Raw genomic sequence first — 57,671 nt, 5'->3', positions numbered from 1 at the left:
TTCATGGTGATGTGGTTTATATTTTAGACACCAAAAAGGAAAATAATGTCATCATTCATTTTACTAAAAATCTACCAAAGCATATTAATGAAAGTTTTAAAGCAGTTGTAGATAAAAATCAACGTTTAAGAACGGAATCCAATCACTCGGCTACCCATTTACTGCACCAAGCATTAAGAGATATTTTAGGAACCCATGTGGAACAAAAAGGAAGTGCTGTACATTCAAAAAATTTAAGATTTGACTTTTCGCATTTTGCAAAGTTAACGCCAGAGGAATTGACCGATGTGGAAAACTTTGTGAATGCCAGAATAGCTGACAAATTACCTTTAATTGAAAAGCGAAACGTTCCTAAAGAAGAGGCTATTGCCGATGGTGCTATGAGTTTGTTTGGAGAGAAATATGGAGATACGGTTCGTGCGATTCGTTTTGGTCAATCTATCGAGCTTTGTGGAGGTACGCATGTTAAAAACACCTCGGATATTTGGCATTTTAAAATTATTTCTGAAGGCGCTGTAGCGGCTGGCATTCGTCGTATTGAAGCCATTACAAACGATGCGGCCAAAGAATATTATTTTGAAAATAGTCGTGTTTATTCAGAAATGAAAGAACTGCTTCATAATGCGCAAGAACCTATAAAGGCGTTACAAAATCTTCAAGAAGAAAATTATAATTTAAAAAAGCAAATTGAAGTTTTATTAAAAGATAAAGCTAAGACTATTAAAGGGGAACTTAAAAGTGAATTGGAAGAGATTAATGGTGTTCTGTTTTTGGCTAAAAAATTGGATTTAGATGCATCAGGAATTAAAGATGTGTCTTTTGAATTAGGTCAACAATACACCAATTTATTTTTATTATTTGCTACAGAAAGCGAAGGTAAGGCATTGTTATCTTGCTATATTTCAAAAGAATTGGTGGCAAGTAATGGTTTAAATGCAGGACAAGTGGTTAAAGAATTGGGGAAATATATTGAAGGCGGCGGCGGCGGTCAACCATTTTTTGCAACGGCAGGTGGAAAAAATCCGGCAGGAATAGAACAAGCTTTAAAAGCAGCTAAAGATTATATTAAATAAATTAGGATTCCCGCTTTGGCGGGAATTTTGTTATATGAAACTTCAAACCCAAATACCATTAACAAAACAGTCTGATAATCTAATAGGCTATGAATCTAAGATCCTATTGTTAGGTTCCTGTTTTGTTGAAAATATAGGGGAGAAATTATCGTATTTCAAATTTCAAAATCTTCAAAATCCTTTCGGAATCTTATTTCACCCAAAGGCCATTGAAACTTTAATTGAAAATGCGGTTAATAAAAAATCGTATTCAGAAAAAGACATTTTTTTTCATAATGAGCAATGGCATTGTTTTGATTCGCATTCCAAGTTAAGTGCTTCCTCTAAAGAGGATCTATTGAATGCTCTGAATAATCAAGTTCAATCAACCAATAAACAAATCCACGAATCAACCCATATCATCATTACATTGGGAACTGCTTGGGTATACCGAAGTATGGAAACTAATAATATGGTTGCCAATTGCCATAAAGTACCCCAAAGACAGTTTAAAAAAGAATTACTTCCCGTTGATGACATTATAAAATCATTGGATGCAATTATGGGTTTGATAAGACGTGTAAATTCTAAAGCATCCATTATTTTCACCGTCTCTCCTGTTCGTCATATTAAAGATGGTTTTATTGAAAATAGCCAAAGCAAGGCACATTTAATGGCTGCGATACATCAAATTATCAATCAACAATTATCAATTGATAACCATGGATTGGCCTATTTTCCTTCTTATGAAATTATGATGGACGAACTTCGCGATTATCGTTTTTATGCTGAAGATATGATTCATCCAAGCCAAACGGCAATCAATTATATTTGGGAAAGGTTTCAGCAGGTTTGGATTTCCGAAAAATCATTAAAAATAATGGCTGATGTGGAGGGTATCCAAAAAGCACTTCAGCATAAACCATTCCATTTGAATTCCAATGCCCATCAAAAGTTTATTCTAAATTTAGAAAAAAAGAAATTAGAGCTTCAAAAAGTATATTCGCACATCATATTTTAAGAGGCTATTGTTATTTTAGACTTTAAATAGTCTTGGGGTGAATGGGTTGTTATTTTTTTAAAAGCAATAAAAAAAGGATTGTAAGAAGCAAACCCCGTTTTATAGGCTAAAGATTCTAAAGTGTTTGTTTTTAAATAACCTGATTCTATCAAGGTGATAGCATCTTGAATTCTACAATACATTCGGTATTCGGTAAAGGAAATATTGGAGTGGTATTTAAATAAATACACAATGTGGCTTGTAGGGACGCCTAATTTGGTAGCAATCTCATAGGGAGAGGCCTTAGGGTTTCTAAAAATAAATTCTTCAAGGCACAATTTATCAACCTTATCAATATAACTAAAAATATTAGACCTGATTTTTTCCTGTAATTTTAAATCTGGATTATTTTTTTGGGAATCTGGTTCTAATATCCAGTTTTTATTTGTTGAGATTATAACTGGATCACTTTTTATTGTTGGTGAAGAAAACTTGAGCAGTTTTTTATTAAGAATAGGCAATCCATATAATATTTCGGGGGATGTTAAAATTTTAAAAAAGATGAATAACCAAAAAACTAATAAAAAAGGAGCCATGGACTTTCCTGTTATTGAAGATTCTGAATTGACTTCCTTGTAAAATGAAGCGATTAATGCTATAGATCCCAATACATTCATGGTAAATAAATATATGGACCAGTTTTTAATTAAACTAAAATGAACATTATTGATAGGAATGTTTTTTTTAAACCAGATGCTTTTACTCAATAAATTGAAAATTAATATTAAATAGAAAAATATAAATCCTATAATTAAAATAAAATTCGTTAAGCGTCCAAAATGGAATAAAAAACTTTCCTTTATAGAGGCGTTGGCATTAATGACATATAAGAATACAATAAAAATTAAATGTTTTAAATCTTTAGGATTGTACCTCTTTTTTTGATGTACTAGATTTTTATAGTATAAATAAAAACAAGGAATAAGGGCTAAATACCATATAGAGGTAATTCCTTGTATTGGTGTTAAAAATGCTTGCATACCTAGTTGATAGGTTCCTTGAATTAAAAAACGAAAGGAAACTACTATAATAATTAGTAGTAAAAAAGCATTATAAAATGGATTGGATTTATGAGAAGTCACCATTAAAGCAATGGTGGTTATACCAACGATGCCAGTAAATAAAAATAAAAACGATTCTATCAATTTTTAATAAGAGGGATTTTGATTGAGAAAAAATAGCAATCTAATATAGATTTTTTTTTTAAATGATGATATGTGGAAAAGATTTATTTCGTTTTTTTTATTAAATACATATTTAAATGGCATTTTTTGCATCTCTTTTAATTGTTATTATTGATTAACCAATCAATATTCTACTTCTATTTAGCCCTTCTTTTTTTACTGATTAGCTGAAATGTTTACTGATTTGTTTAAAAAACACGATAAAGTGTATTATTTTATCGTTTAAGTGTGTTTTTATCAATATGTTTACACTCGCAGATCGAAACCTGCATTAGTAAAATAAATATCCCCAATTAACCAACCTTATTATGAAACAATTGCTACTAGTATGTTTTTGTTGTGCTTTTCAACAACACGTTTTATCACAATCAAATTTAGTACGATCAACAACGGGAGCTTCTGGATCTTCAGAAGAAATAATGCATGGAGGCGATACGTATATAATTCAACAAAGTATTGGACAATCAAGTGTTATTGGTACTACCGACAATGGTACTTACATTTTTCGTCAAGGATTTATACAACCTGATGTATTGTCTAAAATTATAGATAAGAATGTACCCTTAAATCTGCAAATAACAATCTATCCCAATCCTTTTCAAGAACGGATCTCTTTGGTTTTTAATGAGAATGTTACCGACGATATTCATGTAACGGTATTTAATATCCTTGGGGCCCTAGTGTTTTCAAAAAGCTATCAGCCTAATCAACAGATTGATTTAGGATTAAATTGGTTGTCGTCTGGAGAGTATATAATTAAAACCATTGCTAATAAGAAGCAATTCATCTCTAAAATTTTAAAAAAGTAAAGCATTTACGAATAATTTAAACCAACCCCAATAATATTATGAATACAAAACAAACCTTAAAACTATTACTGTTCTTAATTATAACAAGTGCAGCAACGGCTCAACAGCTGTATTTGGAAACAGGAAAAACATCGTCGTCATTTGATTATAAGAATTCACAAGGTGGAAAACTTGATAATTTACAAGCAACCAACCACAATTTCATGATCTTAGGTTACAGAGATAACCTTGATTCTGCGGAAAAGTTGAATGTCTCTTTTGGAATCGGGTATACAGGATATGGTTCTATAGGGAGTGACGATGATTTAGAAGGCATTATGGAATGGAATGTTAATTGTTTAGAGCTTAATGCAGCTCTAGATTATTGTTTGTTTGCCATTAATAAAACAGATTTTTATTTAAAAGGAGCCATTTCAACAGGTTTTTTAACTCAAGGAACACAAATTTTAAATAATGAAATAATTAATCTTAAGAATGCTGATGACTTCGATAAAACGATGGTCAGTTTTAAAGCAGGAGCTGGGTTCTTGCATCCTGTTTCTAGGGAATTATCTTTTTATGTACAATATCTTTTTGGGAAAAGCTTAAATCAATCTGGAAATGATGATTATGAATCCTTGAGAATTAAAAGCCATAATATAAGTTTTGGAGTGCTTATAGATCTATTTAAAAGCTAGTCTATAATAAACTAATAATAAAAAAACATGAATGTTAATTACAAAAAATAAAATATAATCATAACCTAACCCCAAATCTCATGAAAAAAATAATACTATTACTTTTATTGATTGTTAGTAGTTTCCAAGGTTTTTCACAAACTCCAGGAATTAGTTACCAAGCAGTAATTTTAAATCCCAACGTAAAAGAACTTCCGGGAATCAATGCCCAAAGTAGTATTTTGGCAAATAGCAACGTTGCTATTAGATTTACTATTTTTAATAATGCCAATAATCAAGAATATCAAGAGTATCATCAAACAAAAACAGATGCTTATGGAATGATAAATTTGCTTATAGGGCATGGAACAAAAATAAGCTCTTCAAATTTTAATGATATCATCTGGGATGGTTTATCAAAAAAATTAAAAGTGGAGATTGATTTTAAAGGAGCGGGCAACAACTATACATTTTTAAGTGAACAAGAATTAACCTTTATGCCACAACCTGCTTTAAGTGAAAATACTGAGGCTATTTTAAACAATACGAACGATATTGTTGCCGAACGGAACAGAGCTATGGGGGTGGAAAGTTCAATGTCGGAAAGTTTTGGCGCAGAGATAGATGCACTTACGGAAGCAGATGCTATAATACAAGCAGATATAGATATTATAAAAGCTAATATGGGTACCGATGGGGCTACAATTAGTACGGCCATTGCAGCCATTCAGGCAGATGTAGATGCTAATGAAGTAGCAACAAATACGGCTTTAGATTTAAAAGCAAATATAGCGTCTCCTAGTTTTACCGGAATTCCATTAGCTCCAACAGCAGCTGCGGGAACAAGTAACAATCAAATAGCAACGACTCAATTTGTAACATCATTTGGTGCTAATTATTTACCGCTAACAGGAGGAACTCTGACTGGAGGTCTATCAGGAGTGACAGGAAAATTTTCATCAGGATTGGAAGCTATTTCACTGGGATTAAAAAATGGGACAAGTAATTGGGAGTTCTCTTTGAATAGTTCTAGTTTGGTTTTACACCAAGGGGGGTGTTGTAACAGATTGACAATTGATGATGATGGCAATTTTGGTATTGGAGCAAATTATATACCAAGTTATAAATTGGATGTTGAAGGAGATGGACGATTTACAGATTCTGTTATAGGAAACTCTTTTGTAAAAGCAGGAGGAACTGCGTCTCAGTTTTTAAAGGCTGATGGTTCTGTCGATGCCACTGCGTATGCATCATTAAATTCCCCAACCTTCACAGGTACGGTTTCAGGGATCACGAAATCTATGGTAGGCTTGGGTAATGCAGATGACACGAGTGATGCGGATAAACCAGTATCAACAGCTGCCCAAACAGCCTTGGATTTAAAGGCTAATTTAGCTTCTCCAACTTTCACAGGAGTGCCATTAGCTCCCACAGCTGCAGCAGGAACCAATACAACACAAATAGCGACCACAGCTTTTGTTAATTCTGTAGTTTCAACAGCGACAGCTAATAATAGTAATTATGTAACTTTAAATACCGCTCAAACCATAACAGGTGCTAAAACATTTACTCGTAATATAAAGTTATTTGCTCAAAGTTATGCCAACACAGCTTTAATGAATATTGGATTTGCACCAATTGGAGAAAACCTGTCGGGTATATCTATGGGAATTGATGCTTTAAAATCATATCAATATGGAACTCATGATATTGCTATTGGTAATGAGGCACTTTATAATGATTTAAGAGGCACCAATAATATTGCGATGGGGTACAGAGCTTTATATAATGTGAGTAGCCCTTCAGGTGTTAATGATTGGGGGAATAATAATGTGGCTATAGGTGCTCAATCTGGTTTCAACCTTGTTGATGGTGATTACAATACTTTAATAGGCACAAATTCCAATACATCTACTGGAGATATAACTAATGGTATTGCAATAGGATATGGAGCTGTGGTAAATGCTAATAATACCATTCAATTAGGAAATGGAAATATTACAGATGTAAAAACAAGTGGAGCCATTACATCGGGAGGTGTCGTAACAGGAACTTCCTTAGTTAAAAGTGGAGGGACCTCTTCTCAATTCTTAAAAGCAGATGGCTCTGTAGACGTAACGGAATATGCCGCTTTAAATTCTCCAACATTTACAGGAATCCCATTGGCACCAACAGCAACTGTTGGTACTAATACCACCCAGATTGCAACTACGGCATTTGTTGCCAATGCAGTATCTACGGCAACATCAGGGAACTTTGTCGATTTGACCACAAACCAAACGATTGCAGGTGTGAAAAGATTTAGTAGTGATGCTGAAATAAATGGAGTGACCGTGGGTCGAGGTAATTTCAATGAAAATTCAAATACAGCTATAGGGCTTGGAGCTTTAGGTAGTAATGCTGGCTATGCTAATACAGGGATTGGTAGAGGGGCTTTAGCGGTCAATGTTGATGGTGGTGGAAATACGGCATTGGGGTATATAGCATTATCAAATAACATTTCAGGTACAGATAATGTTGCCATTGGAACACAAGCATTAGCAACCAACTCTACAGGTTCTCAAAATACAGCTATTGGTAAACATGCAGATGTTGCATCTGATGGGATTTCAAATTCGGTAGCAATCGGTGCTAATGCCATAGTAACTGCTTCTAACACTATTCAACTAGGTTCAGATGGAAGTGGTTCCCATGCAGCTATTACTAGTGTGAAAACCAGTGGTAATATAACTGCGGCTTCCTATATAAAAGCAGGGGGTACTTCATCTCAATTTTTAATGGCAGATGGTTCGGTGTCTACTGGTGCATCAGCCGTTAGAGAAGTAGCCGATGAATTTTCAGCAACTGCTTCACAAACAAGTTTTACTTTAACTCAAACACCTTCCGCAAGCAGTAAGGTTAAAATGTATATTAACGGCATAAGGATAAGTAATACCGCTTACAGTACAAGTGGTACAACGTTCACTTATGTGCCAGCAAGTAATGGAGGATACACTTTAACTGCTGGGGATAGAATACAAATGGACTATTATTATTAGTCTTAAGTATTGGAGCTATTATTAAATGTGAAATTAAAGTGACTGATATACCAAATTATGAAAACATTATATATACCTTTTAATAACTACATAACATTTTCCTGTATTTGTTTCTTGTTTTTTTTAGGACATAGCGTGTTTGCCCAGTTAAGTGATTTGCATTACTTGCCACCGTTAAAACAAACGACAAATAATGTGGCAATCACCAATCAAAGCTTGTATATCTCTACCCCAGAGACGGTCGCTTTCAATGTCCATATTTATAGAGGAAATAGTACAACACCTTTTGCAACTGTGAATGTTTCAAATGCAATCCCTTACGTATATACCTTACCGGATGGTGATAATGATATATCATTAGTGTCAAATACTAATACGGGTGTGGTGCTTAGCAATTCTGGGTTAAGATTACAGTCGGCAGGAGGACAAAAATTTTATGTAAACTATAGAGGTAGAAATGGGGCACAGGGGACTTCTTTGACCTCTAAAGGAAGGCAAGCTTTAGGAACATCATTTAAATGGGGAGGTTTGCCAGCTGGAGCATCTACAAATAATTCAGGAGGGGTAAACGCCACCTTAGGAATCATGGCTACAGAAGACGGTACCGTGGTAGATGTGTTTGGTTATGATCCAGCTATTAATTTTAGACTTGGTGCAAATGCTTCGGGAATGACTGATGATACCAAACAAATCATGCTTAATGCAGGGCAATCTTTTGTTTTTGAGGTTGTTGAAAATCGCACCGCTGCACATAAAGATGGTTGGTTAGGGGCAAGCATTGTATCAAATAAAAAAATAGCTATTAGTAATGGGTCATTATTATTAAGAGGCATTGATGATGCAGCAGGCGGCGGATGGGACGCGGGCATCGACCAGCCTTCCCCAGAGAACATCATTGGCAAAGAATATGTTTTAGTGAGAGGAAATGGTATTGATGCACAGGAATATGGTGTGGTCATAGCTACTCAGAACGAAACAGATGTTTATGTGAATGGTTCCTCCACACCCATAAGGACATTAAATGCTGGTGATTATACTATAATTCCGTCTACTAACAACTATTCGGTAAATACAGCTGGTGGTAATATGTTTGTAACAGCCAATAAAGATATCTATGTATACCAAGTATTGTCGGGAGACTCACAAATTGCTACAGGTGGGCTTAATTTTATTTCCCCAGTGAATTGTTTAATGTTTAGTACGATAGACAATATCCCTTCTATAAACGAAGTAGCAGGACTTACGGTTACTGGAGGTGTAACGATTATTGCTTCAACCGCCATATCAAATAATGATATTGTGATTACTTATGGAACGACTACCAAAACAGCGGCCGATTATACGGTTCGAACCGTGGCAGGAACTACTGAATGGAAGACCATCTATGCCTCCGGTCTTACTGGAAATGTGAAAGTAGCAGCTACGGGACCCATAGCTGTTGGTTATACGGGAGTTTCAGGTTTAATAGGTGTGGCAGGGTATTACTCGGGTTTAGACAATGTACCAAACTTGGTGGTTCAACTGGTAGGAGATGGATGCTTGCCAGGTACTATTCTACAGGCTACAGAAGGTTTTTCAAGTTATAGTTGGTTCAATGAAGGTGTTTTAATGCCTGGTGAAACTGGCACAACTTTAACCCCCAGTGTTCCAGGTAAATATTCTGTAGAAGTGGTGAAAGGTTCTTGTATATATGAATCGGCTCCTCAAATTGTAGTGAATTGTAATCCTGAAATTGTATTGAGTAACGTAGCTGATGTGTCTTCGGGACAACCTGGAGATATGATTACATTCACCATTAAAGCTAAATACATTGGAGAGGGAACACTAAGTAATTTAGTAATTAATAATGTTATTCCAAATGGTTTAACTTTAAGTAGTGTAACACCCTCTTTTGGTACGTGGTCTGGTAGTGGACAAAACTATAATTGGAACATAGGCACCATGTATAATGGTGAAGAACATATTCTAACCGTAAAAACCACTGTAGATAATATTGCTTCCAGTTTTCAGGCAACCTACACTGTTAGCAATACACAAACGCAACTTGATGGAAACACATTGGCAGATGATCCTTCGGAAACCGTTTTGCTTCATAAAATCCCATTGCCAACACTTAGTAGTTTTGGTGATATTAATAAGATGTTTTTTGATGGTACGTTTGCTTTGAAAGCACCAGTTTCTAATAGTTTAGGCAATTTTACTTATAGTAGTAGTAATTCGGCAGTAGCTACAGTAATCGGGAATGTAGTAACTATAAAAGGACCAGGAACTGCAACTATTACAGCAACGCAGGCTGCAGTCGGTGGCTTTGACCAAGCTTTTATTACAGCTAACTTAAGAGTTAATTTAACGGAAGCCATACTGACTAACTTTGGAGAAAGTATAGCTACAAAAATTAATTATGTAAATGCAAATGGAAAAATAAGTGATGAAAAAGGGATGGTATCAGGAGGAAAATTAATAAATGTAAAATCCCCTTTAAATACAGACCCTAATTTGATGGTGTGGTTAGACTCAGAAGCTAAAAGTAGTTATAATAGATTAGATAATACTTGGTATGACCTGAGCGGCCATTTTAATAACGGATTGCTTAAAAATAATTTTAATTATAATTTAAGTAATGTCAATAGTTTTGTGTTTAATGGCGTCAATAACTTTGTTAATTTAAACGACACATATCCTAATACGAATGAATTGACCTTTGAAACATGGGTTTATCCAAAAGCACTTTCCAATGGCAGTTATTATACTTTAATTGGCCATGATGGAACAACATCAGGAACGTTATCTTTTTATTTTTTAGGAAATACCCTTAAGTTCGGTATAAATGGCATAGGAACTAATAATTTCTCATATACATTTAATCCAAATAACTGGTATCACCTTTCGGTGGTTTATTCTAAAACGGGCGATTTTATTAAATTTTTTGTGAACGGTATATTAAGCGACCAAATATCCTTAGCAGGAAATTCAACAACTACAGTTAGCCAACCTTTTAAAATTGGTTCTTGGGAAGGAACGAGTCGTTTTTTTAATGGAGATATGGCTATGTTTAAAATATACACAAGGGCTTTGTCTTCTTCAGAGTTAACTACTCATTTTAATAACAATAAAGGCAGATTTGGGATTAACTAATCTTTTTTAAATTTTATATGATGAAGATCTACACAAAATATGTTTTATTAATGGTATTATGCATGGCGAGCAAGGTTTTTTCTCAAGCTACTACAGTTAACGTGGCTGGTACAACCAGTACATTGACAATAGCTAATGCTGTGCAAACGGTAGTAGATCCATCATTAACTGTTACCGCCAATGGAAACATTAAAAGTTTTACAGTTACTATTACGGGTAGTTATACAGCAGGAGATGTGTTATCTTATACAGGTACTTTGCCAAGTGGTATTAGTGCAACAGCATTTAATGCAACGACCAGAAGTCTGGTGTTTTCTGGAACCACAACGGCGGCGAACTGGCAAGCATTGTTAAGAACGGTAACCATAAAAACGGTTTCCGCTGTATGTTATCAAGAACAACGGCAAGTAAGTTTCGTAGTAGGAAATGTGTATTATAATAATTTAAATGGTCATTTTTATGAGAATGTTCCTGGTAATATAAAATGGGCGGATGCTTTGGCGGGAGCCGAAACCAAATCATATTTTGGTCGTGCAGGGTATCTGGCAACCATGACCTCTTTAGCGGAAACTAATTTTATTTGGAAAATATTACCATCAGATTCATGGATGGGAGCTTCAGATAATAATGTTTATATTAATGCAGCTACAGGGACAACTACGTATCCAACTAATACAGGAGCAGGTTCATCAGATGGAAAATGGTATTGGGTGTCTGGTCCAGAAAAAGGAACCATGTTTTCTTCAGGCAATGGTTCTCCAGTAACACAGCCAGGACAGTTTGCATATTGGAATCCAGGGGAACCCAATGGAAGTAATGGTGGTGAAGATTGTGGAGAATTTTATTCTTCTAATAGTGGTCATTGGAATGATTTAAGTTTTAATGCCACACTTTCTTCATATATTGTAGAATATGGTGGCATGTCTACTGATAATGTTAGTTCCAATGTTGTTTTTACTCGTAATTTGTACCTGACAGGCGCCCCATCTGGAACTATTTTGGGAGGAAATACAACTGTTTGTTCTGGTACAAACACGACTAATTTAAATCTTACGGGGTTAGTAAGTGGTGGTACCGTGACAAACTGGCAATATTCCTATGACGATTTTTTGACTCCAGGGATTAACATAGCAAATACATCGACTACTCTTACCGTATCTAATATCACCCAAAATACTTATTATAGAGCAGTAGTTAATACTCCCGATTGTACGGGATTGTTTTCCTCTTCTACACGTATTTATGTAAGTCAAGCCATTGCAGGAAATATTGTAGCCGATAATAATTCCTTATGTGTCAATGATAATGTGAATTTTATTTTGAACGGATACAGTGGTACAGTAACCAAGTGGCAAGTTTCAACTAGTAGTACTTTTGCAAGTGGGATTACCGATATTGCAAATACTACTACAAGCATGTCATATCAGTTAACTTCAATAGGAACCCATTATTTCAGAGCAGTAATAGCAAACTGCTCTGCTACTGTTTACACAGCAGCTTATGCAATTTCCTGTAAAGCAATTCCTCAGCCCTTAACAATTACAAATTCATTGTGTGCTGCGACTGGTTTAGATTGGGTAACATGGAACAATGTAACCCCTACAACAGCAACAGGAACAATGAATGGTATTGGTGTAACGGTCACGCAATCTAATCCAGGTTTGGGTACTACTCCTTCAATGTTTAATTATTCTACATTCCCGGCTCAATATAATGTGCCTAATGGTACCACAATATTGAATCAAAAAGCAGGAACCTTTACTATTACCTTTGCCCAACCCATAAACAATCCACAGGTTGCTTTTTCAAGCATTGGTAATCCAAGCAATACGGTTGGCATAACAACATCGGTTCCATATAGCGTTATTTGGTCAGGACAAGGTATGACTTATCCAACGTCTACTACAATGACCGGAGCAGAAGGATTCACTATTATAAGTTTCCCAGGATTGCATAGCTCTATTACAATGACCTATGATAAAGATGAATACTATGCAAATATTGCATTTGGAGCAGAGAACACCAATTGTTCTGACCCAATTATTTGTCAAGGAACTCCAATAACATTAACTGCAAGTGGAGGATTTGCATACCAATGGTCACCAAGTACAGGATTAAGCGCTACCAATACAGCTTCAGTTACTGCAACACCATCTGTTACAACTACTTATTCGGTAATTGATACTTCAAATGCATGTGCTGTTCCAAGTACTGTAACAGTTACAGTTGCTAATCAAGCCCCTGTTTTGAGTAATTCGGTTTCGGGGACACAATATTATGCATTGAATTCGGCGATTACAGATATAGTGATAACAAATTCAGGAGGTGCGGTAGTGGCAGGAGGCTATTCAATAGCTCCGGCCTTACCAACAGGCCTAATTTTTGGAAGTAATGGAACAATAAGTGGGACACCAACAGTAACCAGTCCAATTACAACTTATACCATTACGGGAACTAATGGTTGTGGTAGTAGCACAACAGGAGTAAGCCTAGCTACGGGAATAGCCGCAACAATTTCTAATTTCAACAATATTAATAAAAGGTATTTTGATGGCCCTTTCACTATTGAACCACCTACTTCAAATAGTACAGGTTCTTTTAGTTATACCAGTAGTAATACTGCTGTGGCCACTATTAGCGGAACGACAGTAACGATTCTAAGTGCGGGTAAAACTACTATTACAGCAACTCAAGCACCGGATGCTAACTATATCAGTTCTAGTATAACAGCACTGTTAACAGTTAGTAGCATTCCTGTAGTTACAATCAATGGAAAGATAACTTCAACAGATCTTAATTATGTCAATAAAAATGGAGAAAAAGCGAGTGGTAGTTCAGTAACTACTCATGGACAAATAGTATTAACAAAATCTAAAGATGGGTCGAGTGCTACGGCTGCAGGCACAAGTGCCATGCAAATAAAAACGGATTATCCCTCATCTCCTGATGGTGTTTATTGGATAGATGTGCCTGGTTATGGGCCTAAACAAACCTATTGCATAATGAATAGTGCTTATGATGGAGGCGGATGGATGCTAGCATTAAAGACTACTACGGGAACCACATTTAATTATAATGCAAATTACTGGACGACAGCTAATACTTTAAATCCAACCGATGTTTCTCGAAACAATGGTGATGCTAAGTATGATGTTATGAACGGATTTTTAGCAAAAGATATGATGGCGTTATGGCCAGATATTTCGAATATTTCAGGAGAAAGTGGTAGTATAGATGGGTTAATGCAGTGGAGCTGGTTACAAAACAATTTTCATTCGGGAGGTTTAAGAACGACATTAATTTCAAAATTTAGTGGAAGTCAAATTACTTATTATACGGCAACAAATGGAAGCATGACATTTTCTGGTTATAACACCAATATCTTTTCTAAACAAGAAGGCTTTACTTTCTACGGCATCAATTATTCTGGGGCTGCAGCTGCTAAAGTTCGCTGGGGGTTTGCTTGGAATAACGAAGCCGATCAAGGTAGTAATGATGCTTCTGGGGGTATTGGCATGTCTACCGCTTATGGAAATTATTCATCCGGAGATTATGGAGTTTGGAGTGGTACCCAAGTAAAAGGAATCAATCGATCTGCTAGAGTGGAAATTTATATAAGATAAAAAACTTGTTATTTTTTTTATAAATATCTGTTTTATAGAGTAATCACTTTATTTTATTATTAAAAAGGTTGTCCATTTTGGGCAACCTTTTTCTTTTCAATAGATTTCTATTATTCTAATATACGTAATTCATCGTATTGATTCACCTTCTTTTAAATTTCAAATTTGTGATGCTATTAATCATGAAATAATTTAAAATGAAAAAACTAAAACAACTTATTTTACTTTTTACAGCTTCTTGCCTATTATTGGTCACCTTCTACTCTTGCTCTAGCAATGATGATGGCGGTAGCAATGGGGCTGCAGGAGAGGGAACTATTGTTGCCAAAATTGAGGGAGATACTTTTACTTCCATGAAAATAACCTCATTTGCGAGTGTTGTAACAGGGGGGGCTCAAACTACTTTGACTATGCAAGGCAACACATCATCGCAGGCCATTAATATGATTATCAATGGTTATGAAGGCGTAGGGACGTATCAGCTATCAGATTCTAACGTATTTGTAATCGCCTCCTACATGGAGCCCAACATTAATGACCCCTTGAACTCCCAAACATGGTCTGCGCCATATCAAGATTCTGGTGTTGTTGGGGAGATTAAAATTTCTGAAGAAACAGATACAAATGTCATTGGCACATTCCAATTTACCTGTAAAAACTCTAACGATGATTCAACAAAGAGCGTAACCGAAGGTTCATTTAATTTGGTAAAACAATCTTTTTAATTAAATAACAATCTAAATAAAACAAAATCAACAATGAGAAAATTAAACAAATTTATTTTACTGTTAACAGGAATTCTAATAGTAAATCTAACAACTGCTCAAAAGGCTGAAACACCACAAAATGCCTATGATTTAGGAGCAAATATTAACGAAATGACTTTAACCGTAGGAGGTATATTAGTCGCCGCAACCAATGATGGATTGGTAGGTATTAATCCCAATGAAAGCAAACCTGTATTTACGTTTAACAATTTTGGGAAACTGAGTCCAGAAGAAACAGATTTTATACCAGACTCCCCATATATAGTGGTGTCTCAAGGGGTAGGGTCTAAATTTGCTGGTATTGCAAAAACCAAACGTGCCGTTATAAATTATATTTCTGGAAAAGTGATTTTTAATTCTGAAAATGATAATTGGAATCAAATTTACACTTGTAATATCGTTTTGCCACAAAACAAATTGATTGTCAGTGGGATTCAAAAAGAAGGAGACAAATTTGAAAAAATGACTCCTAAAGTAGCTGTTTATGATTTAAGTACCCAGAAACTTGATTTTAGTTTCTTTCTAGATAAACCAGGAAGAGTTGGTATCTCTAAAGATTTTAGTGTGACTGGCGTGCCATTATTATTAAAAGACTTTTTAATTGTGCCAACCGCACAAGGGTTAATTGCAAAAAAACATAACGGTGATGATTTGTGGGAATGCAAAATAAAAGGTGTAAACTGGATGGTTGCCGATGAAACAGAAAAAGAAATTTATGGTTTTGAAACTACGGTGAATGGTAAAAATACACGAATTCATAAAATAGGAAGTAATGGTGCTGAACTCTGGAAAGACGACAGAAAAGTACAAGGAAACGTGTCTAATTTCCAGATTTTGCCTCAAGGTTTGGCGGTTGTTAGTGATAAAATGGCTGGAGAAGAATCTGAAATAGCTTTTTTAAGTGCATCATCAGGTGAGGACTTATGGGAAAAAGCGCCAAAAACAAAAGGTTTTGTTCAGCATTTTTATGTGCAAGAAGATGGTATCTTATTTGGAATTCAACAAGGCGGCATCAATAAGATTTCTTTTGATGGCAAAACACTATTCAAAAAACCTTTAAAAACAGGAGCAAACATTATGGTGATGGCCGAATCACCTCAAGGTTTAATTTATATTACAGGTGAAGATGCTAATATTGTAGACTTAAAAACGGGTGACCAAGTATGGAGCAAACCATTAAAATATAAGAATTCGGCAGCTGTAGCGTCTACTTTTGACAGTGCCAAAAAAAGGTATTTGATTGCAGCAGATGGGGTTGTTTATTCAATTGACGCCAACTCTGGTGATGTGTCTGAATTAGCAAAAACTAAATTTGAAGAAAAAGAAGTCGCCAGTACTATGGAAATGAGAAATGGCAATATATTTTTAAGTTCTTCTCAAAACGTGATGATGCTAGGTGGAGATGGAACAGAAATATACCATGAGTATTATAAATCGCCTTCACAAAGTGGTTTTGTAAAAGTATTATCAGGAGCAATGGCAATAGCTTCAACTGGGCTGGCTATGGCTCATGCAGCCAAAGCAGGAATGAACAGAACAAATTCTTATGGAAGTTCTAACGATTTAAGCAATTATAACGATTACGGAAAAGAAAATAAACGTGCTGCCGATATGTTTGCTTCTATAGGAGATGCTTCTTTTGCGATGATGTCAAAACGTTTTAAAGCTACGGCAGCAACCGAAAATGCTCAATTCATACTAACTAAACTTAATGATGGTGTTGGATTGGTTAAAGTAAATAAAGATACAGGTAAAGTGGATAAAGAAATTTTATTAAAAGATAAAAAACCAGAATACCAAGTGGACGAACTTGCAGGGGTTTTATATTATAAAGCAAACGATAAAACCATCTATGCTTATAACCTTCAAAAATAAATCTTGTTGTTGAGATTTGTTCGATTAGGCGTAGTAATTTATTATTACGCTTAATCTTTTTTAATAACGTTTAATCGAAAAATTAGTTGATGTTCAATATATTAAGTTAGATTTACTTTGCTATTAATCAATTCAAATAAAAGGCATCGGTTTCTTAAATCCTTTAAAGATGATTTAAAACCGGTGTTTTTTTATGATATAAATCTAAAGTTGTTCTTAAAATATTCAGGTTTTTTTAATTGTAATAAAATAAAGTTTCAATCATGATTTTTAATATTTTTATCTTAACTCTTATAGTATGTTCGTTTTTCTCAATAATATATATATTATTAAAGAATAATAAATTGATAGACCTAGGTAAGGAAAAACAAACCATTTTGAAAGAATGTTTAATTTTAGAAAAGTTGAAAAATCAAAGAATTTTAAATCAAATCTCATTATTAGATACTCTAAATAACTCTCTTGTTCAGCGCATTTTAAAAATTGACCAAGACCTCATTCTACTTTTTAAAATCCATTTAAATTCCAATTAAATTTAAAGATGAGACAATTCTTTAGTATCACCATTTTTGTAATATTTAATTCTGTTGGTTTCTCTCAAGATAATTCAAAGATTATAGATAGTTTAAAAACTATCTATAAAGAAAGTAAAATAGAGGAAGAAAAAGGTAAAGCTTTAAATTTATTAGTTGACCAGTTTTTTGATAAAAATAAAGATTCTGCAGAAGTTTATATTTTAAAGGCATTAAAATATACTAAAGACAGAAAAGATTTAGATGAAGTTTACATACACAGTTTATTAAAATATGCCCAACTATATATAATAAAAGGTGATTATGAAACATCTACTAAATATTACAGCCAATCTTGGGAAAAACTAAAATCTAATTACAATTATTTTCTATACAATAAATATTATGGTGATTTTGGTTTGCTAAATTTTTATAAAGGAGATTTTAAGATGGCTTTAGAGAGTTTTAATAAAGCACTCCAATTAGCTGAAAATGAAAAAAATGAAGAAGATCAATTAAGATTTCTTAACAATAAAGCTCTAGCAATGTCTTATTTGGGAGAAGCAGAATCTTCTTTGGATGTTCATCAAAAAGCAATAAAACTGGCCGAAAAATTAAATGATTCTACAGCATTAGGTAAATCATTTAATAATATAGGTCTTATTTATGAGGACATGAAAGAGTATAAAAAAGCACTGGATTTTTATTTGAAATCATTAAAAATAAAGGAAAACAGTACCAGTAAAGTAGATATTGCAAATAGTCTATATAATGTTGCTGGGATGTATAAAGAAATAGGAGAGAAGAATAATGATACTATGTATTATGGAAAAGCCGAAGAATATTACGAATTGGCTTTAGGTAAAGCAAAAGAAGTTAACTATGGAAAGGTTATACTTTTCTCAAAAACAGGAATGGCTCAATTGGCAACTGTTAGAAATAAACCTTTGCAAGCTATTGAAATATATAAATCAGTTTTAGATGAAGCTCAAAAAGTACAGGATATTCAAACACTTAGAATTACGTGGCTTAATCTAGGGGTCAATTATCTTAAAATCAATAAAATTTCAGAAGCTGAAACTTATTTTTTAAAAGCATTACCTCTAATTATTGAATCTGAAAATCCATCTGATATTGCTAATATTTACAAAAATTTAGCTATTTTATATGGTAATAAGAAAGATTACTCTAAAGCGTATGATTATTTAAATAAGCAATATGAAGTAGAACAAGAACTTTCAAAAAATTCTCTTAAAGAGAAAATATCTGAGTTTGAAATTAAATATGAAACCGAAAAAAAAGAAAAAGAAATACTATCGCAACGTGCCAATATTGCAGAAAAGGAACTTAATATAAATCAAAAAAACACTCAGATTTACGGGCTTTCCATTTTAGCATTAATAATTTCATTATTAGGTTATTTATTGTACAAACAGCAAAAATTAAAAAACCAACAATTACAAAAAGAAAGCGAATTAAAAGAAGCGCTTATAAAAATTGAAACCCAAAATAGTTTACAAGAACAGAGACTTACCATTTCAAGGGATTTACACGATAATATTGGAGCTCAACTTACATTTATTATATCTTCTATAGAAAATATTCAATATGGCTTTAAAATAACAAACGATAAGTTAACAGATAAACTTTCAACTATTAGTGCCTTTACTAAAGAAACTATTTATGAGTTACGAGATACTATTTGGGCCATGAATAAAAGCGAAATTTCACTGGAAGATTTGCAAGCTAGAATTTCAAATTATATAGATAAAGCCTTCATGGTATCTAACAATATTACTTTTGAATTTCATGTAGATCCAGAATTATCAAAAGACACCATATTCACTTCGGTTCAAGGCATGAATATTTACAGAATTATTCAAGAGGCTATTAATAATGCCTTAAAATATGCTGATCCTAAGAATATTACAGTAACATTTAAACTGGTCGATAATCGTTTAGAAATTTCAGTTGTAGATGATGGTAATGGATTTGATGAAAACAACATAGAGTTTGGTAATGGCATAAACAATATGAAAAAACGAGCTGCCGATATTGGAGCAAACATGACCATAAAAAGTCAAATAAATAAAGGGAGCAACATTGTATTAATCATGTAATTTTAAAGTTATGATTGTGAAAATAGGCATTGTAGATGATAATTCGTTTTTAATAAATGCAGTCAAAGAAAAGCTTTCTTTCTTTGATGACTTAAGCGTTAAGTTTACTGCAATAAATGGAACCGATTTACTAACCCGTTTACAAGCAAATCATAACGTTGATTTAATACTTATGGATATTGAAATGCCCATATTAAATGGCATTGAAACTACCGAAATCGTTAAACAAAAATATCCGCATATAAAAATTATTATGCTCACGGTTTTTGATAATGACGAAAATATTTTCAATGCCATAAAAGCGGGAGCAGATGGTTATTTGTTAAAAGAAATTAATGCAAAAGATTTGCATGATGGTATTTTGGACACCTTAAATGGCGGTGCGGCTATGAATCCATCCATTGCATTAAAAACGTTAAGACTCCTTCGTAATCCAATCGATTTTAAATGTGACGAGGTTCAAGATGATATTAGACTTACTGATCGAGAAGTTCAAGTTCTAGAACAACTCAGTAAAGGTTTAAGTTATAGTATCATTGCGGAGCATTTATTTTTATCTACAGGAACCATAAGAAAACATATCGAAAATATTTATAAAAAACTACAAGTCCATAATAAATTGGAAGCTGTAGAAAAGGCTAAAAAAAATAACTTAATATAAAGTTAGGTTAACTTTTAGATAATATCCCATAGTATTTAAGAAGCTATATTTGTGAAAAATATTTGAATTGATCATTAACATTAGTTAGGCTTTTTATGTCGAAGAAAACTAATGTTTTTTTATATCAAATATTTTGTAATTATAGCTTTGTTTTTAAACTAACCCAACCACCACCGTTCGTGGCATCTATATTGTTCAACGCTAAAAATTGAGCAGCTTTAGCAGAGCGCATACCGCTTTGACAACATGTAATAATAGGCTTGTTTAGTTTTTTTACTTCGCTAACTCTCTTGTTTAATTCGTCTAAAGGAATATGGATAGCATGTTCAATATGCCCATTGTTCCATTCGTTTTTTGTGCGTACATCTAATATAACGGCACCATTTTTTAAATAGCTTTCAATTTGCCTTTTTTTGTTTCCAAAAATAAAATCTAAAAATCCCATCGTATTGTTTTTTACAAAATACGTTATTTAATTTCAAATTGAAAGTAACAATAGTTACCACAATTTTTTTTCAGTATCTTCGATTTTTAATTCTGAATAATGCAAAAAGAGATAGAATCTTACGTAAAACTTATTATAGAAAACACCATTGGATACATAGAATTCTTTCATCCCAATAGGAACTCGATGCCAAGTGATATTTTGTTACAATTAAAAAAAACTATTGATGAAGCTGGAAAAAACGAAGCCATAAACGTAATTGTTTTAAAAAGTGGGGGAGATAGAACCTTTTGCGCTGGAGCTAGTTTTAATGAGGTGATAGAAGTTGATAGTGCCGAAAAAGGAAAGGCTTTTTTTTCTGGTTTTGCTCATGTTATCAATGCTATGCGTAAATGTCCAAAACTCATAATTGGTCGTGTTCAAGGAAAAACTGTTGGAGGTGGTGTTGGTTTGGCCGCGGCAGCAGATTATTGTCTGGCTAGCAAATTTGCTTCTATTAGATTGAGTGAATTTAGTATTGGTATTGGCCCTTTTGTGATTGAACCAGTCGTTTCAAGAAAAATAGGATTAGCTGCCATGTCTCAAATGACGATAGATGCGGAAACTTTTTTTACTGCTGAATGGGCAAAAGAAAAAGGATTGTATGCCGATGTTTTTGAAACTGTAGAAGCGATGGACGACGCAGTGAAAAGTTTAGCAGAAAAATTAAGTGGGTATAATCCTGAAGCTTTAAAACAAATGAAATCTGTTTTTTGGCAAGATACTGAACACTGGGATACGTTGTTAATTGATAGAGCTAAAATAAGTGGTGCTTTAGTTTTAAGTGAATTTACAAAGTCAACATTAAAACGATTTAGATAATTGGAAATATCTTAAAACAAAAAAGCAACTTAATAAAAGTTGCTTTTTTGTTTTATAGTTATTGGTGTGAGCCTGGAGGATATTTTTCCATAATTTTTGAAACAAATTCTTTAATACGTGCTTCTTTTTGTTCCATATTTCGGTTTAAATACCCAGTTCCCATGCCTTGCCATACCAATTCTTTTTTCTTGGCATCCAGTAAATCTACATATAATACGCCTTCTGTACTGGTAGATACATTGGGTTGGTTCCATCCCCATCCCCATGGACTGTAGAAACCTCCCCAGCCCCAACCACCATAACCCCAGTAGTTGTTGTAAACATCAACACGTTGGTTGGACTTGGTAAAGATACTGACCAATAAATCTGGATTTTCAGATTTGGTAAAACCTTTGGCTAAAAGTTCATTTTCTATAGCGTGAAGAATTCTACGCTTATCCAAATCATTAATTTCTGCTTTATCGATACCATTTTTAAAAAAAGCAAAGGTCTTATAAGTGCCGAAATTGGCATTTTTATCGTAATCTGTGGCGACACGCACAGAGCTGCAGGATGTTACCACAAATAGAATGACTAAAAGCGGCACGGTTTTAAATACATTTTTCATAGGGTTGTTGTTTTTTTTATTTTCTTTTTTTTACAATTTTTCCTGAAATCTTAGAGTTAAAACAGTTATAGCATTCGTTTTTAAATAGTTTCCAGTATATTATATAAGCATCAAGAATCATACCAACTGGCTTAAAACCAACCGTTCAAAATTTAATTTGTATATCTGCTTTTTTTATCAAAGCCATATGGGCAATGTCTGCAAGCATTTTCACAGCAATAGCCACGTTTTAAATGATATTGCTCTGTAAAACATCTGTAACCTTCGGGTGTTAGGTAAAAATCACCTTCTTCAACAGGTATTATTTTCTTCATAATATAACAAAGATAATGTAAATTAGACTATTTTTTGAAGGTGTTAACTTATGATTATAGTTTCTAAATATTTAGTGCCAAAAGGTTATACTGGCTTTACGTTTTTCCCATTTGTATTTATTAAGGATGCATATTTATGTGAAGATGTATTTTTGTTGAATCATGAAAAGATTCATTTAAAACAGCAACTGGAGTTGTTAATTATTCCTTTTTATATAATCTATGTAATTGAATTTCTGGTAAGATTATATCAGTATAAAACATGGCATATGGCTTACCGAAATATTTCTTTTGAACGCGAAGCTTATCGAAATGAATATAATTTACTATACTTGAAGGAAAGGTCTTTTTGGCAATTTTTAAATTATATTAACGACCATCATGTTTAATTTAGACAAAAGTATCAATCAGAAAATCAATCTGCCTTTAGAATATGGTGTTGAACTATTTATAAAACGTGAAGATCAAATCCATCCATTTATTTCTGGAAATAAATATAGAAAACTTAAATATAATATTGCAGAAGCAAAACATTTAGGTTTTACTAAACTTTTAACCTTTGGTGGTGCTTATTCTAACCATATTGCAGCAGTTGCCTTTGCAGGAAAACAGTTTGGATTTGAAACTTTAGGAATTATTAGAGGAAATGAATTAGAAGGTAAAATTAATGATAACCCAACCCTAACGTTTTCTAGAGACTGTGGTATGCAATTTAAATTTGTTACCAGAGAAGCCTATCGAAATGACAAGTTAATAGATAAGTTTCAAGACTTTTATATCATTCCCGAAGGTGGTACCAACGATTTGGCAATAAAAGGTTGTGAAGAGATATTAAAGGAATCTGATATGGAATTTAATTATATATGTACACCGGTGGGTACAGGAGGAACTATTAGTGGACTTATAAATTGTTCACAACCTAGTCAACAAATTTTAGGTTTTCCTGCTTTAAAAGGGGCTTTTTTACAAGAAGATATTAGTAAATTTGTATCGAAAAACACTTGGAAACTCGTTTCGGACTATCATTTTGGGGGCTATGCTAAAATTAATTTAGAACTTATCCGTTTTATAAATGAATTTAAAGAAAAGCATGATATACCCTTAGATCCTGTTTATACAGGGAAAATGATGTTTGGAATTTTTGATTTAATCCAAAAGGGTTATTTTCCCAAAGGATCAAAAATTTTAGCCATTCACACAGGAGGATTACAAGGCATTGAAGGGATGAACAGTAAATTAAAACAAAAAAAATTACCATTAATTGAATAAGGAAATGAAAAAGATTGGGCTCGTATTGTTTTTGGGAATCATGATTTTTAGCTGTGGCTCCAAGAAGGAAGCAGCAAGAAAAAAAGCGGCAAGGAAAACGAATACAGAGCGTGTTGTTATTGACCGAAAAACTGAAGATAAACCTGTTGTTAAAGAGTTTCCTGAATCAACAGGCACTAACCAAACCAAAAACAATATAAGTTCTACCGAAGATTATATAGCGACATTCAGTGCCATAGCACAGGAAGAAATGCGTTTATATGGCATTCCTGCCAGTATTACTATAGCACAGGGTATTTTAGAGTCAAGTTCTGGTAAGGGAAGACTTTCGATGGAAGCTAATAACCATTTCGGAATAAAATGCCATGATTGGACGGGTGATAGAATTTATCATGATGATGATGCCGATCAGGAATGTTTCAGAAAATATATAGATCCCAAATATTCGTATAGAGATCATTCCTTGTTTTTAACAACCAGAAAAAGATATTCTAACTTATTTGATTTAAAAAAGGACGATTATAAAGGTTGGGCAAAAGAATTAAAAGCTGCAGGTTATGCAACCGATAGAAAATATCCCGACAAATTAATTAGTTTGATTGAACGCTACGAGTTGTATAAATTTGATGAAGCGGTTGTGGGATATAAAAATAAAGGAACTGTCGCTTCAAACAACGTTAATATTAATACCTATACAGTAATAAAAGGAGATACTTTGTATTCCATTTCCAAAAAATATAATATGACTGTAAAAGAACTTCAGGATATAAATGGTTTAAAAGACAATGCCTTAAGTATAGGACAAGAATTGCTTATAAAATCATCTTCAAAAAACTTTTAATATATGATTTACAAACGAAGTAGTGCCTTATTTATAGAGGCAGAACGTGTTATTCCTGGAGGTGTTAATTCTCCTGTTAGAGCCTTTAAAGGTGTAGGAGGGACTCCTATTTTTGTAAAAGAAGCAAAAGGTGCTTATTTGTATGATGAAGATGGCAACCGTTTAATTGATTACATCAACTCCTGGGGGCCAATGATTTTAGGTCATGCTTATCAGCCCGTGGTAGATGCTGTTATAGAAAAAGCTAAAAAGGGTACATCGTTTGGGATGCCGACAGAAATTGAAACCCAAATTGCTGAATTAGCAGTTTCTATGGTGCCTAATATTGATAAAATTCGATTTGTTAATTCAGGTACTGAAGCGTGCATGAGTGCGGTAAGATTAGCTCGTGGTTATTCGGGGAAAGATAAAATAATCAAATTTGCTGGTTGCTACCACGGTCATAGCGATTCATTTTTAATACAAGCGGGTAGTGGTGCAAGTACTTTTGGAACGCCCAATAGTCCTGGGGTTACAAAAGGTACCGCACAAGATACCTTGCTTGCTAGATATAATGATATTGAAAATGTAAAAGAATTGATTGCAGCTAATCCAAATGCGATAGCCTGTATTATTATAGAGCCGGTAGCTGGAAATATGGGGTGTATTCCACCAAAAGAAGGTTTTTTAAAAGCATTAAGAGATGTATGTGATGCTAATAATATCTTGCTAATTTTTGATGAGGTGATGACCGGGTTTAGACTGGCTAAAGGTGGTGCACAAGATCTTTATAATATTAAAGCAGATATTGTTTGTTTTGGTAAAGTAATAGGGGGCGGTTTACCAGTAGGAGCCTTTGCGGCAAGAGAAGAGATTATGAATTTTTTAGCTCCAGTGGGTCCTGTGTATCAAGCTGGTACATTAAGCGGAAACCCCTTAGCAATGGCAGCCGGATTAGCCATGCTTACTGGGTTGAATACTGACCCCGAGGTTTTTAATAGACTGGATGAAAAGACTGAATATTTGCATAAAGGGATGGCTTTGGTTTTGAATAAAAATAAGATTGTTCATACCATAAATAGAGTAGGTTCTATGATTTCCGTTCACTTTGCTAAAGATGACGTTATAGATTTTGAGACATCTGCTAAAGGAAATAATGATACTTTTAAAAAATTTTTCCATGGTTTATTAGATGAAGGAGTTTACATTGCACCTAGTGCTTTTGAAACTTGGTTCATAACCGATGCCTTGACTTTTGAGGATTTAGATTTTACCATTAATGCCGTTAATAAGGTTTCAAAAACATTATAAAAAAAGCATTTCCAATTTGGAAATGCTTTCATTACTAAGTAATTCAACTGTAACTATTATTAACTCTATTTAAAATCTTCTTGGGATGAAAGGGGTTCGATTTTGAGCAAATCGTTTGTTGTTTTTCATGCTATTTTTAAAATTATGCTTCATTTCCTCTTGTATTGTCTCCCATTTTGCACGTTGTTCAGTATTTAGAATAAAAGCCATCTTTATTTTTGTGGCGATTTGCATGTCTAGTCTGTCATTCCTCATTTTTAATAGTTCCTGTTTTGATGGTCTTTCCATATTACCATTATCTCTTTTTGCCTTATTAGAGGCCATCATGTCTTTGCGTTTCTTAGCGTTTTGTAAGTTTAATTTATAGACTTCCTTTTGTTGGAAATCATTTAAATCCAATTGTAAAGTCATTCTTTTGGTTTGCAAGCCAGCAGATTCTTCAGGTGTTAAAGAAATCATTTTTCGAGTCATTTCTTTTCTATCAAGATGCCCCATTTTTTGTTGCGCTATACCTTTGATAGAGATGAAAGCTATAGCAATTAATAATATTTTTTTCATGCCTTTATTATGTTTGTTTTGTTTGTCAATAGGACTTAACAAATTTAGAATGGTTTAATGCGTATAGGTTTTTTAACTATACATTAACATCTGTTAAGTTTTTAAAAATGAATATGTTATATGTTTATTTTTTTTAACTTAAATCTTATTTACAAGAGGTGAAGTTTGGAAATAAATGTTGATTTCTTAAAAAAATTAACACTTGAGGGCTTTTGTCTTAAAGAAATTGTAAAGTTATAATTAGGAATGTTAAACATTTCTAAATTGATTTTAATACCTAAAATTTATTGTGTCTATTTGTAGTGTAATTAGAAATAAAAGCATAAAATTAAAATATTAAAATAAAGTTTAGTTTGGTTAACTAAATTAAGTTAGTTGGTTAGTTAGTAAAAAACCCGTAATTAGTAGTTACGGGTTTTTTTATTTATGAAATTTACAATCAATTATTATTAAAATGAAATAATAACATTTTATATAAAAGTTCTTTTTTAAATGGTTTTGGGATGTAATTATTCATACCACTAAGAATAGCTTTATTGATAGCTTCTGTGGTAACATTGGCAGAAAGACCAAAAATAATGACGTCTTTATTACGTTTTCTAATGATTTCAGTCGTTTCAAAACCATCCATTTCAGGCATATGTATGTCCATAAAAATTAATTGATAATTTTTTTGTGCTACTTTTTTTAAGGCGATTTTACCGTTTTCGGCCGTATCAGCTTTAATGTCCATGGTTTCAAGAAGCTTTTTTAACACTATAATATTTATATTGTTGTCATCAACTATTAAAACGCTTAAATCAGATAAATTGATATTTTTTTTAATTTCAATAGAAGTTTCTTTTTCCTGATTTTTCGCAATCTTAAATAAAGTGGATATTTTAAATATAGAGCCTTTTTTAAGCTTACTTTCAATAGTAATTTCTCCACCCATCATAGTTATCAGGTGTTTGCAAATAGCTAAGCCTAAACCGCTGCCTTCATACTGTTTTTTTATACTGCTATCAATTTGTGTAAATCTGTTAAAAATGGTTTCAATTTTTTCTTTGGGGATGCCAATTCCTGTATCCTTAATATTAATATTTACTTGCAATTGATTTTCAATTTCTTTTTCACTATATGTAAATATAACCCCTCCTTTATTGGTGAATTTTAAAGCATTTTTAAGAATGTTATTTACAATTTGAAGCATTTTATTTTGATCGCCTAAAACATTCATTCCTAAAGTATTTTCGAAATTTGTTTTTAAATACAGATTTTTTTTCAAGAAGAGAAACTGATTAACCTCAATTAATTCTTTGATTTTTTCAAGAGGGTTGAATAAAATTTCGTTTAATTCTACACTTCCAGATTCTATTTTATCAATATCTAAAATATCATTGACGAGATTTAAAAGATTATTTGAAGACTTATCCATTAAATCCAAATACTCTTTATTTACTTTACTTAATTTACTGTTTTTTATTAGCTGAATAAAGCCAAGAATAGCGTGTAAAGGTGTTCTTATTTCGTGACTCATGTTTGATAGAAACTCTGTTTTTGCTTGTGAAGCTTTTTCGGCTCTGTCTCGTGAGATATTTAATTTTTCATTGGTAAGCACTAACTCGAGGTTAGTCTGTATGGCTTGTTTTTCACTTTTTTTGGTTTTTAAGTAAAAGTGAACCAAAAGGGAAACAATTATTGATAAAAACAGTCCGGTAAAAAAGGCTAAATTAATTAATTTTTCACCATCTTCTATTTTTAATTTTTCAGTTGGAACTACCTTTAATTGCCATGTTTTTAAACCTGAATCATCTAGATTTATAAAGGTACTATAACTAATTTTATGATGTTTATTAAGTACAATATCTTTATTAACATTATAAAAAAGAGTGCCTTTTTCATCATATAATTCAATGCTAAATTGATTATTTAGATACTCAACTACTGTATCAAAATTGGTCTTGAAATCCATGCCAGCAGTAATGGTTCCCTGAAATTTATTATTATAATAAACAGGAACATCCACAAGAAAAGCATTTCCGGATTGTGTTAGTTTTGCCCAAGGGGTAATGTTTGTTTTATCACTTTTAGAATACTTAATCCATTCATCTTTTCGGTAATCAATTTTTGATATATCTAAGTTTAAAGCGTCTTCATTACCTTTTAGGGGAGTTATTTTTCTGATAACCATAGAACTATCTATCCATTCTATAAATTTAAAAGAGGGGTTTTGATTTAAAATTAAGTGGGCATCATTTTCCCAGTTGCTGTAATAAGCACCATTTGTAAACTCTAATCGATCTTTAAGGTTTTCAAGTCTTGATACATCGCTTTTATAAATATTTTTAAATTCATTAGAGATAAATTTGCCAATATCAAAAACTTGATTTTCTACTAGAGTATGATGTTCACGTACTATAATTTCATAAAGGATTATTAATACTGTAAATAATAAAATAAAAGTAGTAATTGGTATAATTAAATATGAAATACGTGCTCTAATCATACATAAATAATGTGGTTTCAATTATTAGTAAAGAAAATACGTATTATAAATGTAATCTATATTTATCTATTTATAAGGGTATTAGGAAATAATTTTAACAAAAAGGCTGTTGTCGGTTTTTTCAACTTTAGCAACATTGTGTTTGGTTAATTCTTTAATAGAAATATCCCATTTCTTGTTAGATAGACCAGATTGTATTTTTAAATCATTAAGTTCTAATCTTTCGGATTTTTTTAATAACTCCAAAACAGCTTTTGCCTCATCACTAAGCGCTACGGCTTTTTTCTCTGGTCTCATTTGAGGGAAGAACAATACTTCTTGTATCGATTGGTTATTGGTTAAAAACATAATCAATCGATCCATGCCAATACCCATGCCGGATGTTGGTGGCATACCATATTCTAGAGCACGTAAAAAGTCGTAATCAATAATACCGGTAGCTTCATCGTCCCCTTTTTTTGCTAATTCCATTTGGTGTTCAAAACGCTCCCGTTGGTCTATCGGGTCGTTTAATTCAGAATAAGCATTCGCAATTTCTTTACCACAAACCATCAATTCAAAACGCTCGGTCAATTCAGGATTTTCACGATGTTCTTTACATAGCGGACTCATTTCTTTTGGGTAATCGGTTATAAAGGTTGGTTGTATATAGTTGCCTTCACATTTTTCTCCAAAAATTTCGTCAATCAGTTTTCCTTTACCCATGGTGGCATCCACTTCAATACCCATACCTTTAGCAGCTAGTCTAATTTCGTCTTCGGTTTTTCCTGTTATGTCAAAACCAGTGAAATGTTTTATGGAATCTGCCATAGTCACTCGGGCATATGGTGCTTTAAAATCAATATTATGGTTGCCGAAAGTGGCTTTTGTAGTCCCATTTACCGCTATAGCGCAATGTTCTAGCAAGCGTTCGCAAAAATCCATCATCCAGTTGTAATCTTTGTAGGCTACATAAATTTCCATGGCTGTGAATTCAGGGTTATGGGTTCTGTCCATACCTTCATTTCTAAAGTTTTTTGAAAACTCATAGACACCATCAAAACCACCAACAATCAATCGTTTTAAATACAATTCGTTGGCAATTCGCATGTATAATGGAATATCCAAGGCATTATGGTGTGTCATAAAAGGTCGAGCTGCTGCACCACCTGGAATGGGTTGTAATACAGGGGTTTCAACTTCAAAATAACCAGCATCGTTGAAAAAGCCGCGCATCGCATTAAATAACTTGGTGCGTTTTACAAATACGTCTTTCACATGTGGATTTACTACTAAATCAGCATAACGTTGTCTGTAACGTTGTTCAGGATCTGTAAACGCATCATGCACATTGCCATCAGCATCTGTTCTTGGTAGTGGTAATGGTTTTAAAGATTTACTTAGTAATGTGAAATCTTTAACCTTAACGGTTTTTTCCCCTACTTTGGTAGTAAATAATACCCCTTCAATACCTATAAAATCACCTATATCTAAAAGTTTTTTATAAACTTCGTTATATTTGGTTTTATCGTCACCAGTACAAATTTCATCTCTATTAAAATAGACCTGTATTCTACCTTCGGCATCTTGCAATTCCGCAAAACTAGCATTTCCTTGAATACGACGAGACATTAATCTACCGGCAATTATTACAGACTCACCTTCCTTGAACTCTTTCTTAATCTGCTTTGAATTATGCGATATTGGAAATAAATTAGCTGGATACGGATTAATCCCTAATTCACGTAATTTGGATAATTTTTCTCTTCGGACAAGTTCGTGTTCTGATAATTGCGACATATTCTAATTTCTGAATGATTTTTTTAAAGGCACAAAGATACTATTAAAACCTAGCATTTAAAACTAATTTTTGGGTGTTTCCCTCTGGGTTGCACTTTCAGTATTCCACATTGGTTTGATATAAACGCTCATGTATATTGTAACAAAAAGCGTTGTTTATAGTCAAATAAACAGTAATCAATCATAATCAATCACATCATGAGTTTCTGGAGAGTTATCCTATGTATATTTTGTCCACCCTTAGCTGTCATAGGCAAAGGTTGTGGGTCTATCTTTATTGTTTTTTTACTTTGGCTTTGTGGCTGGGTGCCAGGCGTTATTGCAGCATTGGTTATTGTGAATAATCCGAATAGATAAAACCTAAAAAAATCGTAATTTTGTAGTCTATGAATAAGAGAATAGAACTGCAAGATTTAGGCTTAAAAGACTATAAACAAACTTGGGATTACCAAGAGCTGTTGTTTAAATCCATTTTGGATGTAAAAATCAATAATAGACGAGAAGATACCCAAATTGATACCAATAATTATTTTTTATTTGTAGAGCATCCACACGTGTACACACTTGGTAAAAGTGGCGATGTCTCTAACATGCTGTTAAGTGAGCAACAACTTGCTGAAAAAGGTGCCACTTTTTATAAAATAAATAGAGGAGGCGATATTACGTATCACGGACCAGGACAAATTGTTGGCTATCCTATTTTAGACTTAGATAATTTTTTTACCGACATCCATAAATACCTGCGTTTTTTAGAGGAAATGATTATTTTGACGCTTGCGGATTATGGTTTGAAAGGGGAGCGTAGCGATGGAGAAACAGGGGTTTGGTTAGATGTTGGTACGCCATTTGCACGTAAAATTTGTGCTATGGGCGTTCGTGCCAGCCGTTGGGTAACCATGCATGGTTTTGCGCTTAATGTAAATGCCAATTTGGGTTATTTTGATAATATTATTCCTTGTGGCATTCGTGGTAAAGCCGTAACATCTTTACATGTTGAGTTAGGTGTGACACAAGTTAATGAAGCTGAGGTTAAAGAAAAAATGATTAAGTATTTTTCTGAACTTTTTGAGGCAGAATTTTTTGGAGGCCTTTAGAGTCTTGTTAGTATTTCGTGCGTTCAATTCATATAATTGAAGAGGATTGTACAAAAGAGATGTTTTTTTTATTTTTATAACTTTTTTATAACTTCTATCAATCTGTTTTTAGTAATAGGTTTAATGATATAATCGGAAACCTCATTAATCGATTTAGCTCTAGTAATGTCATCGTGAGAAATAGAAGAAGAGCATATGTAAATGGTGATTTTTTTTCCTATTGAAGGATTAAGTTTAGCATATTCCTCCAAAAATTGCCAACCATTCATTATTGGCATACTAAGGTCTAAAAGAATAATTTCGGGTAAACTATCGGTATTGTATTTATTCTTTTTTAAAAAGTTTATAGCATCTAAGCCGTTTCCAAAAACCTTTATTAAATTCACAAGGTTAGTCTGCTCTATAACTTTTTTTGTCAAGAAAACAAAAATGTCGTCATCGTCAATAAGTGTAAGTGTTTTTATCTGGTTCATATGTTTTGGTTTTTAAATTCTATAAAAAAAGTACTGCCTTTTTGGGGTTGGCTCTTTGCCCAAATTTTTCCATTCATGGCTTCCACTTGGGTTTTTGTCATGAACAGTCCAAATCCTTTTGCATCGGGATGTTTGTGAAATGTTTTGCGAATTTTAAAAATCTGATCTTTATGTAATTCTAAATCGATACCTAATCCGTTATCGGCCACCGATAATATTATGCTATTGTTATCTCCTTTTTTAGTTTTTATAGTAATAGTCGGCTTCCTCTTTGGTGATCTATACTTAAGAGCATTACTTATTAAATTTGATAAAATACTTTCTATATATTTTTGAGGAAAATATATTATGGAAGCTTGATTTAAATCTAGGAGAATGTCCGCTTCATATTCTTTAATTTGAGTTTCAAAACCTTTCAATATTTTCTCTATGCAATCTTTTAAAATTATTTTATCTGCTTTTATTTCAGTATCTTGCTTTACTTGAATGGATTCTACCAATTCGTTAAAAACATCCATTAAATGATTCACAACAGGTTTTATTTTTGCCAATACTTCCATACGTTCTTTTTCATCTTCACTTTGTTCAACATAATCGACTAGCATAGATACATTTATCAATGGAGCTCTTAAATTATGGGAAACAATATTACAGAAGTCAATAAGTTGCGTGTTTTTTAATTCCAATATGTGGGCGTGTTCTATAGCTTTTGCATTATTTGCTTTGATCTGTTCTTCGCCTTCTTTTCTTTCTGTAATATCAGATCTAATAGCAACATATTGGTAAGGTTTGCCAGCCTGATTTAAAAAAGGAACAATGGTAGTCGCAACCCAATAGGTACTGCCATCTTTTGCTTTGTTTTTCAGCTCGCCTTTCCATACTTTGCCATTGGCAATAGTTGTCCAAAGCTCCTTTATAAATTTTTTTGGGTGATATCCTGAATTTATAAGACGGTGATCTCGTCCTATTAATTCTTCGGCAGCGTATTTTGATATTTTGCAAAAGTTATCATTTACATGGGTAATGATTCCTTTTTGATCGGTAATAGCAACGATAGCAGATTCATCAAGAGCATATTTGTAATCTGAAATTTCTTTTAATGTCTTTTTAAGTTCTTCTTCTCCTTTTTTTCTATCCGTAATATCAGACCTAATGGCAACATACTGGTAAGGCTTATTGGATGCATTTAAAAAGGGAACAATCGTCGTGTCAACCCAATATATAGTGCCATCTTTTGCCTTGTTTTTAAGTTCGCCTTTCCATACTTTTCCATTAGCAATAGTTGTCCAAAGATCTTTAATGAACTCTTTTGAATGATGCCCTGAATTTATAATCCGATGGTCTTGTCCAATTAATTCATCAGCAGTATATTTAGAGATGTTACAGAAGTTATCATTTACATAGTTGATGATTCCTTTTTGGTCGGTAATAGCAACAATAGATGATTCGTCAAGCGCATATTTATAATCAGTTACTTTCTCCAAGATATTTATATTTAATAATTAATTCATGATTAGTTAAGTGGTTTTGTGGTCTTTATTCGTAGTTGAATAAATTATAATGTTTGCCTATGGAAACGTTTTGACATTATATCAAGCGTCAGACTAAATTAACCAATTTTTATATAGAGGAGCTATTTTTTGTATGAAAAATTGACGTAAGATATCTTTTTGAGTCAAAAGTGCTACAAAACAAGATTAAAAATATATCCTGACACTATGATGCACATGGTAACAACCCCAAAAAAGATACCTATTAGTTTTAAGCTCATTACTTTTTTTAAAAGCATGGCTTCGGGAAGCGATAACCCAACAACACCCATCATAAAAGCAATAGCGGTGCCTAAAGGAATTCCTTTTTCAACCAATACTTGTACAATAGGCAAAATACCTGATGCATTAGAATACATGGGTATGGCTAATAGAGTGGCTATAGGTACAGCAAACAGATTGTCTTTTGCCATATAGGTTTCAAAAAAGCCTTCTGGAATATAGCTATGCATGAATCCGCCAATAGCAATCCCCACAATTATATACGGAAGAATGCCTTTAATGATTGTTAGGGCTTCTTTATAGATAAAAGGAAAGCGTTGTATAAAAGGTTTGGGTGTTTCTTTAAAGGCTTCGTGTTCTCTTTCGGCATTTGCCAATACCTCTTTTACCCAAGGACTTAGTAAGTGTTCTAATTTTAATTTTTGAAGTATATATCCAGAAATAGTACCTAATAAAATACCACTTACAATGTAAATAATGGTGGTTTTTACACCAAACAAACCAATGAATAATCCAATGGCGACTTCATTGACTAAGGGCGATGTAACAAGAAAAGCAAAGGTGACTCCTAACGGAATGCCACCTTTTACAAAACCAATGAACAGAGGCACAGAGGAACACGAACAAAAAGGGGTTACCACCCCAAACAGGCTCGCCATAAGATATTCCAATCCAAATAATTTGTTTCTGGATAAGTAATTTTTAACCTTTTCAACAGGGAAATAGTTATTAATAATTCCCATCAACGTAATAACAACAAAAAGCAGTAAAATGATTTTAGTGCTATCGTAAATAAAGAAATTTAACGCATCGGAGAGATGCTCGTTGACTTTCATTCCAAAAACATCGTACACCAACCAATCGGCTATGTGCTGTATCCAATCAAACATGGGGTATTAGTTAGCAACAGTTACCTCCTGAACAACATTTTTTAGTAGTGTTCATATCTTCAGTTGGATTTTTGGATTTCAATAAATCTAAAATTTCTTTTTTGTCTGGGATTCTCCCTTTTATGACAATCACATCATCTATCACCAGAGCAGGGGTTATCATGACGTTATATATCATGATATCTTCTAAATCTTCAACTTTTTCAATACTGGCATCAATATGATTTTCATTAACAACATCTTCCACCACTTGTTTCAATACTTTACATTTTTGGCAGCCAGTTCCTAAAATTTTAATTCTTTTTGTCATGGTCATTTGGATTCATTACGTTTAGTAAATGTACCATGATGTTTAATAATGAATTATGATAAATGTTATGTTTTGAAGGTTTATTAACAAGATTACCTGAACTGTCACTCGAGTGGATTTGGGCGGGGTAACGGAGCAAATTTTATCGAGAATCAATGACAACTAAAAGTTCTCGATAAAAAATATCTCGTGCCTCGCTATTTTACTTGTCGAACGGACAATAGATGGTAATTAATGATAAAATAGATAAGGTTTGTCTTTTTAATTATGAATATGATTTTGAATAGGTAAAAGATTATACCATATTAACTCCAAACAAATGTCCAACGAATGCTGTTAATCCCATAGCAACTGTTCCCCAAAAGGTGATTCTAATAATGGCTTTTGTGATGCTAGAACCTCCTGTTTTAGCGGCTATAGTTCCTAAAATGATGAGGAATATAATAGCAAAACCATATAGGTAATATTCCATGTTTTGCAATGGTAAAAAGATAACTACCAAAAGCGGCAATATACCACCCACTGTAAATGATGCACCAGAAGCTAGAGCAGCTTGAATTGGTTTTGCTTGACTGATGTCATTAATCCCTAGTTCGTCTCTTATATGAGTAGCCAGAGCATCGTGTGCAGTCAATTCTTTGGCGACTATTAAGGCCGTGTCTTTTTTTAAGCCTCGTTTTTCATAAATCTCGGCTAATCTTACCAATTCGATGTCAGGCATGTCTAATAATTCCTGTTTTTCACGCTCTATATCGGCTTTTTCAACATCGGTTTGAGAGCTAACCGATACATATTCTCCAGCGGCCATAGACAAGGCACCAGCAACCAAACCTGCTACCGTTGCCAAAATAATAGGTTCTCTTAAATCACTGGCGGCAGCGACACCAATGGCAAGACTGGCTGTAGATAAGATGCCGTCATTGGCACCAAGAACGGCGGCTCTCAACCAATTGCTTCGTTGTATATAATGTGGTTCTAAATAATCGTCTGCAATGTCTGTCATTTTATCAGCTATTGATTTTTAATAGTTAAAGCTAATAAACTTTCGCTTCAAATTCAATGACTTAAATCATTTAATTATTTGAAAGAGTGGGAGTTTTATGAGAATGTACTTTTATGGCTTTTCAGCCTTTAAAATTTAATTAAGTCGCCTCGAAAGTATATAGGAAAGAGTTTAATAAATTCGGTAGTTTATATGAAATTTAAAAACAATTCAGAATGACAATGTTAAATTTCATTTTTTAATCGTTGTTGTTCTGTTTTTTCTGATAAACGTTTTTCTATAATGGGTTCAATCAAGGTTTTTCGTTGTTTGATTTTTACAAAAGGATACAATTCCAATGCCTCTTTCATTTTGTCGTCCATATTCATGTGCGCATTAGTTCCTGTTAAAACCATGTCTCCAGAATCAAATTGTTGTTGCTCTTTTTCGGCACTTTCTTTTATTTTCCGCTGAATGGTATTTTCTTTAAGTTGTTTTAAAAAACCACCCTGTGTTTCTATATTTTTGAATAATTCCAAAGCTTTTTCGGCTAATTGATTGGTAATGGTTTCAATATAATAAGCACCATCAACAGGATTATCAATTTTATTAAAATAACTTTCGTGCTTCAAAATCAATAATTGATTTCTTGCTATGCGATTTCCAAAAGTATGGACTTTATGGTAAATGGCGTCGTAAGACATATTGCAAATCGTGTTACTTCCACCCAAAATAGCACTCATACATTCGGTTGTGGTACGAAGCATGTTTGTGTTATAATCGTATAAGGTTTTGTTACGTTTTGTTGGGGTTGTATAAATTTGACATTCGGAGTTAAAGTTGTATTCTGAAGCTAATGTTTTCCAAAGAAGTCGTAAAGCTCTTAATTTTGCGATTTCAAAAAAGTAATTGCTGCCTACCGAAACGTTGAAAATGCATGTAATATGTTGCTTTGCGTCATTCGTAATGACATTTTCTAAATGATTTAAATACTCGTTGACGTGGGCTAGGGCATACGCTAATTGTTGCACCATATTAGCACCTGCATTTTGGTAAAGCGTCATATCAATACTAAAGCAGTTTGTTGTTTTTATAATATTTTCAAACCTGCTAAAATCGTCTTTTAGATTAGTAAACCAATTTCCATTTCTAGTCAAATTACCAATGATATCGGTGTGAATATGAATTCCTGCTTTAGTATGGATGGCATCTATTTTGTTTGTGAAATCTTCATAAAGAAACTGAAGTTCTAAATGAATTGAGGTCGTTGAGGTGTCAATGTTTTTCAGCAATGCTTCAACAGAAATGGTATCAGCCGGAATGATAAATTTAATGCTATCGGCACCTTTTTTTATAAATTTTAATGCTTTTAAATTTGATTTATTAACATCGACTACATAAATAGTTTCGCAAATGTGCCATTGGGTGGCTTTGGTGTTCGATACTTCAGGAAGTTCTGTGAAATCATCTGAATGATAAAAGGGTTTTACGGAAATGTCTTCGTTGGTTTTCCAAATGAGGGTTTTATTATAATCGGCACCTTTTAAATCAAATTGGATATTTTGTTTCCATTGTTTGGAAGTAATGGGAGTAAATTCATTAAATAATTGATTACTCATTATCGTTTGTTTTTAAACTATCTTCATATTCAATAATGAAAATCTCTTCACTGTCACGTTTCATGTAATATTCTTCGCGTGCAAATTTTTCTAAGCCTTCATCAGTGCTTAATTTTTTCAGGGCTTTTTTATCTTTTTCAATCTCTTTTTTATAGTATTCCTTTTGAGACTCTAAATCCTCTATGTCATTATTTAATTCTCTATGTATTAACCAAGAATTGGCATCAAAAAACAGCATCCAAACTATAAAAACAAACAAAATGAGAACAAATATGTTCTTAAATGGTTTTAATAATCTTTTTTTGTTAAATGCCATTTTATAATTTCTGGTTAATAATAGAACGAACAATATCTATAGCCACCGTGTTATGTTTATTATTTGGTATGATAATATCGGCATATTCTTTTGTGGGTTCAATAAACTGTTCATGCATAGGTTTTAATGTGTTTTGGTAACGTGTTAAAACTTCATTTAAATCTCTGCCCCGTTCAGAAATATCACGTTTTAAGCGACGAATCAATCGTTCATCAGTATCAGCATGAACAAATATTTTAATATCAAACATATCTCTTAATTCAGGATGTGTTAAAATTAAAATCCCTTCAACAATCATCACTTTTCTTGGATGTGTTAATATGGTATCGCCTGTTCTATTGTGCTTAACGAAAGAATATATAGGTTGGTGTATGGGATGTCCTTTTTTTAATTCTTTTAAGTGATTTTCCAATAAATCGAAATCAATGGACCTGGGATGGTCAAAATTAATATTAATCCGTTCTTCGTAACTTAAGTGTGTGGTATCTTTATAATAAGAATCTTGGGAAATCACACCCACTTCTCCTTCTGGAAGTTCGTTTAAAATCTGATTAACAACCGTCGTTTTACCACAACCTGTACCACCTGCAATTCCAATAATAAGCATGAAAAATAGTTTTAATAAGTTTGCAAAGTTAATGAAACAGTTAGTGTGCTATATCTTTATGGGATTTATTTTTTAATCTCTGAAACTTCTTTCTCAGTCACGATGTCGTCATTTTTGTTACCCCAGCTATTGGTGATGTAGTTCATGATATCTGCAATCTCATCATCTGCCAAACCTAAATTAGCCATGATACTGTTATATGTCTTTCCGTTTACAATAATTTCTCCTTGTAAGCCATACTTAATTGCCTTGATGCTTTTAGCCCGGTTGTTGATCAAATAATCTGACTTTGCTAACGGAGGAAAACTGCCAGTTAAGCCTTCTCCATTCCCCATGTGGCAGGTAATACAGAAGTCCTGGTAAATGTCTTTCCCTTTTTTAATACTTTCAATCAGTTCTTTATTTTGACCGTAAACGGATATCAAAAAACTTGACAAGAATCCCAAACCTAGGGTGAAACATATCTTCATATAAATATTTAGTTTGGTATGATTTTATAGATTCCTTTCCCTTCTACACCCACGTAAATATAACCATCTGGTGCTTGTACCACATTTCTAACACGGCCTAGACCTTCAAAAAGTTTTATACGTTTAACCACTTTATTGTTTTCAAGAACAAGACGCTCTAGATAGGCGAATTTTAAAGAACCTACTAAAAGATTGCCCTTCCAATCTGGATATTTGTTTGATGTAACCATGGCTAAACCGGAAGGAGCTATAGATGGTACCCAATAAAATAAGGGTTGTTCCATGCCTTCTTTAGAGGTCAATTCTGTAATTATGCTATTGTCATAATCAATACCATACGATATTACTGGCCAACCATAATTTTTTCCTTTTTGAATGATGTTTATTTCATCCCCACCTTGTGGACCATGTTCATGTTCCCAAATGGCACCAGTTTCTGGATTTTTTATTAAACCTTGCGGATTTCTATGGCCGTAACTATAAATTGCTTTTTTTGCATTAGGTTCGTTCACAAAAGGGTTGTCTTCTGGTATTCTACCATCATCATAAAGTCTATAAATTTTTCCATTATCCCTAGTAAGGTCTTGAGGATTTACAAAATGTTCGCCACGTTCGCCAGCAGAAAAATATAGGTACCCGTCGTTATCAAAAGCGATACGAGAACCAAAATGTTGCCCCTTGGTTGTATTGGGGGCTGCTTTATATAGAACTTCTTGATTTGTTAGCGAATTGCCACTTAATTTGGTTCTCATAAGAGCGGTATTGCCGCCAGTACCTTCGCCTTCAGAAGACGCATAAGTCATGTAAATCCAACCATTGTTTTCGTAATCGGGGTGCAATTTAATATCTAATAACCCACCTTGTCCACGATTATATACTTCAGGTACTCCTGAAATATTGGTTTTTATGCCATTTTTAAAATGAACCAACTCGCCAGATTTTTCAGTAATCAACATACTGCCATCAGGTAAAAAATCCATACCCCAAGGAATGGACATATCTGGAACTACCAATTCGGTCGTGTAACTTATATTTTGAGGATCTTCTGCTTTAACAGAAGATTCCGTTTGTTGAGCGCAAGCAGAAAGGGCTATGGTGATTAAAGGAATGATCATAAGTTTTTTCATGGCATCAAAGATTTTTATAAAGTTAATAAGAATTATTTAGAAATTGTAATTAACATTAATTCCCGCATAATAATTGACTGGATTTCCTGGATAATAATATCTAGGAGGCGTTGTTCCAAAGCTGGGCGCATTTATAAGTATTTGTGATGCGTATTTTTCATCAAAAATATTGTCTAACCCATAAAAAATATTAGCTCTTAATTTTTCTGTAATATTTAATCTATAGCCCACTTTTAAGTTGGTTAACTTATAATTGTCTGAATATAAACTATTGCTGTCATTCATAGGAATTCTGCCTACATATTGAAAATTGATATTTCCATAAAATCCTATTTTAGAGCTAACATCGATGCCTGCATTAAATACATCGTTTGGTACTCCTGTTAAATCGTTACCAGAAAAATTGTCTGTATCATCTACAAATTCTTTGAAAGTATAATCGTTTAGCGAATAGCTAACAAAGGATCCAAGAGAAAACGATTCATTAGTCACTATGTTATAATTTAGTGCCAATTCCAAACCATCATGTTGTGTTCTACCTGCGTTAATACCAATATATTGGTCTAAAGCAGTTCTTCTAGAAACAAGCAAGTTTTTAATGTCTAATCTGTATAAAGCCAGATTGAAAATCAGTTTATTTTTAATGATTGTACCTCTAGTGCCGATTTCGAAATTCCAACCAGTTTCCGGTTTTAAATCTTGGTTTATCTGTCCGTCAGGCATCAAAGTTTCTAAAAGTGTAATAGGCGAAAACCCATAGCTGATATCAGAATACACTGCAATATCATTAGAAATAAGATGAGATATTCCAAATTTAGGGGATAAAATACCATTAAATTTATAGGAGCCCGATTGGTCGGGATCTTCAGCAGAAACCATAAATCTATCGTCTAAATCGTATGAGGTTTGATTATAATTCAAACCAAACGACAGTGTGGTTTTCTTTGTTAGGTTATAATTGGTTTCTAAAAATACATTATAATAGGAACGATCCTCTTTAAAATTCACTAATTGGTCACCTTGTACACTACCTGTCCCTTCTGGATAATCTTGATAAAGATTTTCGTAAGTACCATATTTGTAATTGTCCTTAAACACTTCACCACCTATAGTCCAATCTAAATTTTTATCGAATAATGTGGTGTTACCTATCAATCGGCTTCTAATACCCAAGGCAAATATATCGTCCTTTAAAATATCAAAAGGTCTTGGTTCATAGCCATTACCAAATGACGTGAATACGCTCGTGCTTTGTTTTAAATGGTCGGTGTATTGATGTTTCCAAGATACACCAAAAATACCACGTTGTGAGTTTTCATAACCTTTTGCTTGTTTCCATGTAAAAGCTGCGGAAGACGGATTGCTTAGGTAAGCACTTTCGCTTATGGAACTTGGTATGTAAGCAAACAAATCTACATAACTCATTAAAAACGTCAGTTCATCTTTTTTGCTTAAAAAATGATTGGTACTCAATGTAAATGTTTGACGATCATATTCCCCATTATCCCTATAGCCATCACTGTGGGTATTACTATATATGGCTCTAAAACTGTTTTTTGAAGACCCATGATTCAAATTGATGACTTCTTTAAGAAGTCCAAACGAACCAAAAGAAAATGCGCCATTTGCATTCGTTTGGTTTAAATAGGCATTTTGAGGTGTTAGATGTATGGTGCCCCCTAAACCAGCGCCATAAATACTAGAAGCACCTTTGTCAATTTCCATTCTTGCAATAGAAGTCAGTTCAAAATCTTCAATATTGGTTTCGCCACTACCGTTGGTTAAGGGAATGTCTTTAAAATAAGCTCTAATTTTAGCAGTACCATATAGGTTTCTTGCACCAACACCTCTTATGGTAATTCTGTTGGTGTTTAGAGCGGCCGTTAGCATTAAAACTCCAGGAATCCTACTTAAAGTTGGTGACATATTGGTGTTGTGAGCGCGTTCCATATCGCTTGCAGAAATAATATTAACAGTGGTTGTGGCTTTTTTGAGTCGTTTTGGTAACTGATTGGCACTAATGACAACCTCGTTAAGTTCGGATGGATTGATACTAAGCTGAATGATTTGGTAGCTTTTGTTTAAAGTAATTTCAGCTTGGTGATATCCTAATTTTTTAAATATATAATTACCAGATTGTGGTACCTCAAATTCCCCTTGGTTATTAGAAACATAAGATTGATTATCTGCTGTATTGATAATACTAACATTATCTAAAAAAGCTCCACTTTCAATATCTACTATTTTACCTCTAAAAATTTCTTGGGCTGTAATTATTGTACTACTAAAAATAGTAAATAATAAAGTGATTTTAAAAACGAATTTCATTTGTGGTTATAGTTTAGTTGTTTAAATAAGGCATAAAACTATTACTAAAAATCTAATTTTATTATTGATTTGGTGTAAAAGAATGTTAATTTTATTTGATTTTCCAAGCTGTAGTTTTTTTTAAAATAAAGAATAAAACCTCTTGCATAACATCAATAATTATATATATTTGCACACTCATTTTCGGGGTGTAGCGTAGCCCGGTTATCGCGCCTGCTTTGGGAGCAGGAGGTCGCAGGTTCGAATCCTGCCACCCCGACGAACCTAGTAATAGGAAGTATTAAAACACTGTTAATTGTATGATTATCAGTGTTTTTTGTTTTTAAGGGTTTCAAATGAAACCAATTAAAATCATATAAAAGGTGTACAAATCGGTGAACACTTATTTGCCAGAATTGTTGTAGTTTTAAGGGACATTTAGGAATGATTTGACTTTTGTTTTTACAAATACATGTTTAACGAAAGCTTCTAAAAATGCAAACAAACAACACCTTTTCGGTGGTTTTCTTCACAAGAAAATCCCGAAACAAACAACAGGAACTCTCCATCTATGCACGGATTACCGTAAATGGCAAGCGTTCCGAGATCAGTCTAAAGCGACAAGTCCAACAAAAAGATTGGGATTCCTCTAAAAATAGGGGGCGGGGGAGCTCGTATACCATTCAGACCTTGAACAAGTACCTTGACCAAGAATACGCTAGACTATTGGACTGCCATAAGCAACTTTTGGAAGAATCCAAAATCGTTACAGCTAACGCCATAAAATCCCGTTTCTTGGGAGAGGATGACAACCATAAGACTTTATCCGAGCTGATAGACTACCATAATGTCAATATGGTTACGGTTTTAAAGCATGGCACTCTGAAAAACTATTACACCACAGAAAAGTATTTAAATAAGTTCTTAAACCATAAACTAAAAACAAAGGATATCTATTTAAAACAATTGAACTATGGTTTTATCATTGATTTTGAACAGTATCTGAGAAACTACAGGAATACCAAAAAGAACTTGATGCTTACCAACAATGGCGTGATGAAGCATTTGGAACGCTTCAAGAAAATGATAAACCTAGCCATAAAACTGGAATGGATGCAAAAGAACCCTTTTAACCAATTCCAGTTGAAGTTTGATAAATACGACAGAGCATACCTAACAGAGAGGGAACTGGAACGATTGGAAAACACCCATTACAATAACGAACGATTGGAAAGGGTCAAGGACTGTTTTCTGTTTTCGTGCTATACAGGGTTGTCCTATGTGGATGTCAAGGAACTTACCACAAAACAAATTACAAGAGGGATAGACAATAACCACTGGATATTTACCAAGCGTGAAAAGACAAACGAAAGCGTAAAAGTACCCATCTTGCCAAAAGCCATGGATATATTGGCAAAGTACAGGGATATTTCAAAGAACAGCGATTGCGAAGCTTTGCTTCCCCTAAGCTCAAACCAAAAGACCAATAGTTACTTAAAAGAAATAGCCAAAGATTGTGGTATCCATAAAAACCTAACCTTTCATGTAGCACGGCACACCTTTGCCACAACGGTCATGCTTTCCAATGGCGTACCTATCGAAACCGTATCAAAACTATTGGGACACACCAAACTTTCAACGACCCAAATCTATGCAAGGGTCGTGGAGACCAAGATTAGCGAGGATATACAAAACCTACTGATTAGATTTAGAACAAAGAAGCAACAATCCCAAGCACTAAATCAAACCAAATAATTTTTTAAGGCTTAAAAAAGAATTTCCTTTCAATATGCTCCTCATAAGGCAACGGGAGTGTATTGAAAGGAAATTTTATTACCTATATAAAGAAAGTTAGCAGCCTAAACTCACAATTAGCTTAAAATGGCTTGTTTTTTTAACTTTTCTTTGTTGTGTGTATTGGGCGGGCAGACAAGGTGAGAGTCATCTACAACGGATAAAAGTGAGCATAGAAATAATTATTGTAAATCCTTTTACATCTTAGGCTCAAATGAGTTTTTTAGTGGCCCTAAAATTCTGTTTTCGGTGGTTCACTTTAACCGTTTTTTGCACTTTGTGGAATAAATAAAGTTTGTATGATAAATTATATTAATTTGTTTCATTTTAAAATTCATATCCCTACATTTATAATCCCTAATAGTCTTTCATAATTAATAGCAAATATTATAATAATAGTGACCATGTTCACTCAATATATCTATGGCTAAAAAAGCAATAAAAAACGAAAAATCAATAGAAGAAACCCTTTGGGATTCTGCCAATAAATTAAGAGGTTCGGTAGAACCATCAGAATATAAGCATGTGGTGTTAGGACTTATATTCTTAAAATTCGCAAGTGATAAATTTGAAGTTAAAAGAGCGGAACTGTTAGCAGACGGCAAAGAAAAGTTTATAGAAATGAAAGAGTTCTATAACATGTCCAATGTGTTTTTCTTGCCAGAACTTACCCGTTGGTCGTACATCATGCAACAAGCAAAGCAAGATGATATAGCTCTTAAAATTGACACCGCTTTACATACCATTGAAAAAAACAACCCCTCCTTAAAAGGAGCGTTGCCAGACAATTACTTCTCTCGTTTGGGATTAGACAAAAGTAAACTGGCCGCTTTGTTGGATACCATAAATAATATTGACACACAAAAAGACCCCACACAAGATATTGTGGGGCGTGTGTATGAGTATTTCTTATCCAAGTTTGCCATTGCTGAAGGGAAGGGTAAAGGAGAGTTCTACACACCCAAAAGTATTGTAAACCTTATTGCTGAAATGATTGAACCTTACAAGGGTATTATTTATGACCCGGCTTGTGGTTCCGGTGGTATGTTTGTGCAGTCCATTAAGTTTATAGAAAGCCATCATGGAAACAAGAAAGAAGTGTCTATTTACGGGCAGGAATATACCAATACCACCTATAAACTGGCTAAAATGAACCTTGCCATTCGTGGTATTTCTGGTAATTTGGGAGAAAAAGCAGCCGATACCTTTGCAGACGACCAACACAAAGACCTGAAAGCCGATTACATTATGGCAAACCCACCATTTAACCAAAAAGATTGGCGGGCCGATACTGAGTTGGTGGTTGATCCACGTTGGAGAGGGTATGATGTGCCACCAACAAGTAATGCCAATTATGCTTGGATATTAAACATTGCCAGTAAATTATCAGAGAATGGCGTTGCAGGCTTTTTATTAGCAAATGGCGCCTTATCTGGTGGTGGTGAAGAATATAAAATACGTAGAAAATTGGTTGAAAATAACTTGGTGGAAGCCATTGTTATTTTACCAAGAAATATGTTTTACACCACGGATATTAGTGTCACACTTTGGATTTTAAACAAAAACAAAGGAAAGCAAGAAAAGACTATTGGTGATGAAAAACGCACGTATAGAGAACGGACTGAAGAAGTGTTGTTTATGGATTTACGCCAAATTGGAGAGCCGTTTGAAAAGAAATTTATACAATTCGGTCCTCAACAAATTGTTGACATAGCTAAAACCTATCACAACTGGCAACAGGCTGATAGAGAATATCAAGACGTTCCAGAGTATTGTTGTTCGGTGACTAAAGAATTGATTGCAAAAAAAGATTTTTCATTAGTGCCTAGTAAATATATTGAGTTTGTAAACAGAGATGAAAATATTGATTTTGAAACTAAAATGAAAAGTTTACAAACTGACATGCAACGGCTGTTGAAAGAAGAAGCAGAATCAAAACAACAATTGTTAAATGTTTTTAAAGAATTGGGGTTTGAGATCAAATTATAAAAAGTTAGGTCAATTTATCAGAGAAGTCAATATTCGTAATACGGATTTGTCAGTTGAAAAACTTTTAGGCGTTAGTATTAAAAAAGTACTTATGCCTTCTATCGCCAATACGGTTGGAACAAATATGGCAACTTACAAAATTATTAAGCGAAATCAGTTTGCCTATGGTCCTGTAACTTCACGTAATGGTGATAAAATATCTATTGCTTTATTAGAAGATTCTGATGTTGCAATTGTTTCACAGGCTTATATAGTTTTTGAGGTGATAGATGAAGATGAGCTGATGCCAGAATATGCTATGATGTGGTTTAGACGCCCAGAGTTTGATAGATATGCACGTTTTAAGTCTCATGGAAGTGCAAGAGAAACATTTGATTGGGATGAATTATGTGATACAGAACTCCCAATCCCATCCATAGAAAAACAGCGAGAAATTGTTTCAGAATATAACACCATTACCAAGCGTATCATTTTAAACGAGCAACTCAACCAAAAACTAGAAGAAGCAGCGCAAGCCTTGTATAAACATTGGTTTGTAGACTTTGAGTTTCCTAATGAAGAAGGAAAGCCTTATAAATCGTCTAGTGGCGACATGGTTTGGTGTGATGAGTTGGATAAGGAGATTCCTGTTGGGTGGGAGACCAATAAAATCGAAAATATAGCAAACTTAAAATATGGGAAGATGTTAAGTTCTGAATTGTTTTTAGATAAAGGCTATCCTGTATATTCTGGTTACGGGCTACGTGGATATTATGATAAATACATGTATGAATCACCTCAAATTCTTGTTATATGCAGAGGTGTTAGCGGTACAGGTGAAGTCCGAATGTCACCGCAATATTCTTATATCACCAACTTGAGTATTGTTGTGGAAAATTATCAGGAATTAACAACTAAAGAATTTTTATACTATTACCTTAAAAATGATAATTTAAGAAGTTTGGATAGTGGTTCCGCACAATCCCAAATCACGACTGGTGATCTAGGATTTTATAAAGTATTAATACCTACTCTATATATTCAAGAATTATTTACAGTGAAAATATCAAAAATATACAGCCTTTTAAATATTGATAAAACATCAAATTTAGAGGAGTTTAGAGAGTTGCTTCTGGCGAAAATGACAAAGGTTTAGGTTGAATAGGAATTGGTTAATAAAAAACATAATCTATGTTAGACTTCATGTACAAAACATCTACTTTTCAGATTACTTGGGGTAAAATGACTACACCAATATATAGGATTTTGGATAATGTGGAGTATATAAATGACTTTTTTGAAAAGGGAGAAATTTATATTAGTTGTTTTAGCAATTTTAGAAAGTATGAGGATGAAATGCAAGGAGATAAAACTGAAGGAGAGCATATGGTAGGAGGGTTTAATGATAAAGGAGATGGTAATTTTATCTTTTATGAAGGAGGAGTTAACGCTTCTATTATGAGTACAACTACCAATTTAACAAATGAAGTGATTAAAGATTTTAAGGGAAAGGGAGCTATTAAAATAAATAATCCAGCATTATTTGGTATGGAAATAGCCCGAAAATTGCCTTATGTTTTAGGAGGATTAGAGGGTGATTGTATTTATGGAGATTCGAGAGCGAGTATTTTAAAGACAGAAATAGAAGATAATTTAAGATTTCAAAGTATAGATTTTAAAAATGCTTCAGAAATTCAGGAGGTAGTTAGCGAACTAACCAAGAATTATGAGTTGTTTATGAAACTAAATAAATATAAACATCAAAATGAATATAGGCTTGTTTGGTTTTCAGAACAAAAGGTTAATGAAGGAATTGTTATTATTAGTCCTGAGGCAAGACATTATTGTGAGAAAATTATTTTTTAAATATTTATAGAATATGGAAAGATACGGAAACAGAGGTGGAGATTCAGGGGTTTATGCTTATCAAATTGGATCAGATTATATGATTGTTCAATTTACAGGAACTTCTCGTTCATATACTTATAGTTATGGAAGAGCAGGAAGAAGTCATGTAGAAGAAATGAAATTACTTGCAAGAAATGGCTCGGGGTTGAATAGCTATATAAACCAGTACGTAAAGTTTTTGTATGACTAAATAATAAATCATGAAAGAATTAATTATTGAAGCAGGCCAAAGTTTAAAAACGATTCAAATAGATTACACTGAAAAGGATGGTAGTAATGAAGGTTGGAGAGAAGTAGAACCTTATAGTTTTAGAGAAAAAAATGGAGTTGAATACTTTTACGGGTATGACATTCAAAAAGACGGTATTCGTGGTTTTATAATTGAGTCAATAAATGATGTTGAAATTACAGATAATAGTTATGAACCGAGATGGCCAGTTGAATTTTAAAGATTATGAAGTTAAAAAGGTTTGAAATAAGTGGTTTTAGAAGAGTTTTAGATACCAAATTTTTATTTGGTGATGCTACTTTTTTAATAGGTGAAAATAACGTTGGTAAAAGTGCTGTTTTAAGGGCTTTAGAATTGTTTCATTCAGGAGAAACTAGATTGTCTATTTTAGATTTTTTTTACGATGAAGAGTCTGGTTATCGTTCTGAAAAGGTTGTTTTTATAGCTGAATATGTAGGTTTGCCTGAGGAATCAGAAACATGGAGGGGGTTTAAAGGTAGGGTTTTAAAAAGAGAAATTGAAGGTGGGGAAATTGAGCGATATATTTTGTTTAAGAAGGAATATACACAAGATGGTAAAAGTCTTCATAGTTTAAAGGAGTATAAAAAAGCGTTAAAAGTAGAATTTGGAGATTGCAAAAAAGCTCAAGACTTTATAGACGCAGGACTATCTATAGATGAGTTAAACTCTGTTTTTGGAGATGACATTGATTTAAATAAAAATATAACTCTCAAAGCTCATGAAGGAGATTTAGAAGAGCTCACCACCATATGGGATTATGATTATGATAGTTCTGAATGGTTTGAAAGACCAGGAGGAATTGTTGGAAATATCTTATCTAAGCTTCCTAGGTTTTTGTTTATACCAGCAGAAGATAGAAAAGATGAAATTGATGGTAAATCAGGGGCGTTACAAAAGGTAATGAAAAGTCTTTTTGATGATGTGCGTGATACTTCTGAAAATTTTGCGAAAGCACAGGAGTATTTAAATAAACTGGCTGAAGAATTAGACCCATCTGATGAAACCAAAGATTTTGGTAAAATGTTAGAGGAAATAAATTTGATAGTTGGTAATGTTTTTCCTGAAACAGGATTGCATGTAAGGACTGAATTGGATGATGCCGATAAAATATTGAAACCTCATTTCAATATTGAAATGTCAAGTAACATTAAGACATCACCTGATAGACAAGGTACTGGCTCAATTCGTTCGGCAGCATTTGCTTTATTAAGATTTAGGTCAATTTATCTTGAAAGAAAGGATAGAACAGATAGAAATTTGATAATCGGTTTTGAAGAGCCAGAGATTTATCTTCATCCTAATGCTGCAAATAGCATGAGAAATGAAATTTATAATTTAGCCGTAGCAACAACTTCCCAGATTATTTGTACAACTCATTCCCCGTATATGATTGATTTGGGGAAAGATTTAGATAAGGATAAATACCCTAAACAGGTGCTTAATCTTTTGAAAGTATCTTTAAACGAAAAATTTAAATTAATTGCTTCAAATTCTAATCCTTTCAATACAACACAAGCTTATAATGACTTAATAGCGGAAGAACAAGATCAAATAAAGTTTATATTGAAAATTGATGATTACATCGCGAGAGTCTTTTTTGTTAAGCATTTAATTATAGTTGAGGGTGATACTGAAGATGTTGTTTTTAGGGAGACTATAAGAAGATTACCATTACCTGTTAAGAAAGTTGTAGATGCAGATTATCAAATAATTAAAGCACGAGGTAAAGCAACCATAATATCTTTAGTAAAATATCTTAAAGCTTTAGGGTTCAAGCCATTTGTTATTCACGATGAAGATCAAGTTGCTGGAGCAACAAAGTTTAATAAACCCATTTTGGATGCATTAGGTTCAGAAGAAGACCGATTAATGTTGAAATATTGTATGGAAGATATTTTAGGGTATGAACCTCCATCTGGGAATAAGCCTTACCAAGCTTATTCCTTTATTAAGGATAATTGGGATATTGGAGAAGGCTGGAACGGTGTTGGAAAAGACTGGAAGGAAATTATAGAAAATAATGTATTAAAAGAAATATTCGAGGGTTATGTCGACATTAAAACTGAATCAGAAGCTTAAAAGAGTAGAACTTCAAAAGTTTGAATTAGATAATGAAATTGTATTTAATTATTTCGACAAGCTACCTGCGAGCGAACGAGATGAAAAGCTAGTACGAGCATTGTATATTGGGGTTTTGGCGTTAATGGAAGACCGTATTTCATCCTTTTTAGCAAAAACAACAAATGAGTTAGGTACAGAATTAGAAAGTCTGAAAATGCTTTTTGAAATGAAAAAGGAGTTGTTTTATAAGTCAACCATAAAGGGGGTTATAGCAGAAGATGAGATTGCTGAGTATTTAAACGAGTTTTTTCAAAGTAAAAGAATAAAAGATAGAGCCTTACTAACTGGTAATGCAGCAGGTGAGTTGGCCAAAAACAAAACAGGTGATATTATTTGCGAAGTTAACGGCACACCAGATTTAAAAATAGCTATAGAATGCAAGTTTGATAAAAGCATGAAGTTAGGAACCATTGACACCAAAGATATTTTTATCAGAAAAACAGATACAGCATGGAGCCAGTTAATAGAAGCTAATGCAAATAGAAATTCTAGAGTCAGTTTAATTGTGTTTGATATTAGTTTGGTAGATAATTCCATTTTAAAGTTTTGCGAAAATGTGGGCTACATTCCAGAGGTCGGTTTTATTGCTATTGTAGATTCTCAAAAAGGAGATTATTCCAATTTGGTCATAGCATATATGTTAGCCAGAGATATTGCCATAAATGCCAAAACCATTGAATTGGACAAAGATGTCTTAGCAATGCTAGTGAATAGAATTATTAAAGACATTGGAGAAATAAAAGCCATCAAAACATTAGTTGAAAGGAATATTGACAATAACAAAGAGATATTAAAGCAAATAGAAAAATCCATGTTGTTAATGGATTTTAACCAGCGTTATTTAACTCAATTTCTAGAAACAGGTACACTAACTAAAAAAGACTTACTCGATTTTTATATGGGTGAGGAGATTAAAGATCAGTATAAATTGATAGAGAAAGATATAAACGAATTATAAATTTAATATATGGCAGAATTACACGTAAGTAAAAAAAGCATAAGTAAACTTTTTAGTGAAATGCAAAGTAAAAAGTTTGTAATTCCAGATTTTCAAAGACCATATAAATGGAACGTTGAAAAATGTGAAACCCTTTGGAATGATATAGAAAACTTTACAGTTACAGATGCCAAAGCAGGTTCTGATTATTTTTTAGGAACTATTGTTTCTTATATAAACTCGGAAAAAAATCAAGAAATTATTGATGGGCAGCAGCGAATTACGTCCTTTTTTTTATTATTGAGAGCTTTTTATCGTAAGCTTGAAGATATGGTAGAAGACGAAGATGTTAAAGGGCTTAAAAATCAATTGGCACCTTGTATTTGGGATATTAACCCAATTTCACAGATTGTATCAGATAAATCATTAATTCATATTGAATCACTTGTTGCAACTGAAGAAGATAATGGAACTTTCCATGAAATTTTGAAGACGGGCAATACAAATGACTTGGCAAGTGATAACTATTCTGTTAATTATCGCTTCTTTAAATCACAATGTGATGAATATGCAGAGCTCAATCCAATGCAATGGAAACAATTGTGTATTACAATTTTACAAAAATGTATCATTTTACCAATTGAATGTGATACCCCTGAAACTGCTCTTACTATTTTTTCTACATTAAATGATAGGGGATTACCTTTAGCTGATTCTGATATATTCAAAGCCCAAATTTATCGTAACACTGAGGGAGAAGCTAAACGGAAAGAGTTTACAAATACTTGGAAAGAACTAACTCAAATTTGTAGGCAAGGTTATGTCTCAATAGATGATGTTTTTAGATATTATTCTCATGTACTACGAGGACGAAGTAATGACAAAACAAAAGAAGTTGGTCTCCGAAAGTTTTATGCTGAAGAAAATTATAAACGCCTTAAAACAGATTACGTAATTAATGAGGTAATGAACTTAGCGAATTTTTGGAGATATGTAAATGTAGAAATACTACCTGACGAAGATATCAATTATAATATTTCGATAGAAGCTCGAAAATATCTTCATTGTTTAAATCATTATCCCAATGAGTTTTGGAAATATGCCGTAAGTGTCTTCTTTTTGAAAAACATGGACAGTCAATCTTTTGATGAAGATTTTGTAATAATGCTTAAAAAGCTTATGTCTTTTCTATTTGTTAAGTTTATTGAAGCTCCAACGGTTAATGCTATTAAAGATGATATTTATTCTTCATGCATTTCTCTAAACAATGAAAATAAACTGCAATATCGTCTTTCATTTAATGAAGAATCGCTAATGCAGCAAATTGATAGTCATTCATCTTCGAGGCTATCGAGAGCGTTACTTCTATTGGATGCTTATTTAAATAAAAATCAGTTTGCCGCCATTCCTTATACTTTTGATATAGAACACATATTTCCTAAAAAGTGGCAGGATACCAATTATAACGGTTGGAATTATGAAGATGCTATGAATTATTTGGACCGTTTTGGCAACAAAATTGTATTAGAAAAAAAATTAAACATTCAAGCAGGGAATGGATATTTTGGAGTAAAAAAACAAAAATATTCAGATTCCAAAATAGCAGTTGTTAATGATTTAAGTAATTACCCTAAAAATGATTGGTTAAAAGCCGATATAGAAATAAGAGAAGTAACTTTTAAAAATAATCTACTATCATTTTTTAAAAGTGAACTAATATAAATTCAAATGAAATTCACGGAATCACAATTAGAACAAGCCTTTATAGACCTTTTAGAAAAAGAGGATATTCCTCATGTATCTGGTAAAAGGATTTTAAAAGACCCTTGTGAAGTTGTTTTAATTGACGATTTAAAAGCTTTTTTATTAAACCAATATAAAAGGGAAAATCTAACGGATTTAGAAGCAAATCAGATCATTAAAGAATTGTTGTTGCTTCCAGCTTCAGACCTTTATGAAAGTAACAAAACCTTCATGAAGAAATTATCAGATGGGTTTGCCTTTAAAAGAGAAGATAGAAGCCAAAAAGACATTTGGATTTATTTAAAAGATTATTCAAAAAAGAATAACAATAACTATAAAATTGTTAATCAACTAGAAATATTTGGCTCCGAAAAACGTATACCAGATGGTATTTTATACATCAACGGACTGCCATTGGTTGTTTTTGAATTTAAAACCGCCATACAGGAAAACACAACGATTCATGATGCCTATAAACAATTAACGGTACGTTACAGACGAGATATTCCTGAGTTGTTTAAATATAATGCCTTTTGTGTGATTAGTGATGGCGTTAACAACAAAGCAGGTTCGTTTTTTGCACCCTATGAGTTTTTCTACGCTTGGCGTAAAATAGAAGGTTTAGTAAAAGAAGTAGATGGCATTGATTCTATGTATACATTGGTGAAAGGCATGTTTCAACATAATCGATTTCGCGACATTATTAGAAATTTTATTTTCATTCCAGATGCGTCTAAAAAGGATGAAAAGATTGTATGCCGTTATCCACAGTATTACGCTGCCAATAAATTGTATGCCAACATTGTAAAGCACCAAAAACCAGAAGGAGACGGTAAAGGAGGAACTTATTTTGGTGCAACGGGCTGTGGCAAAAGCTACACCATGTTGTTCTTAACAAGGCTGCTTATGAAAAGTGTGCATTTTTCGAGTCCAACCATTGTTTTAATAACAGATAGAACCGATTTAGATGACCAACTTTCGGGACAGTTTACCAATGCCAAAGGTTATGTTGGTGACAATACTATTATAAGTGTTGAAAGTAGGGCAGAACTAAGAACCTTGTTACAAGACCGGCAAAGTGGTGGTGTGTTTTTAACTACCATCCATAAATTTACCGAAGACACCGAATTATTGACAGACCGAACGAATGTGGTGTGTATTTCGGATGAAGCACATAGAAGTCAAACCAACCTCGACCAAACCATACGAGTCACTGAAACCGGTGTTAAAAAAACCTTTGGCTTTGCTAAGTATTTACATGACTCGTTGCCCAACGCCACTTATGTTGGGTTTACTGGTACACCCATTGATGCTACTTTAGATGTGTTCGGTAATGTAGTTGATTCGTATACAATGACAGAATCGGTTAGAGATGAGATTACGGTAAGAATTGTGTATGAAGGTCGAGCCGCCAAAGTGGCGCTTCAAAATAGTGAATTACAAAAAATTGAAGCGTATTACGATCGAGTATCAGAAGAAGGAGCCAATGAATATCAGATAGAAGAAAGCAAGAAGCAATCGGCTAACATGAATGCTATTTTAGGCGATCCTGATAGGCTGCAAGCCATTGCAGAGGACTTTGTAACACATTATGATAAGAGGGTCAGTGAAGGTGCTACAATTGTCGGTAAGGCATTGTTTGTATGTAGTAGCAGGGAGATAGCTTATGAATTATATAAAAACATTATAAGGCTGAGACCTGAGTGGAATGAGATTAAAGTGGCAGACGATAATGTAGAACTTACAGAAAAAGATAAAAGGGAAATCAAACCCATGGAGCGTATCAAAATGATAATGACCAGAGGTAAAGACGACCCTAAAGAGCTGTATGATTTATTAGGAACCAAGGAATATAGAAAAGAATTAGATAGACAGTTTAAAAATGAAAAATCTAATTTTAAGATTGCCATTGTGGTTGATATGTGGTTAACTGGGTTTGATGTGCCGTTTTTGGATAGTATTTATATAGATAAACCAATTCAACAACATAATTTAATTCAAACAATATCAAGAGTTAACCGTAAGTATAAAACTAAAAATAAAGGGTTGGTGGTTGATTATATTGGCATTAAAAAGCAAATGAATCTGGCTTTGGCGCATTATAATAAAGGGGATAGAGAAAATTTTGAGGATATTAAGGAATCGCTAGTTGTGGTTAGAGACCATTTGGATCTATTAGCTAAAATCTTTCACAAATTTGATGCCTCAAAATATTTTGGAGGCACTCCATTAGAACAGTTGCACACCCTTAATATGGCGTCAGAATTTGTTCAATTAACCAAAGACTTGGAAACACGGTTTATGGGCTTGGTAAAACGACTTAAAGCCGCTTATGATATATGTGCAGGAAGTGAACAAATAAAGGAATCAGAGAGGGATTCTATTCATTTTTATTTGGCAGTAAGATCCATTGTTTTTAAGCTTAATAAAGGAGATGATCCAGACACCGCCCAAATGAATGCTAGAGTTAGGGAAATGATAAAAGATGCATTACAAAGTGAAGGCGTTGAAGAAATATTCAAACTAGGTGATGGTAAAAACACAGAACACGATCTATTTGATGATGATTATCTAGCTAAAATTGATAAAATTAAACTCCCAAACACTAAAATTAAATTACTGCAACAACTTTTAGCTAAAGTTATTGGGGAAATGAAAAAAGTAAACAAGGTAAAAGGTGTTGATTTTTCTCGAAAAATGGAATCTTTGGTGCAACGCTATAATGAACGAAAAGAAGATGATGTATTGCGTAGTGAAGTATACGAAGAAATGGCTGAACAGCTCACTAATTTAATTTGGGAGGTGCGTAAAGAGTTTTCAGCAGGAGATGATTTGGGTATTGACTTTGAAGAAAAAGCATTTTACGACATCCTAAAAGAATTGTGTGTGAAATATGATTTTTCATATCCAGGTGATAAACTCATTGAGTTAGCAAAAGCTGTAAAAGATTTAGTTGACAGTCAAGCTAAATATCCAGATTGGAGTAAACGAGATGATATTAAAGCAGCCTTAAAGGTTGGATTAATTTTACTATTAGATGAATTTGGTTATCCACCAGTAGAGCGTGATGAAGTTTACAAAGATATTTTTGAACAAGCAGAGAATTTTAAGAAGTTTAACTAATAAATATTTTTTCTTCTTCCTTCTTGGATTCTGAACCGTTATAAATTATTAGACTTACAAACAGAAAGTAATTAATATATAGCATAGTAGCTAATGTTTGTCTTAAAAGTTGCGCGTTTGTGAGCGAGGATTTTACTTCGCCCATTTTATTTACTTAAGGAGCTCATGATTTGCTATGCAATTGCTCGTGTCCGAAGGATAATCAGAAACTAACAAACGATCAACAAATTTTGGTTTAGTAAAATTAGCGATTTTTTATAGCTGTTGGCACTAGTTTTGCTTATTAGCTACAATACAATTATTAATAACGCTTTTTATTACTAACGCAGTTTCCGTTTGAAATATCTTGTTTTGAGTTTTAATATTGGCAATTAATGTATAAGAATTTCCAAAAACCCCTGCAAGTCCTTTTATTAGAGCTAGAGAAGTATTTCCAATTATGCTGAAATAAGTTGTTCTTATTGCAGTTTGTTCGTTAGTCATTCAATTTTTTTTTGGTTGCACACAACTTTTTTATATACGGAAGTCTTCTCCTTTTATTCAGCCATATTGGATGGTTATGCGGAAGTTTTTATGTTTTTATTACTTTTAACTAGCTATTAAAAATAGAATAAAATTTTTAAGCAATTTAAGTGTATTTTATAGATTGACAAATGGTTTTTCATTTTCCCTAGTTATCTAAAAACGTAAATTTAATCTGGTTTCATTTGATGTTTGCTTACAAACGTTAAATGTAAAGCAAGAGGGTAACACGCTACGCGATGTTACTGATTCATATTTCATTTAAAATCAGATATGTAGCAATTTTAAATAGTTGCATTTATTTCAGATTTGCGGCAAAAGCTCTTTAAACCCCATTAAAATGGCTTTTATTTGCGGCAAACTCTTAGATTTTGTTATGATTTAGTGAATATTG

At 33.2% G+C, this 57,671-nt stretch carries 46 protein-coding genes, 1 tRNA gene and 1 pseudogene (1 of these 48 running past the window's edge); 29 read left to right on the top strand and 19 right to left on the bottom strand.

Features of this window, described 5'->3' with window-relative positions:
* Both alaS and DKT72_RS12300 read left to right on the top strand, forming a co-directional pair.
* On the top strand, positions 1–1,073 hold the final stretch of the coding sequence (gene alaS, locus DKT72_RS12305) for an alanine--tRNA ligase (RefSeq protein WP_111309152.1). The gene continues 1,540 nt to the left of window position 1, outside the view; only the last 1,073 of its 2,613 coding nucleotides appear in the window; the start codon falls outside the window, past its left edge; its stop codon occupies positions 1,071–1,073.
* Positions 1,074–1,107: 34 nt separating this feature from the next.
* Positions 1,108–2,073 (top strand): GSCFA domain-containing protein, encoded by a 966-nt coding sequence (locus tag DKT72_RS12300; RefSeq protein ID WP_111309047.1) that lies wholly within the window; start codon positions 1,108–1,110, stop codon positions 2,071–2,073.
* Here DKT72_RS12300 and DKT72_RS12295 read toward each other — a convergent pair.
* Positions 2,070–3,257 carry a helix-turn-helix domain-containing protein gene (locus DKT72_RS12295; RefSeq protein WP_111309046.1) on the bottom strand — a complete coding sequence of 396 codons (1,188 nt, stop codon included), beginning with the start codon at positions 3,255–3,257 and terminating at the stop codon, positions 2,070–2,072. The genes DKT72_RS12300 and DKT72_RS12295 overlap by 4 nt on opposite strands.
* A gap of 347 nt (positions 3,258–3,604) precedes the next feature.
* Between DKT72_RS12295 and DKT72_RS12290 the strand changes: the two genes are divergently transcribed.
* From DKT72_RS12290 to DKT72_RS12250, 9 genes are all read left to right on the top strand, one after another.
* Complete coding sequence (locus DKT72_RS12290) at positions 3,605–4,105, top strand: T9SS type A sorting domain-containing protein (protein WP_111309045.1); 501 nt, start codon at positions 3,605–3,607, stop codon at positions 4,103–4,105.
* A 38-nt stretch (positions 4,106–4,143) separates the two neighbouring features.
* Positions 4,144–4,782 carry a hypothetical protein gene (locus DKT72_RS12285; RefSeq protein ID WP_111309044.1) on the top strand — a complete coding sequence of 213 codons (639 nt, stop codon included), beginning with the start codon at positions 4,144–4,146 and terminating at the stop codon, positions 4,780–4,782.
* Positions 4,783–4,862: 80 nt separating this feature from the next.
* The gene (locus DKT72_RS12280) at positions 4,863–7,799 is read left to right on the top strand and encodes a beta strand repeat-containing protein (RefSeq protein WP_111309043.1); all 2,937 of its coding nucleotides are present in this window, start codon (positions 4,863–4,865) and stop codon (positions 7,797–7,799) included.
* 57 nt (positions 7,800–7,856) lie between these two features.
* Complete coding sequence (locus tag DKT72_RS12275; protein WP_111309042.1) at positions 7,857–10,934, top strand: LamG-like jellyroll fold domain-containing protein; 3,078 nt, start codon at positions 7,857–7,859, stop codon at positions 10,932–10,934.
* 17 nt (positions 10,935–10,951) lie between these two features.
* A complete protein-coding gene (locus DKT72_RS12270) occupies positions 10,952–14,557 on the top strand; it encodes a DUF8696 domain-containing protein (RefSeq protein ID WP_111309041.1) in 3,606 nt (1,201 codons plus the stop codon).
* Between the two features lie 197 nt (positions 14,558–14,754).
* Entirely contained in the window at positions 14,755–15,282 is a 528-nt protein-coding gene (locus DKT72_RS12265; RefSeq protein ID WP_111309040.1) for a DUF6252 domain-containing protein, read from the top strand.
* A 33-nt stretch (positions 15,283–15,315) separates the two neighbouring features.
* Complete coding sequence (locus DKT72_RS12260; protein WP_111309039.1) at positions 15,316–17,199, top strand: outer membrane protein assembly factor BamB family protein; 1,884 nt, start codon at positions 15,316–15,318, stop codon at positions 17,197–17,199.
* A 541-nt stretch (positions 17,200–17,740) separates the two neighbouring features.
* Positions 17,741–19,831, top strand: coding sequence for an ATP-binding protein (locus DKT72_RS12255; protein WP_111309038.1), 2,091 nt, complete (start codon positions 17,741–17,743; stop codon positions 19,829–19,831).
* Positions 19,832–19,841: 10 nt separating this feature from the next.
* Positions 19,842–20,492, top strand: coding sequence for a response regulator (locus DKT72_RS12250; RefSeq protein WP_111309037.1), 651 nt, complete (start codon positions 19,842–19,844; stop codon positions 20,490–20,492).
* A gap of 139 nt (positions 20,493–20,631) precedes the next feature.
* Here the strand turns inward: DKT72_RS12250 and DKT72_RS12245 are convergent, their stop codons facing one another.
* The gene (locus DKT72_RS12245) at positions 20,632–20,937 is read right to left on the bottom strand and encodes a rhodanese-like domain-containing protein (protein ID WP_111309036.1); all 306 of its coding nucleotides are present in this window, start codon (positions 20,935–20,937) and stop codon (positions 20,632–20,634) included.
* Between the two features lie 99 nt (positions 20,938–21,036).
* Here DKT72_RS12245 and DKT72_RS12240 point away from each other — a divergent pair, with 99 nt between their 5' ends.
* Complete coding sequence (locus DKT72_RS12240) at positions 21,037–21,798, top strand: enoyl-CoA hydratase/isomerase family protein (RefSeq protein WP_111309035.1); 762 nt, start codon at positions 21,037–21,039, stop codon at positions 21,796–21,798.
* Between the two features lie 58 nt (positions 21,799–21,856).
* Here DKT72_RS12240 and DKT72_RS12235 read toward each other — a convergent pair whose 3' ends face one another.
* Positions 21,857–22,405, bottom strand: a complete 549-nt coding sequence (locus DKT72_RS12235) for a DUF4136 domain-containing protein (RefSeq protein ID WP_111309034.1) — start codon at positions 22,403–22,405, stop codon at positions 21,857–21,859.
* Positions 22,406–22,557: 152 nt separating this feature from the next.
* On the bottom strand, positions 22,558–22,719 hold the full coding sequence (locus DKT72_RS18270; RefSeq protein ID WP_162623310.1) for a C1orf53 family protein: 162 nt from the start codon (positions 22,717–22,719) through the stop codon (positions 22,558–22,560).
* Positions 22,720–22,769: 50 nt separating this feature from the next.
* On the opposite strand from DKT72_RS18270, the gene DKT72_RS12230 reads away from it, so the two are divergent.
* The 4 genes from DKT72_RS12230 to hemL are packed head-to-tail and all read left to right on the top strand — an operon-like array spanning position 22,770 to position 26,119.
* Positions 22,770–23,108 (top strand): hypothetical protein, encoded by a 339-nt coding sequence (locus DKT72_RS12230; RefSeq protein ID WP_111309033.1) that lies wholly within the window; start codon positions 22,770–22,772, stop codon positions 23,106–23,108.
* Positions 23,101–23,988 (top strand): 1-aminocyclopropane-1-carboxylate deaminase/D-cysteine desulfhydrase, encoded by an 888-nt coding sequence (locus DKT72_RS12225; RefSeq protein WP_111309032.1) that lies wholly within the window; start codon positions 23,101–23,103, stop codon positions 23,986–23,988. Before DKT72_RS12230 ends, DKT72_RS12225 begins: the two co-directional genes overlap by 8 nt.
* A 4-nt stretch (positions 23,989–23,992) precedes the next feature.
* Positions 23,993–24,829, top strand: a complete 837-nt coding sequence (locus DKT72_RS12220) for a glucosaminidase domain-containing protein (RefSeq protein ID WP_111309031.1) — start codon at positions 23,993–23,995, stop codon at positions 24,827–24,829.
* 3 nt (positions 24,830–24,832) lie between these two features.
* Positions 24,833–26,119 carry a glutamate-1-semialdehyde 2,1-aminomutase gene (gene hemL / locus DKT72_RS12215; RefSeq protein WP_111309030.1) on the top strand — a complete coding sequence of 429 codons (1,287 nt, stop codon included), beginning with the start codon at positions 24,833–24,835 and terminating at the stop codon, positions 26,117–26,119.
* 69 nt (positions 26,120–26,188) lie between these two features.
* Here the strand turns inward: hemL and DKT72_RS12210 are convergent, their stop codons facing one another.
* The 3 genes from DKT72_RS12210 to lysS all read right to left on the bottom strand — a co-directional run bounded on the left by DKT72_RS12210 (position 26,189) and on the right by lysS (position 30,944).
* Positions 26,189–26,677, bottom strand: coding sequence for a DUF4890 domain-containing protein (locus DKT72_RS12210; RefSeq protein ID WP_162623309.1), 489 nt, complete (start codon positions 26,675–26,677; stop codon positions 26,189–26,191).
* Between the two features lie 439 nt (positions 26,678–27,116).
* On the bottom strand, positions 27,117–29,165 hold the full coding sequence (locus tag DKT72_RS12205; RefSeq protein ID WP_111309028.1) for a response regulator: 2,049 nt from the start codon (positions 29,163–29,165) through the stop codon (positions 27,117–27,119).
* Positions 29,166–29,246: 81 nt separating this feature from the next.
* Positions 29,247–30,944 (bottom strand): lysine--tRNA ligase, encoded by a 1,698-nt coding sequence (gene lysS, locus DKT72_RS12200; protein WP_111309027.1) that lies wholly within the window; start codon positions 30,942–30,944, stop codon positions 29,247–29,249.
* Between the two features lie 198 nt (positions 30,945–31,142).
* Here lysS and DKT72_RS12195 point away from each other — a divergent pair, with 198 nt between their 5' ends.
* On the top strand, positions 31,143–31,301 hold the full coding sequence (locus tag DKT72_RS12195; protein ID WP_111309026.1) for a YqaE/Pmp3 family membrane protein: 159 nt from the start codon (positions 31,143–31,145) through the stop codon (positions 31,299–31,301).
* A 29-nt stretch (positions 31,302–31,330) separates the two neighbouring features.
* Positions 31,331–32,038, top strand: a complete 708-nt coding sequence (gene lipB, locus DKT72_RS12190) for a lipoyl(octanoyl) transferase LipB (protein ID WP_111309025.1) — start codon at positions 31,331–31,333, stop codon at positions 32,036–32,038.
* Positions 32,039–32,112: 74 nt separating this feature from the next.
* On the opposite strand, the gene DKT72_RS12185 is transcribed toward lipB, so the two are convergent.
* From DKT72_RS12185 to DKT72_RS12135, 11 genes are all read right to left on the bottom strand, one after another.
* Positions 32,113–32,511, bottom strand: a complete 399-nt coding sequence (locus DKT72_RS12185; protein ID WP_111309024.1) for a response regulator — start codon at positions 32,509–32,511, stop codon at positions 32,113–32,115.
* On the bottom strand, positions 32,508–33,995 hold the full coding sequence (locus DKT72_RS18385; protein ID WP_111309023.1) for a PAS domain-containing sensor histidine kinase: 1,488 nt from the start codon (positions 33,993–33,995) through the stop codon (positions 32,508–32,510). The genes DKT72_RS12185 and DKT72_RS18385 overlap by 4 nt, the downstream gene beginning before the upstream one ends.
* 200 nt (positions 33,996–34,195) lie before the next feature.
* A complete protein-coding gene (locus DKT72_RS12175; RefSeq protein WP_111309022.1) occupies positions 34,196–35,173 on the bottom strand; it encodes a permease in 978 nt (325 codons plus the stop codon).
* 10 nt (positions 35,174–35,183) lie between these two features.
* A complete protein-coding gene (locus DKT72_RS12170) occupies positions 35,184–35,483 on the bottom strand; it encodes a thioredoxin family protein (protein ID WP_111309151.1) in 300 nt (99 codons plus the stop codon).
* Positions 35,484–35,778: 295 nt separating this feature from the next.
* Entirely contained in the window at positions 35,779–36,486 is a 708-nt protein-coding gene (locus DKT72_RS12165; protein WP_111309021.1) for a VIT1/CCC1 transporter family protein, read from the bottom strand.
* A gap of 224 nt (positions 36,487–36,710) precedes the next feature.
* The gene (locus DKT72_RS12160; protein WP_111309020.1) at positions 36,711–38,084 is read right to left on the bottom strand and encodes a methylmalonyl-CoA mutase subunit beta; all 1,374 of its coding nucleotides are present in this window, start codon (positions 38,082–38,084) and stop codon (positions 36,711–36,713) included.
* On the bottom strand, positions 38,077–38,400 hold the full coding sequence (locus tag DKT72_RS12155) for an FtsB family cell division protein (protein WP_111309019.1): 324 nt from the start codon (positions 38,398–38,400) through the stop codon (positions 38,077–38,079). Before DKT72_RS12155 ends, DKT72_RS12160 begins: the two co-directional genes overlap by 8 nt.
* Before the next feature lies 1 nt (position 38,401).
* Positions 38,402–39,007, bottom strand: a complete 606-nt coding sequence (udk, locus tag DKT72_RS12150) for a uridine kinase (protein WP_111309018.1) — start codon at positions 39,005–39,007, stop codon at positions 38,402–38,404.
* Between the two features lie 65 nt (positions 39,008–39,072).
* Positions 39,073–39,477: a c-type cytochrome gene (locus DKT72_RS12145; protein WP_111309017.1), complete on the bottom strand. Its 405-nt coding sequence runs from the start codon at positions 39,475–39,477 to the stop codon at positions 39,073–39,075.
* Positions 39,478–39,485: 8 nt separating this feature from the next.
* Positions 39,486–40,604 (bottom strand): PQQ-dependent sugar dehydrogenase, encoded by a 1,119-nt coding sequence (locus DKT72_RS12140; RefSeq protein WP_111309016.1) that lies wholly within the window; start codon positions 40,602–40,604, stop codon positions 39,486–39,488.
* Between the two features lie 36 nt (positions 40,605–40,640).
* A complete protein-coding gene (locus DKT72_RS12135; RefSeq protein ID WP_111309015.1) occupies positions 40,641–42,932 on the bottom strand; it encodes a TonB-dependent receptor family protein in 2,292 nt (763 codons plus the stop codon).
* Between the two features lie 184 nt (positions 42,933–43,116).
* Between DKT72_RS12135 and DKT72_RS12130 the strand changes: the two genes are divergently transcribed.
* The 11 genes from DKT72_RS12130 to DKT72_RS12080 all read left to right on the top strand — a co-directional run bounded on the left by DKT72_RS12130 (position 43,117) and on the right by DKT72_RS12080 (position 56,755).
* A tRNA-Pro gene (locus DKT72_RS12130) sits at positions 43,117–43,191 on the top strand.
* A 215-nt stretch (positions 43,192–43,406) separates the two neighbouring features.
* Positions 43,407–44,666 carry a site-specific integrase gene (locus tag DKT72_RS12125; protein WP_111309014.1) on the top strand — a complete coding sequence of 420 codons (1,260 nt, stop codon included), beginning with the start codon at positions 43,407–43,409 and terminating at the stop codon, positions 44,664–44,666.
* A 462-nt stretch (positions 44,667–45,128) separates the two neighbouring features.
* Entirely contained in the window at positions 45,129–46,694 is a 1,566-nt protein-coding gene (locus tag DKT72_RS12120; protein ID WP_111309013.1) for a type I restriction-modification system subunit M, read from the top strand.
* A complete protein-coding gene (locus tag DKT72_RS12115; protein WP_111309150.1) occupies positions 46,678–47,829 on the top strand; it encodes a restriction endonuclease subunit S in 1,152 nt (383 codons plus the stop codon). Before DKT72_RS12120 ends, DKT72_RS12115 begins: the two co-directional genes overlap by 17 nt.
* Before the next feature lie 35 nt (positions 47,830–47,864).
* Positions 47,865–48,539 carry a hypothetical protein gene (locus DKT72_RS12110; RefSeq protein WP_162623308.1) on the top strand — a complete coding sequence of 225 codons (675 nt, stop codon included), beginning with the start codon at positions 47,865–47,867 and terminating at the stop codon, positions 48,537–48,539.
* A 13-nt stretch (positions 48,540–48,552) separates the two neighbouring features.
* Entirely contained in the window at positions 48,553–48,771 is a 219-nt protein-coding gene (locus DKT72_RS12105; RefSeq protein ID WP_111309011.1) for a hypothetical protein, read from the top strand.
* 10 nt (positions 48,772–48,781) lie between these two features.
* The gene (locus tag DKT72_RS12100) at positions 48,782–49,030 is read left to right on the top strand and encodes a WYL domain-containing protein (RefSeq protein ID WP_220628121.1); all 249 of its coding nucleotides are present in this window, start codon (positions 48,782–48,784) and stop codon (positions 49,028–49,030) included.
* A gap of 5 nt (positions 49,031–49,035) precedes the next feature.
* Positions 49,036–50,910, top strand: coding sequence for an ATP-dependent nuclease (locus DKT72_RS12095; protein ID WP_111309010.1), 1,875 nt, complete (start codon positions 49,036–49,038; stop codon positions 50,908–50,910).
* Entirely contained in the window at positions 50,879–51,910 is a 1,032-nt protein-coding gene (locus DKT72_RS12090; protein WP_111309009.1) for a hypothetical protein, read from the top strand. The genes DKT72_RS12095 and DKT72_RS12090 overlap by 32 nt, the downstream gene beginning before the upstream one ends.
* A 9-nt stretch (positions 51,911–51,919) precedes the next feature.
* Positions 51,920–53,611, top strand: a complete 1,692-nt coding sequence (locus DKT72_RS12085; RefSeq protein ID WP_111309008.1) for a DUF262 domain-containing protein — start codon at positions 51,920–51,922, stop codon at positions 53,609–53,611.
* Positions 53,612–53,617: 6 nt separating this feature from the next.
* Positions 53,618–56,755, top strand: coding sequence for a type I restriction endonuclease subunit R (locus DKT72_RS12080; protein ID WP_111309007.1), 3,138 nt, complete (start codon positions 53,618–53,620; stop codon positions 56,753–56,755).
* A 339-nt stretch (positions 56,756–57,094) separates the two neighbouring features.
* On the opposite strand, the pseudogene DKT72_RS12075 reads toward DKT72_RS12080, so the two are convergent.
* Positions 57,095–57,238: pseudogene (locus tag DKT72_RS12075) on the bottom strand (cation diffusion facilitator family transporter); the annotation flags it as partial.
* Positions 57,239–57,671: the final 433 nt, after the last annotated feature.

It is taken from the genome of Confluentibacter sediminis (assembly GCF_003258355.1).
Lineage (GTDB): Bacteria > Bacteroidota > Bacteroidia > Flavobacteriales > Flavobacteriaceae > Confluentibacter > Confluentibacter sediminis.
Note: the sequence above shows the minus strand (reverse complement) of the source record. Positions and strands in the feature narration are given on the sequence as shown.

Bases quoted from the DNA above. Each gene is read 5' to 3' on its own strand.
- DKT72_RS12300 (WP_111309047.1), top strand. From the start codon at position 1,108: ATGAAACTTCAAACCCAAATACCATTAACAAAACAGTCTGATAATCTA.
- DKT72_RS12290 (WP_111309045.1), top strand. From the start codon at position 3,605: ATGAAACAATTGCTACTAGTATGTTTTTGTTGTGCTTTTCAACAACAC.
- DKT72_RS12285 (WP_111309044.1), top strand. From the start codon at position 4,144: ATGAATACAAAACAAACCTTAAAACTATTACTGTTCTTAATTATAACA.
- DKT72_RS12280 (WP_111309043.1), top strand. From the start codon at position 4,863: ATGAAAAAAATAATACTATTACTTTTATTGATTGTTAGTAGTTTCCAA.
- DKT72_RS12275 (WP_111309042.1), top strand. From the start codon at position 7,857: ATGAAAACATTATATATACCTTTTAATAACTACATAACATTTTCCTGT.
- DKT72_RS12270 (WP_111309041.1), top strand. From the start codon at position 10,952: ATGATGAAGATCTACACAAAATATGTTTTATTAATGGTATTATGCATG.
- DKT72_RS12265 (WP_111309040.1), top strand. From the start codon at position 14,755: ATGAAAAAACTAAAACAACTTATTTTACTTTTTACAGCTTCTTGCCTA.
- DKT72_RS12260 (WP_111309039.1), top strand. From the start codon at position 15,316: ATGAGAAAATTAAACAAATTTATTTTACTGTTAACAGGAATTCTAATA.
- DKT72_RS12255 (WP_111309038.1), top strand. From the start codon at position 17,741: ATGAGACAATTCTTTAGTATCACCATTTTTGTAATATTTAATTCTGTT.
- DKT72_RS12250 (WP_111309037.1), top strand. From the start codon at position 19,842: ATGATTGTGAAAATAGGCATTGTAGATGATAATTCGTTTTTAATAAAT.
- DKT72_RS12245 (WP_111309036.1), bottom strand. From the start codon at position 20,937: ATGGGATTTTTAGATTTTATTTTTGGAAACAAAAAAAGGCAAATTGAA.
- DKT72_RS12240 (WP_111309035.1), top strand. From the start codon at position 21,037: ATGCAAAAAGAGATAGAATCTTACGTAAAACTTATTATAGAAAACACC.
- DKT72_RS12235 (WP_111309034.1), bottom strand. From the start codon at position 22,405: ATGAAAAATGTATTTAAAACCGTGCCGCTTTTAGTCATTCTATTTGTG.
- DKT72_RS18270 (WP_162623310.1), bottom strand. From the start codon at position 22,719: ATGAAGAAAATAATACCTGTTGAAGAAGGTGATTTTTACCTAACACCC.
- DKT72_RS12230 (WP_111309033.1), top strand. From the start codon at position 22,770: ATGATTATAGTTTCTAAATATTTAGTGCCAAAAGGTTATACTGGCTTT.
- DKT72_RS12225 (WP_111309032.1), top strand. From the start codon at position 23,101: ATGTTTAATTTAGACAAAAGTATCAATCAGAAAATCAATCTGCCTTTA.
- DKT72_RS12220 (WP_111309031.1), top strand. From the start codon at position 23,993: ATGAAAAAGATTGGGCTCGTATTGTTTTTGGGAATCATGATTTTTAGC.
- hemL (WP_111309030.1), top strand. From the start codon at position 24,833: ATGATTTACAAACGAAGTAGTGCCTTATTTATAGAGGCAGAACGTGTT.
- DKT72_RS12210 (WP_162623309.1), bottom strand. From the start codon at position 26,677: ATGAAAAAAATATTATTAATTGCTATAGCTTTCATCTCTATCAAAGGT.
- DKT72_RS12205 (WP_111309028.1), bottom strand. From the start codon at position 29,165: ATGATTAGAGCACGTATTTCATATTTAATTATACCAATTACTACTTTT.
- lysS (WP_111309027.1), bottom strand. From the start codon at position 30,944: ATGTCGCAATTATCAGAACACGAACTTGTCCGAAGAGAAAAATTATCC.
- DKT72_RS12195 (WP_111309026.1), top strand. From the start codon at position 31,143: ATGAGTTTCTGGAGAGTTATCCTATGTATATTTTGTCCACCCTTAGCT.
- lipB (WP_111309025.1), top strand. From the start codon at position 31,331: ATGAATAAGAGAATAGAACTGCAAGATTTAGGCTTAAAAGACTATAAA.
- DKT72_RS12185 (WP_111309024.1), bottom strand. From the start codon at position 32,511: ATGAACCAGATAAAAACACTTACACTTATTGACGATGACGACATTTTT.
- DKT72_RS12175 (WP_111309022.1), bottom strand. From the start codon at position 35,173: ATGTTTGATTGGATACAGCACATAGCCGATTGGTTGGTGTACGATGTT.
- DKT72_RS12170 (WP_111309151.1), bottom strand. From the start codon at position 35,483: ATGACAAAAAGAATTAAAATTTTAGGAACTGGCTGCCAAAAATGTAAA.
- DKT72_RS12165 (WP_111309021.1), bottom strand. From the start codon at position 36,486: ATGACAGACATTGCAGACGATTATTTAGAACCACATTATATACAACGA.
- DKT72_RS12160 (WP_111309020.1), bottom strand. From the start codon at position 38,084: ATGAGTAATCAATTATTTAATGAATTTACTCCCATTACTTCCAAACAA.
- DKT72_RS12155 (WP_111309019.1), bottom strand. From the start codon at position 38,400: ATGGCATTTAACAAAAAAAGATTATTAAAACCATTTAAGAACATATTT.
- udk (WP_111309018.1), bottom strand. From the start codon at position 39,007: ATGCTTATTATTGGAATTGCAGGTGGTACAGGTTGTGGTAAAACGACG.
- DKT72_RS12145 (WP_111309017.1), bottom strand. From the start codon at position 39,477: ATGAAGATATGTTTCACCCTAGGTTTGGGATTCTTGTCAAGTTTTTTG.
- DKT72_RS12140 (WP_111309016.1), bottom strand. From the start codon at position 40,604: ATGAAAAAACTTATGATCATTCCTTTAATCACCATAGCCCTTTCTGCT.
- DKT72_RS12135 (WP_111309015.1), bottom strand. From the start codon at position 42,932: ATGAAATTCGTTTTTAAAATCACTTTATTATTTACTATTTTTAGTAGT.
- DKT72_RS12125 (WP_111309014.1), top strand. From the start codon at position 43,407: ATGCAAACAAACAACACCTTTTCGGTGGTTTTCTTCACAAGAAAATCC.
- DKT72_RS12120 (WP_111309013.1), top strand. From the start codon at position 45,129: ATGGCTAAAAAAGCAATAAAAAACGAAAAATCAATAGAAGAAACCCTT.
- DKT72_RS12110 (WP_162623308.1), top strand. From the start codon at position 47,865: ATGTTAGACTTCATGTACAAAACATCTACTTTTCAGATTACTTGGGGT.
- DKT72_RS12105 (WP_111309011.1), top strand. From the start codon at position 48,553: ATGGAAAGATACGGAAACAGAGGTGGAGATTCAGGGGTTTATGCTTAT.
- DKT72_RS12100 (WP_220628121.1), top strand. From the start codon at position 48,782: ATGAAAGAATTAATTATTGAAGCAGGCCAAAGTTTAAAAACGATTCAA.
- DKT72_RS12095 (WP_111309010.1), top strand. From the start codon at position 49,036: ATGAAGTTAAAAAGGTTTGAAATAAGTGGTTTTAGAAGAGTTTTAGAT.
- DKT72_RS12090 (WP_111309009.1), top strand. From the start codon at position 50,879: ATGTCGACATTAAAACTGAATCAGAAGCTTAAAAGAGTAGAACTTCAA.
- DKT72_RS12085 (WP_111309008.1), top strand. From the start codon at position 51,920: ATGGCAGAATTACACGTAAGTAAAAAAAGCATAAGTAAACTTTTTAGT.
- DKT72_RS12080 (WP_111309007.1), top strand. From the start codon at position 53,618: ATGAAATTCACGGAATCACAATTAGAACAAGCCTTTATAGACCTTTTA.